At 42.0% G+C, this 57,671-nt stretch carries 52 protein-coding genes and 1 pseudogene; 29 read left to right on the forward strand and 24 right to left on the reverse strand.

All coding sequences use genetic code 11. The features are described from left to right. Positions 1–61 precede the first annotated feature (61 nt). The 8 genes from NIES592_RS24945 to NIES592_RS06370 all read left to right on the forward strand — a co-directional run bounded on the left by NIES592_RS24945 (position 62) and on the right by NIES592_RS06370 (position 7,459). Entirely contained in the window at positions 62–217 is a 156-nt protein-coding gene (locus NIES592_RS24945; RefSeq protein ID WP_178379482.1) for a hypothetical protein, read from the forward strand. Between the two features lie 107 nt (positions 218–324). Continuing rightward, positions 325–483: a hypothetical protein gene (locus NIES592_RS24950; protein ID WP_157226352.1), complete on the forward strand. Its 159-nt coding sequence runs from the start codon at positions 325–327 to the stop codon at positions 481–483. A gap of 137 nt (positions 484–620) precedes the next feature. After that, a complete protein-coding gene (locus tag NIES592_RS06345; RefSeq protein WP_073555226.1) occupies positions 621–1,220 on the forward strand; it encodes a hypothetical protein in 600 nt (199 codons plus the stop codon). Between the two features lie 25 nt (positions 1,221–1,245). Next, on the forward strand, positions 1,246–3,189 hold the full coding sequence (locus NIES592_RS06350) for an asparagine synthase-related protein (RefSeq protein WP_218600590.1): 1,944 nt from the start codon (positions 1,246–1,248) through the stop codon (positions 3,187–3,189). Positions 3,190–3,236: 47 nt separating this feature from the next. Further along, positions 3,237–3,620, forward strand: a complete 384-nt coding sequence (locus NIES592_RS06355; RefSeq protein WP_062243728.1) for a hypothetical protein — start codon at positions 3,237–3,239, stop codon at positions 3,618–3,620. A 264-nt stretch (positions 3,621–3,884) separates the two neighbouring features. Then, the gene (locus tag NIES592_RS06360) at positions 3,885–4,487 is read left to right on the forward strand and encodes a hypothetical protein (protein ID WP_073555228.1); all 603 of its coding nucleotides are present in this window, start codon (positions 3,885–3,887) and stop codon (positions 4,485–4,487) included. Next, on the forward strand, positions 4,480–5,085 hold the full coding sequence (locus NIES592_RS06365) for a DUF1822 family protein (RefSeq protein ID WP_178379483.1): 606 nt from the start codon (positions 4,480–4,482) through the stop codon (positions 5,083–5,085). The genes NIES592_RS06360 and NIES592_RS06365 overlap by 8 nt, the downstream gene beginning before the upstream one ends. A gap of 64 nt (positions 5,086–5,149) precedes the next feature. Continuing rightward, positions 5,150–7,459, forward strand: a complete 2,310-nt coding sequence (locus tag NIES592_RS06370; RefSeq protein ID WP_073555230.1) for a CHASE2 domain-containing protein — start codon at positions 5,150–5,152, stop codon at positions 7,457–7,459. A gap of 43 nt (positions 7,460–7,502) precedes the next feature. Here the strand turns inward: NIES592_RS06370 and NIES592_RS25725 are convergent, their stop codons facing one another. Next, on the reverse strand, positions 7,503–7,733 hold the full coding sequence (locus tag NIES592_RS25725) for a hypothetical protein (RefSeq protein ID WP_256678068.1): 231 nt from the start codon (positions 7,731–7,733) through the stop codon (positions 7,503–7,505). 4 nt (positions 7,734–7,737) lie between these two features. On the opposite strand from NIES592_RS25725, the gene NIES592_RS06375 reads away from it, so the two are divergent. Both NIES592_RS06375 and NIES592_RS06380 read left to right on the forward strand, forming a co-directional pair. Continuing rightward, positions 7,738–8,265: a DUF928 domain-containing protein gene (locus NIES592_RS06375; protein WP_235147956.1), complete on the forward strand. Its 528-nt coding sequence runs from the start codon at positions 7,738–7,740 to the stop codon at positions 8,263–8,265. A 99-nt stretch (positions 8,266–8,364) separates the two neighbouring features. Continuing rightward, entirely contained in the window at positions 8,365–13,866 is a 5,502-nt protein-coding gene (locus tag NIES592_RS06380) for a CHAT domain-containing tetratricopeptide repeat protein (protein ID WP_073555231.1), read from the forward strand. 311 nt (positions 13,867–14,177) lie between these two features. On the opposite strand, the gene NIES592_RS06385 is transcribed toward NIES592_RS06380, so the two are convergent. Together NIES592_RS06385 and NIES592_RS06390 are read right to left on the reverse strand one after the other, a co-directional pair. After that, positions 14,178–15,584 (reverse strand): glycosyltransferase, encoded by a 1,407-nt coding sequence (locus NIES592_RS06385; RefSeq protein WP_073555232.1) that lies wholly within the window; start codon positions 15,582–15,584, stop codon positions 14,178–14,180. Continuing rightward, positions 15,538–16,512: a radical SAM protein gene (locus NIES592_RS06390; protein ID WP_073555233.1), complete on the reverse strand. Its 975-nt coding sequence runs from the start codon at positions 16,510–16,512 to the stop codon at positions 15,538–15,540. The genes NIES592_RS06385 and NIES592_RS06390 overlap by 47 nt, the downstream gene beginning before the upstream one ends. A gap of 385 nt (positions 16,513–16,897) precedes the next feature. On the opposite strand from NIES592_RS06390, the gene ebsA reads away from it, so the two are divergent. From ebsA to NIES592_RS06410, 4 genes are all read left to right on the forward strand, one after another. Continuing rightward, positions 16,898–17,272: a type IV pilus biogenesis protein EbsA gene (gene ebsA / locus NIES592_RS06395; RefSeq protein ID WP_009457513.1), complete on the forward strand. Its 375-nt coding sequence runs from the start codon at positions 16,898–16,900 to the stop codon at positions 17,270–17,272. Positions 17,273–17,439: 167 nt separating this feature from the next. Beyond that, complete coding sequence (locus tag NIES592_RS06400) at positions 17,440–18,534, forward strand: phosphotransacetylase family protein (RefSeq protein ID WP_073555234.1); 1,095 nt, start codon at positions 17,440–17,442, stop codon at positions 18,532–18,534. A gap of 130 nt (positions 18,535–18,664) precedes the next feature. Next, on the forward strand, positions 18,665–18,952 hold the full coding sequence (locus NIES592_RS06405) for a substrate-binding domain-containing protein (RefSeq protein WP_256678074.1): 288 nt from the start codon (positions 18,665–18,667) through the stop codon (positions 18,950–18,952). Positions 18,953–19,160: 208 nt separating this feature from the next. After that, positions 19,161–19,409: a hypothetical protein gene (locus NIES592_RS06410; protein ID WP_256678069.1), complete on the forward strand. Its 249-nt coding sequence runs from the start codon at positions 19,161–19,163 to the stop codon at positions 19,407–19,409. 234 nt (positions 19,410–19,643) lie between these two features. On the opposite strand, the gene chlP is transcribed toward NIES592_RS06410, so the two are convergent. Continuing rightward, positions 19,644–20,900, reverse strand: coding sequence for a geranylgeranyl reductase (gene chlP / locus NIES592_RS06415; RefSeq protein ID WP_073555235.1), 1,257 nt, complete (start codon positions 20,898–20,900; stop codon positions 19,644–19,646). 856 nt (positions 20,901–21,756) lie between these two features. Between chlP and NIES592_RS06420 the strand changes: the two genes are divergently transcribed. Further along, positions 21,757–22,386 carry a hypothetical protein gene (locus NIES592_RS06420; protein ID WP_073555236.1) on the forward strand — a complete coding sequence of 210 codons (630 nt, stop codon included), beginning with the start codon at positions 21,757–21,759 and terminating at the stop codon, positions 22,384–22,386. Positions 22,387–22,802: 416 nt separating this feature from the next. Here NIES592_RS06420 and ftsH read toward each other — a convergent pair whose 3' ends face one another. Together ftsH and NIES592_RS06430 are read right to left on the reverse strand one after the other, a co-directional pair. Beyond that, on the reverse strand, positions 22,803–24,743 hold the full coding sequence (gene ftsH / locus NIES592_RS06425) for an ATP-dependent zinc metalloprotease FtsH (protein ID WP_062250410.1): 1,941 nt from the start codon (positions 24,741–24,743) through the stop codon (positions 22,803–22,805). A 142-nt stretch (positions 24,744–24,885) separates the two neighbouring features. Then, positions 24,886–25,554, reverse strand: a complete 669-nt coding sequence (locus NIES592_RS06430; protein ID WP_062243760.1) for a DUF1614 domain-containing protein — start codon at positions 25,552–25,554, stop codon at positions 24,886–24,888. 118 nt (positions 25,555–25,672) lie between these two features. On the opposite strand from NIES592_RS06430, the gene NIES592_RS06435 reads away from it, so the two are divergent. Continuing rightward, complete coding sequence (locus NIES592_RS06435; protein ID WP_178379493.1) at positions 25,673–25,864, forward strand: hypothetical protein; 192 nt, start codon at positions 25,673–25,675, stop codon at positions 25,862–25,864. Positions 25,865–26,024: 160 nt separating this feature from the next. Next, positions 26,025–27,176, forward strand: a complete 1,152-nt coding sequence (locus tag NIES592_RS06440) for an AI-2E family transporter (protein ID WP_062243765.1) — start codon at positions 26,025–26,027, stop codon at positions 27,174–27,176. 444 nt (positions 27,177–27,620) lie between these two features. On the opposite strand, the gene NIES592_RS06445 is transcribed toward NIES592_RS06440, so the two are convergent. Together NIES592_RS06445 and NIES592_RS06450 are read right to left on the reverse strand one after the other, a co-directional pair. Then, positions 27,621–28,409 carry a helix-turn-helix domain-containing protein gene (locus NIES592_RS06445; RefSeq protein WP_062243771.1) on the reverse strand — a complete coding sequence of 263 codons (789 nt, stop codon included), beginning with the start codon at positions 28,407–28,409 and terminating at the stop codon, positions 27,621–27,623. A gap of 34 nt (positions 28,410–28,443) precedes the next feature. Beyond that, positions 28,444–29,199, reverse strand: coding sequence for a pseudouridine synthase (locus NIES592_RS06450; protein WP_062243773.1), 756 nt, complete (start codon positions 29,197–29,199; stop codon positions 28,444–28,446). A 164-nt stretch (positions 29,200–29,363) separates the two neighbouring features. Here NIES592_RS06450 and NIES592_RS06455 point away from each other — a divergent pair, with 164 nt between their 5' ends. After that, complete coding sequence (locus NIES592_RS06455) at positions 29,364–30,080, forward strand: LmeA family phospholipid-binding protein (RefSeq protein ID WP_062243777.1); 717 nt, start codon at positions 29,364–29,366, stop codon at positions 30,078–30,080. Between the two features lie 217 nt (positions 30,081–30,297). Here the strand turns inward: NIES592_RS06455 and dps are convergent, their stop codons facing one another. From dps to cbiT, 4 genes are all read right to left on the reverse strand, one after another. Continuing rightward, a complete protein-coding gene (gene dps, locus NIES592_RS06460) occupies positions 30,298–30,846 on the reverse strand; it encodes a DNA starvation/stationary phase protection protein Dps (RefSeq protein WP_062243781.1) in 549 nt (182 codons plus the stop codon). Between the two features lie 420 nt (positions 30,847–31,266). Next, positions 31,267–32,160 carry a helix-turn-helix domain-containing protein gene (locus tag NIES592_RS06465; RefSeq protein ID WP_073555238.1) on the reverse strand — a complete coding sequence of 298 codons (894 nt, stop codon included), beginning with the start codon at positions 32,158–32,160 and terminating at the stop codon, positions 31,267–31,269. Positions 32,161–32,596: 436 nt separating this feature from the next. Next, a complete protein-coding gene (locus tag NIES592_RS06470) occupies positions 32,597–33,478 on the reverse strand; it encodes a phosphatidate cytidylyltransferase (protein ID WP_062243787.1) in 882 nt (293 codons plus the stop codon). Positions 33,479–33,569: 91 nt separating this feature from the next. Beyond that, on the reverse strand, positions 33,570–34,172 hold the full coding sequence (cbiT, locus tag NIES592_RS06475; protein WP_009457531.1) for a precorrin-6Y C5,15-methyltransferase subunit CbiT: 603 nt from the start codon (positions 34,170–34,172) through the stop codon (positions 33,570–33,572). A gap of 226 nt (positions 34,173–34,398) precedes the next feature. Here cbiT and NIES592_RS06480 point away from each other — a divergent pair, with 226 nt between their 5' ends. Further along, complete coding sequence (locus NIES592_RS06480) at positions 34,399–34,722, forward strand: YkvA family protein (protein ID WP_073555239.1); 324 nt, start codon at positions 34,399–34,401, stop codon at positions 34,720–34,722. A 185-nt stretch (positions 34,723–34,907) separates the two neighbouring features. After that, positions 34,908–35,699, forward strand: coding sequence for a nucleotidyltransferase family protein (locus NIES592_RS06485; protein WP_062250411.1), 792 nt, complete (start codon positions 34,908–34,910; stop codon positions 35,697–35,699). Positions 35,700–36,045: 346 nt separating this feature from the next. Here the strand turns inward: NIES592_RS06485 and NIES592_RS06490 are convergent, their stop codons facing one another. After that, the gene (locus tag NIES592_RS06490; RefSeq protein ID WP_062250413.1) at positions 36,046–36,720 is read right to left on the reverse strand and encodes a phosphoribosyltransferase; all 675 of its coding nucleotides are present in this window, start codon (positions 36,718–36,720) and stop codon (positions 36,046–36,048) included. Between the two features lie 256 nt (positions 36,721–36,976). Between NIES592_RS06490 and NIES592_RS06495 the strand changes: the two genes are divergently transcribed. Next, positions 36,977–37,675, forward strand: coding sequence for a uracil-DNA glycosylase (locus NIES592_RS06495; protein WP_073555240.1), 699 nt, complete (start codon positions 36,977–36,979; stop codon positions 37,673–37,675). Between the two features lie 511 nt (positions 37,676–38,186). Here NIES592_RS06495 and NIES592_RS06500 read toward each other — a convergent pair. The 3 genes from NIES592_RS06500 to tyrS all read right to left on the reverse strand — a co-directional run bounded on the left by NIES592_RS06500 (position 38,187) and on the right by tyrS (position 40,837). Further along, entirely contained in the window at positions 38,187–38,861 is a 675-nt protein-coding gene (locus tag NIES592_RS06500) for a hypothetical protein (protein ID WP_073555241.1), read from the reverse strand. Continuing rightward, positions 38,858–39,577: an orotidine-5'-phosphate decarboxylase gene (pyrF, locus tag NIES592_RS06505; protein ID WP_073555242.1), complete on the reverse strand. Its 720-nt coding sequence runs from the start codon at positions 39,575–39,577 to the stop codon at positions 38,858–38,860. Before pyrF ends, NIES592_RS06500 begins: the two co-directional genes overlap by 4 nt. A 90-nt stretch (positions 39,578–39,667) precedes the next feature. Next, positions 39,668–40,837, reverse strand: coding sequence for a tyrosine--tRNA ligase (tyrS, locus tag NIES592_RS06510; RefSeq protein ID WP_062243801.1), 1,170 nt, complete (start codon positions 40,835–40,837; stop codon positions 39,668–39,670). A gap of 176 nt (positions 40,838–41,013) precedes the next feature. Here tyrS and NIES592_RS06515 point away from each other — a divergent pair, with 176 nt between their 5' ends. After that, the gene (locus NIES592_RS06515; protein WP_062243805.1) at positions 41,014–42,933 is read left to right on the forward strand and encodes a transglycosylase domain-containing protein; all 1,920 of its coding nucleotides are present in this window, start codon (positions 41,014–41,016) and stop codon (positions 42,931–42,933) included. A gap of 334 nt (positions 42,934–43,267) precedes the next feature. Here the strand turns inward: NIES592_RS06515 and NIES592_RS06525 are convergent, their stop codons facing one another. Next, a complete protein-coding gene (locus tag NIES592_RS06525; protein ID WP_009457540.1) occupies positions 43,268–43,591 on the reverse strand; it encodes a DUF1825 family protein in 324 nt (107 codons plus the stop codon). Between the two features lie 313 nt (positions 43,592–43,904). On the opposite strand from NIES592_RS06525, the gene NIES592_RS06530 reads away from it, so the two are divergent. After that, positions 43,905–44,279: an NINE protein gene (locus NIES592_RS06530; protein WP_026086346.1), complete on the forward strand. Its 375-nt coding sequence runs from the start codon at positions 43,905–43,907 to the stop codon at positions 44,277–44,279. A 119-nt stretch (positions 44,280–44,398) separates the two neighbouring features. Then, positions 44,399–44,941: a helix-hairpin-helix domain-containing protein gene (locus NIES592_RS06535; RefSeq protein ID WP_009457542.1), complete on the forward strand. Its 543-nt coding sequence runs from the start codon at positions 44,399–44,401 to the stop codon at positions 44,939–44,941. 99 nt (positions 44,942–45,040) lie between these two features. Here the strand turns inward: NIES592_RS06535 and lepB are convergent, their stop codons facing one another. Beyond that, positions 45,041–45,613 (reverse strand): signal peptidase I, encoded by a 573-nt coding sequence (gene lepB / locus NIES592_RS06540; RefSeq protein WP_009457543.1) that lies wholly within the window; start codon positions 45,611–45,613, stop codon positions 45,041–45,043. Between the two features lie 66 nt (positions 45,614–45,679). After that, positions 45,680–46,792 carry a tetratricopeptide repeat protein gene (locus NIES592_RS06545; RefSeq protein ID WP_073555243.1) on the reverse strand — a complete coding sequence of 371 codons (1,113 nt, stop codon included), beginning with the start codon at positions 46,790–46,792 and terminating at the stop codon, positions 45,680–45,682. A gap of 259 nt (positions 46,793–47,051) precedes the next feature. Here NIES592_RS06545 and NIES592_RS06550 point away from each other — a divergent pair, with 259 nt between their 5' ends. Next, a complete protein-coding gene (locus NIES592_RS06550) occupies positions 47,052–47,714 on the forward strand; it encodes a class I SAM-dependent methyltransferase (RefSeq protein WP_073555244.1) in 663 nt (220 codons plus the stop codon). Between the two features lie 140 nt (positions 47,715–47,854). Here the strand turns inward: NIES592_RS06550 and NIES592_RS06555 are convergent, their stop codons facing one another. From NIES592_RS06555 to NIES592_RS06565, 3 genes are all read right to left on the reverse strand, one after another. Further along, on the reverse strand, positions 47,855–48,166 hold the full coding sequence (locus NIES592_RS06555; RefSeq protein WP_016870914.1) for a DUF6464 family protein: 312 nt from the start codon (positions 48,164–48,166) through the stop codon (positions 47,855–47,857). Between the two features lie 150 nt (positions 48,167–48,316). Beyond that, entirely contained in the window at positions 48,317–48,922 is a 606-nt protein-coding gene (locus NIES592_RS06560) for a hypothetical protein (RefSeq protein ID WP_062250415.1), read from the reverse strand. A 338-nt stretch (positions 48,923–49,260) separates the two neighbouring features. Next, on the reverse strand, positions 49,261–50,616 hold the full coding sequence (locus NIES592_RS06565) for a helix-hairpin-helix domain-containing protein (protein ID WP_073555329.1): 1,356 nt from the start codon (positions 50,614–50,616) through the stop codon (positions 49,261–49,263). 412 nt (positions 50,617–51,028) lie between these two features. On the opposite strand from NIES592_RS06565, the gene gatA reads away from it, so the two are divergent. Further along, the gene (gatA, locus tag NIES592_RS06570) at positions 51,029–52,486 is read left to right on the forward strand and encodes an Asp-tRNA(Asn)/Glu-tRNA(Gln) amidotransferase subunit GatA (protein ID WP_062243827.1); all 1,458 of its coding nucleotides are present in this window, start codon (positions 51,029–51,031) and stop codon (positions 52,484–52,486) included. Positions 52,487–52,520: 34 nt separating this feature from the next. On the opposite strand, the gene NIES592_RS06575 is transcribed toward gatA, so the two are convergent. Then, on the reverse strand, positions 52,521–53,330 hold the full coding sequence (locus NIES592_RS06575; protein WP_073555245.1) for a helix-turn-helix domain-containing protein: 810 nt from the start codon (positions 53,328–53,330) through the stop codon (positions 52,521–52,523). 547 nt (positions 53,331–53,877) lie between these two features. On the opposite strand from NIES592_RS06575, the pseudogene NIES592_RS26190 reads away from it, so the two are divergent. The 3 genes and pseudogenes from NIES592_RS26190 to NIES592_RS06585 all read left to right on the forward strand — a co-directional run. After that, positions 53,878–54,063, forward strand: a pseudogene (locus NIES592_RS26190) (serine aminopeptidase domain-containing protein); the annotation flags it as partial. A 24-nt stretch (positions 54,064–54,087) separates the two neighbouring features. Then, positions 54,088–54,375: an alpha/beta hydrolase gene (locus tag NIES592_RS26195; RefSeq protein WP_371915094.1), complete on the forward strand. Its 288-nt coding sequence runs from the start codon at positions 54,088–54,090 to the stop codon at positions 54,373–54,375. 221 nt (positions 54,376–54,596) lie between these two features. Next, complete coding sequence (locus NIES592_RS06585; RefSeq protein ID WP_073555246.1) at positions 54,597–55,700, forward strand: helix-turn-helix domain-containing protein; 1,104 nt, start codon at positions 54,597–54,599, stop codon at positions 55,698–55,700. Positions 55,701–55,858: 158 nt separating this feature from the next. Here NIES592_RS06585 and mgtE read toward each other — a convergent pair whose 3' ends face one another. After that, positions 55,859–57,211: a magnesium transporter gene (mgtE, locus tag NIES592_RS06590; protein ID WP_073555247.1), complete on the reverse strand. Its 1,353-nt coding sequence runs from the start codon at positions 57,209–57,211 to the stop codon at positions 55,859–55,861. Between the last annotated feature and the right edge of the window lie 460 nt (positions 57,212–57,671).

Here is a 57,671-nt window from a genome sequence, read left to right on the forward strand (position 1 = left end):
TAGTGACAGTAAATGAGTTTTTATTTAAACTGAAATTAAGTAATTAAAACTAGAAAAAAAGATGATGGAAAATCAATCTCTGAATCAAATAAATAATTATCTTCGTTCCTATCGGATACCGCAATTATTAATAGTTGGAAAAGCAATCCAGTTAATTAGTGGCGGCGGGGGACAACTCAGAGATGGTTACAACGGTTGGTGGATTTATCAAGCTTAGCTTCTAAACGATTGAAACTCTTGTTGAGGCGTTTAAAACCCTCGTTTAGTGACGGTAAATAAATTCTTCTTTAAGCTCAAAGGAAGTAAGTCAAATTAGGAGGAAAGATGATGAAGAATCAATCCCTGGAGAAAGCTAAAAATTCTATACCGTCCTACCGGACGCCCCAACTATTAGTTGCTGGGACAGCAGTCGAGTTAGTTCGTAACGACATTGGAGGACACCTCAAGGATGGCACTGGTGGCTGGTGGGTTTGGGGTTCCTAGTCCTCGTTGATTTTTCAATGACTGGAACTCTTGTTTATCTCTGATTTTAAGAGATGATATTTGGAAATAAACCACAGACAAGAGTTCCATTTATTCAATTGACAAACTCATTAATGACTCAGGAGGAACTCTAAATTATGTCATCACTCGACCCCGTTATCATCAAACGCAAAATCGTAGGAACATGGCAATTACCAATTCATCACGAATATTCAGAGACAATTACTTTAATGGGATTTGGCTCAAAGTTTAGCTATACGTGTTCCGCTGCTGATGTAAGACAACGCTTTCGTCAACTGTTCACAGGCAGCGAAATTCGTGGAAACTGGCACATCCGTAATACGATTAAGGAAACCTCTGACTCTAAATCGTCTGTGGGAGGTTCTGTTACTAAGACTGTAGGAGGTTCTGTCAGAATATCCACTGGCTTTCTCACGGCTCCTTTTCTCAAAGAGCAACAAAATAGTTCTGCCAGATCTGAATTACTTGAAAGCGATCGCACAGGTCCATTTCTCTTCCTCAATTTTGACGAACTTACCCAGTCAATTCTCAATATACCGACTCCTGGTGGGAGAATTGAGCTAGGAAATTTGTTAAATAATCTGCGTCAAGTATTTGAAGAGGATTACTTCAAAATTGTTTCATTAACGGACAATGACACCAGGCTGCTCCTGAGAACAAAAACAGGAAATGAAGTAGTTTGGACTAAGTTTCAGGAAGACTTTGGTGGAGGGTAATTGATTATTCACAAAGGGGCGGCTATTGCAGCTCACCTCTTTCAATTCTGTCATTAGTCATTACTCATCAGAAATTTTTAATACCATGCGAGTTGGATTTACTGCTATCAGGCGAGACTCTGGCGTTGAACTGGAGTTAAGCGAACCGAAAAACAACAAAGAGACGGCTTTAGTGACATTAGCCCAGTTACCTAACCATTGTGCTTTGCTTATGGGTCGTCTTTACTACCAAGACGAGCTATTGGTGAGCCTCAAGCCACACTTATCTTCTCAAAGGCTGCATGAATGCTCCTCGAATGCAGCTACCCTTGCGCTAGAGATATACCGTCAATTCGGAGCAAATTCTCTGGAGCGACTGGAGGGTGATTTTGCACTTGTAGTTTGGGATGTACAGAAGGCACAGTTAATTGGAATGCGAGATCCAATGGGAGGATATTCACTGTTTTGGACTGTGCAAGGAGACAAGGTTGCCTTTAGTACCAGTATGCGGCGACTGCTGGATCTGTTGCCACAGCGATCACTCTCATTAGAATATCTAGCTGACTTCTTAATCATGTCAGGGCAGAGAAATGAGGGTGCGACTGAAATATGTGTCTATAACGGTATTCACCGAGTCTTACCAGGAACAATAGTTTCTGCCCATCTCAATACTTGTCAGGTTGAGCGCCGCCGCTATTGGGATTGGCAGCAAAAATTCACTTTGCCAGACAGCAGCGATTTACCAGAAGTCACCCAGCAGTATGCAGATGTGCTGCGGAGTGCAGTGCGGGAGCGGCTGCACGGACGGACTCTTGCCCACTTATCAGGGGGGATGGATTCTACTTCAGTGGCTTTGCTAGCACGAGATGAGATTGGTACTAGTAGAGGCTCATCACCACTGCACACACTATCCCTTGTCTACGAGGAACTCCCTGTCTTAGTTCGCGAGACACCCTATATTGAATCTGCTCTCCAGAACGAAACAGAGATTGTTGCTCATCGGCTAATAGCAGATAAATTGTTAGATTTTGATAGCTTTATTGACACGCCGCCCCACGATGAACCGTATGCAGGTCTTTGGCGCTGGGCAATGGATTGTGCCACAGTGGAGGTTGCTAGCCAGGTTGGTGCAGTCACTTTACTCACAGGTATTGGCTCTGATGAAATCCATGATTTGCATCCGTATTATCTTAGTGATTTGCTACGTCAGGGTAGATTCCTAAAAGCATGGCAAGAAGCAGTTAAATGGGCGCGGGCGCAGAATTCTAATCCCTGGGGGATTATCCAACCTTTTGGGATTGAACCTTTGGTAACAGCTTGGCTTCCTTTTCAACCCAGAAGCAATAAAACTCAACTGAACGCACAGAATGACTGGAGTATTCCCCCCTGGATTCGTCAAGATTTTGCCCAGCGCTATGCACTACAAAGCCGTACTAAGGAAAATGCCCGCAATACTTATCGTCTTTGTGAGCAAGTTGGGCTTTCTATTACCTTGAATGCTATTGATAGTAGACCTGGTGATGTGCTGCGATGGGCTGTAGCTGCAACCTTGGGGATAGCGATCGCTCACCCATTTCTTGACAGTCGCGTCTTAGCACTTGGTTTGGGCATTCAGAAGCGAATTCCTCCACAACCTGGTAGGATGAAGCCCATTCTTGGTGAAGCGATGCGCGACCTTCTCCCACGCCAAATTACTCAACGAAAGCGCAAAGGTCATTTCAATGAGGTGTATTATCTTGGTCTAACCAAGAATCTCCAACTTTTAGAAGAAATGTTAAAAAATTCTCCAATAGATGAACTTGGCATCTTTGATCAAAACATTCTCATTCAAGCTTTACATGAAGCTAGTCTGGGTGTGGCAAATGCGCGACAGTTGCAGCGATTAGATCTTTCTCTGTGCCTGATTAAGTGGCTGAGTATGCAGGAGGAGTGGTTGCAAAGAAAAGAGTCAGCGAACGCCACTTTCCTAATTAACAGAGCAAGAGAGTAACACGTTTTATGAAGAGAATCAATTCTGTTTAGGAGCTAAGTAAGACTATGTTGACTAGCAAAGGTTTTCGTTTTTTATCATCAGTCATTATTATTGCTTTCTTTATTTCAAGTGGATGTTTGAGAAATAAAGTTTTTGCCCAGGCTGTAGATCGCGGAGTCTACAGATATTTTGAAACAGTATGCGCTCCTCCATTATACGATAGTTATGTCTCTGGACTTAGGGAGGCGCAAAATAGCTCTCTTCTGGGATTGGGCGCGACATTGGCATTACAATATCAGACGAAGATTAGCAATTGTCTAATAGCCATTGCCTTAATCTCTACTGAAAACAGGACAATATGTAATATTGGAGAAACTTACTTTCAAAAAGCTTCCGGACTAGCAGCTTCTTCCTACATAGCTTTTCAAAGAAATTGTGGACGATATTAATTCTTGTTTTAACTTTATTTCTGTCCGGAATTATGTGAGATTATTAATAGATATATTGCGAAAGTTAGGATAATTCTTAATAACGTAGACTCGTAGCGGCTTCCGTAAAGTACACTCATGGAACACAGATGCACACAGATGGACATAGATTTTATCGGTGTTTATCGGTGTTCGTTTTTTTGAAATATAGAATTTTGCAATAGGTCTAATGACAAAATTTTGCGACCACACTTACATGAAGCTACTTTATAAACATATTCTAATATGATAGATTCCTCTAAGGAAATTTGCCCAGAATGTCAAAGAGTAGAAAGATATTTAGAAATAGATATAAAGCGTTTATTCAACAAGTTGAAAACCTATAAGAGGAGGAAGCTGTCAGACCGCGAACAACTGTATATATGCCTATCACTTCTTGGCGAAGAGCCTCTTGATATTGCCAAAAGAGAATATTTCCAATATCTTGAGCAGCAAGTTAAAAGTCAGCACCCTGGGTTTACAGAAAAAGAAATCCAACAGAAAGTGAATGAATTAATCAGAGCGAAAGCTAGTGGTATTAAATCTTTTATTACCATTAATTTAAGTATGCCGCTCAAAGAGTTCTTGTCAGAATTGGATAAGGATATAGATCCAGAAGCGGCTCGTCCCTCCTGGGCAAAAATAGTTTATATCTTGAAAGCTAATGGATACAAAAAAGAGGTAGAGACAATTCAAAAACGAGGGCAAAGAAAAAGGATAGTAATTGATTATGAAGGAAGAATACTTCTGAAAAAAGTAGTTAAGATTTTGGAAGAATTTGAACAATATTTGGGTGATGTCGATCTGACAATTGAAGATATAGAGCAGGAAGATGAAGAACATGAGTAACAAAAAAGGAATAAATCATCTAACCCTTGAAGCTTCTGAAGAAGCATTCGAGTATCTACAGGCTCTCTTGAAATCAGGAGAGCTAAGTGAATTGCTTGGTGTTTCTGTATTAGATGTACGAGAAATTCCTATAACCGAAACCAAAGCTCTAAATCAAATAAAACAACCAGAAAACGTGAATTTGCGGCAATGGTTTGCGGGAATGGTTGAGGCGGGTTGGCTAGCAATAGAGCAGCTTTTGGATCCGCAACAAGTTGAGTTGGCATTTGGTTTTAGAAATGCAATAAGCATTGTTAGAACTCAAAAGATTGACCTGGGGATGCAACTGGCACGAGAGTCGGTGGCGTTAGTTGTCATCCTCCCGCCAGAAGCTGATGAGGAAGTAGACATAGTCGTACAGGTGCATCCGCTCGGACAAACGCATTTGCCCCAGGGAGTGCAACTTTTGGTGAGCGATAAGTCGGGAAATCAACTAGAAGCGCGATCGCGGGAGGCGGATAATTTTATCCAATTGGAGTTTAGTGCCAAAGACGGGGAAAGCTTCAGTGTGACTGTAATCCTGAAAGAAGTGAGGGTGACGCAAGAGTTTATAATTTAGGAACAATTGTTTTCCCGCCTCTGCTTTTTACCAGAGATTACTCAGCCTCCAGTGAGGTTGTCAGATGAAAAAATTAGTAGTGTTGAAGCTAGACGGTGACTTTGAACAGGGGTTTCGAGTCAGCCTGGAAGTGGGGGAACAAGGGAAGCAACCCTCAACAGATATTAATGGCAAGTTGCCCCCATGTCTAGCAATACCCGAATACTACGAACGTTGGCGCTTCAGCTATCGTAGTTTGAATGGGCGCACTCGAATTAAATTCAAGAATGGGCAAACGACGAACGTGTCCTTCACCAGAGATCGCTCTGATTGCTCTCAGGCGGCTAAGGAGTTGAGCGATCGCTTCAATACCTGGCTCCTATCTGACTCGTTTCGCGACCTTCGAGAGAAATGCATCGAGCATTTCACTCTATCCGCCGAAGATCGGATACGGGTAATCGTTCGCACATCTTGTCGAACATTGCAGCAACTCCCCTGGCATCAGTGGGATTTAGTCAAGCGTTACGGTCAAATTGAAATTGCTATTAGCCCTCCTGAGTCTGAATGCCAGGGAAAAATCAAAACCTCCACTGACAGCAATAAGGTGAGAATTCTAGCGATTTTGGGTCATAGTGGTGGCATTAATATCCAGAAAGACCAAAAGATGCTAGAGCAATTACCTGGAGTAGACATTCGGTTTCTGGTAGAGCCGCAGCGCCAAGAGATTAACGACCAGCTGTGGGAGCAAGCTTGGGACATCCTGTTTTTCGCAGGTCATAGCGAAACTGAAGCCCAAACAGGTCGGATTTATATTAATCGCACCGAAAGTCTGAGCGTGGGAGATTTGAAGCATGGTCTGGAGATAGCAGTAAAAAAAGGCTTGCAGTTAGCAATTTTCAATTCTTGTGACGGAATGGGGCTAGCGTGGGAATTAGAGGAATTGCACATTCCGCAAGCGATCGTCATGCGCGAACCCGTAGCGGATCGAGTAGCACAAGAGTTTTTAAAGTATTTTCTTAGCGAGTTTGCTGGTGAAAAATCTCTTTATCAGGCTGTGGGAAATGCCAGGAAGCGGCTGCAAGGCTTGGAGAATCAGTTTCCCTGTGCCAGTTGGTTGCCAGCGATCTACCAGAATGCTGCTGCTGTGCCGCCGACTTGGCACTCATTGCGCTATGGGAATCAACAGGCGTCGCGGTTGCGTATCCTTCGCACTGCACTTGTAGCTAGTGTCGTGGTGACGGCTTTAGTGTTGGGAGTGCGGCATTTCGGATTGCTACAGTCACTGGAATTGCAGGCTTACGACCAGTTGATGCGGCTGCGCCCTGATGAAGGGCCAGACGATCGTCTCTTAGTGGTCACTATTACTGAAGAAGATCTTAACTATCAGGACAAGATGGGAATGAAGCGGCAAGGTTCCCTATCCGATGCTGCACTGGCTCAGTTGTTGAAGAAACTGGAACCCCATCAACCTAGTGCTATTGGTTTGGATATCTATCGCGATTTCCAGGTAAGTGATGGTCATAAAGATTTGGCAACCAAGCTACGGCAGAGCGATCGCTTCTTTGCTGTGTGTCAAGGCAGTAACCCGACAAATAGCCATATTGGCGTTGCGCCCCCGCCGGAAGTCCCAAAAGACCGCTTGGGGTTCAGTGATGTTGTGGTAGACCCGCATAATATTCTTCGTCGCCATTGGTGGTATGCCACTTTCAACTCCGACTCTCTTTGTCCAGCAGAGCTGTCCTTCAGCCTCCAGTTAGCGCTTTATTACCTAATACAAGAAAAGGGGATCAAAGTTCGAGAAACTCCAGAAGGTTACTTGCAGGTAGGTAACATTAGCTTAAAACCTTGGCATTTTCCTGCCGGAGGTTACCAGCAAGAGGAGGACTTGGGGTATCAAATGCTGCTCAATTATCGCACTCGCGGTGATATCGCCCGGAGTGTCACCCTTACAGAAGTCTTGAAGGGTAAGTTCGATCCTAACTGGGTCAAAGACCGGATTGTCCTCATTGGTGTCACCGCTAAGAGCCAGAAAGATGATTTCTTTACTCCTTTTAGTCGCGACCCAGACCAAACGATGCGGGGGATATTTGTTCAAGGGCAGATGATCAGTCAAATTCTCAGCGCAGTGCTAGATGGGCGACCTTTATTGTCCGTATGGCAATGGTGGGAGGAAGCCTTCTGGGTTTTGGGCTGGGCAATAGGGGGTGGCTTGCTGGCTTGGCACTATCGACAACTAAAATACCTGCTCCCTGCGGGTGGAATTGTTATCTTTATTTTATCGGGTGTTTGCTTTATTCTTTTAATTAGAGGTTGGTGGGTGCCGCTGGTACCGTCTGTGTTGGCTTTGATGGTGACTGGGGGATGGGTAGTATTGGTGGCCCGCCAGGTTATTTAGAGCGGCTCGCGCCATCAATTATGAATGGTAAAAAAAGGCATGATCAGCAGATAACTCTATTCTTAATTCTCACTGGTATACTCGCCAGCGGCACGGGAGTCCTGGCACGGCAGGCTGAACCAGAACCCTTGCTGACAACAGCCGTTAGCGAATCCTCCTTCCAACTAGCACTGAAATTAAAACTACCGCCCAGAGGCGCACCTGGCAAGCGGAGAACAGGTGCGGCTACTCGTGATTCTTGCCCAGAGCTGGCGAATAAAAATGAGCCGCTCACTGCCTTGGTACCAGGTACGAACCTGGGGTTAACTGTCGCCGAGCGTCCTACATTCTGGTTCTATGTTCCCTATCCGCCGACAAACCGACTCTCTGTAGAGTTTTTGCTGCGGGATAAAGAAGATAATGAAGTATACAGGGAGACGTTACCGCTTTTGGAAACACCAGGAATTATCAGCGTCCGTTTCCCGGAAACGACACCTCCCTTGGAGATTCAAAAGCTCTACAGTTGGCGCTTCTCTGTCATTTGCAATCCAACTAACCGGGCGGAAGATGTTTTTGTCAACGGTAAAGTGGAACGGGTTCCGCTTGCTCCTGCCCTGAAGAGTCAGTTAGCGGCAGCCACTCCACGAGAGCGCATTGCTCTATATGCAGAAAATGGGCTGTGGTTTGACACCCTAACCCATCTCACTGAACTTTATCGCACCCATCCGAAGGATGAAGCGCTCAAGGTTGACTGGGCCGATTTATGGCAGGGTGTGGGATTGGAGTATATCAGCTCAAAACCGCTGGTTCCCTGCTGCACTCCCTAGCAGTAGCGGTACTAAGCTGTTCCACATTTAATTTGCATATTAAGACTGTTCGAGGAGCAGAAAAGATGAGGTTTTACGTTTATTTGTACTTACCTATTTATGTATTATCGAATTCGTCTTCTCAGGATTGTTGCTGTCACACTGGTTTTGTCTCTAGGTTCTCCTTTCTTGCCAATTGCCAGAAGCCTGGAGTCTTTAGTAGCGCAGACACCAGCAGTTCAAGACCAAAAAGCCAAAGCAGATGATCTGTCTCAAAAAGGTGTCCAACAATTTCGAGGCGGTCAGTTTAAAGCGGCATTACAGTCCTTGCAACAGGCATTGCAGATTTATCGAAATATTAGCGATCAGGCAGGCGAAGGCGAAATTCTCAATAGTATCGGAGCAGTTTACACCCATCTGAGCCAATACCCTAAAGCCTCGCAAACTTTGCAACAAGCGTTGGCGATCCGGAAGGAACTAAGAGATCGTAAGGGAGAAGGGGAAACGCTCAACAACATTGGAGAAGTTTACATCGATCTTGGTCAATATCCCAAAGCCTTGAAAGCTTTGCAGCAATCGCTGGCGATACGCAAGGAAGTAAGGGATAGGGTTGGTGAAGGCGAAACGCTCAACAACATTGGAGCAGTTTACACCAGTCAAAACGAACATCACAAAGCTTTGGAGACTTTACAGCAAGCATTGGCGATCCGTCGAGAAGTGGGAGATAGCTTCCGAGAAGGGGAAACTCTTGCCAGGATGGGAGTAGTATACGGTCTTCTGGGTGAAAATTCCCGTGCGCTACAGTTGCTGAAGCTTGCTTTAGCAAAGAATAAGGAGGTAGGAAACCGCTTTTGGGAAAGCCAGACGATTCTTCTTACTGGATTGGTTTACAACCGTCAAGGTAAGTACGAACAGGCGCTGGAATTACATCAGCAAGCTTTGGTGATGCTCAAAGACATGAGTTCTCGTACTGGTGAAGCGAATGCTCTCTACAGCATTGGAGACGTTTACCACAGTCAAGGTAAGTATCAGCAAGCACTAGAGTTATATCAGCGAGCCTTGGCGATCTTCAAAGAAATTGGGGATCGCTACAGTGAAGGTGCGATGCTCGGCAAGATGGGGCTAGCTTATTTCGATTTTAGTAAATATACCCAGGCTTTGGAGTTATATCAGCGAGCCTTGGCGATTTCTCAAGAAGTAGGCGATCGCCAGGATGAAGCATCTGTTCTCCTTTTCATTGGACTCACTCATAGCAAACAAAATCAATATTCCCAGGGGTTAGAGTCCTTTCAGAAAGCCTTGGAAATTTTTAAGCAAATTAATGACCGCCAGGGTGAAGCCTCTACTCTCTACCTCATTGGCGGAATTTACCAGGATTTAAGCCAGTATTCTCAGGCATTGGAGAAATATCAACAAGCATTAACAATCTATAAAGAACTAGGCGTTAGCGAAGCTCCTCCGAAGGAGGCTCGCTCTGGCATTGGATCTGCCCTAAATAATATAGGAACTACCTACATTGATCTAGGGCAGTACAATCGGGCGCTAGAGGTGCTGCAACAAGCGTTAGAGATTCACAGAGCACTTGGCAAGCGTGAAGAAGAAGCAACTATTCTCAGTAACATTGGGAGTGTTTACAATCTTCTAGGTGAGTATTCCAAAGCACTGGAATTCTTTCAACAAGCCCTAGCAATTTCCAAAGAACTGGGCGATCGCAGTGGTGAAGCCACAGCGTTGAATAACATCGGAGCTGTTCACGATAATCAAAGTCAGTATACCCAAGCTTTAGAATTTTATCAGCAAGCTTTGAAGATTCGCAAAGCCATCGGCGATCGCGCAGAAGAAGCAACAACTCTCAATAACATCGGTAATCTTTATATTAAACAAGGTCAATATTCCCAAGCACTAGAGTTTCTTCAACAAGCCCTAGCGATTAGTAAAAGAATCGGCGATCGCAGTGGTGAAGCGACAGTGCTGAATAATATTGGGAATATTTACGATAATCAAAGCCAGTATCCCAAGGCGCTAGAGTTTTATCAGCAAGCGCTAGCAATTCACAAAGAAATTGGCAATCGTGCTAACGAAGGAAATACCCTTAATAACATAGGAGGAGTTTACAAGAGTCTGGGTCATTACCCAAAAGCGCTAGAGTTTTATCAGCAAGCGTTGGAAATTAGCAAAGCTATTGGCGATAAGGCAGGCGAAGCAGTTATCCTCAATAACATCGGAGTTGTTTACAAACAACGAGGGGAGTATCTTCGAGCATTGGAGTCCTATAAGCAAGCATTAGAAATTGCTAAAGCGATCGGCAATAAGGCAGGTGAAGCAATTACCCTCAATAACATCGGCTCAGTTCACCAAGGTTTAAGCCAGTATCGCCAAGCATTAAAGTTCCATCAGCAAGCATTAGAAATTCACAAAGCGATCGGTAATAAGGCAGGCGAAGCAGCAGCCCTCAATAACATTGGGGCAGTTTACGACAACCTCAGCCAGTATCCCCAAGCGCTAAAGTCCTATCAACAAGCATTGGAGATTAGCAAAGCCATTGGCAACCAGGCGGGCAAAGCAGCAGCCCTCAGTAATATTGGTCTAACTTACTCCAACTTGAGCCAGTATCCCCAAGCGCTAGAGTTTTATCAGCAAGCGTTGGAAATTAGCAAAGCTATTGGCGACAAGGATGGCGAAGCAACTCGCCTCAATAACATTGGGGCAGTTTACGACAACCTCAGCCAGTATCCCCAAGCGCTAAAGTCCTATCAACAAGCATTGGAGATTAGCAAAGCCATTGGCAACCAGGCGGGCAAAGCAGCAGCCCTCAGTAATATTGGTCTAACTTACTCCAACTTGAGCCAGTATCCCCAAGCGCTAGAGTTTTATCAGCAAGCGTTGGAAATTAGCAAAGCTATTGGCGACAAGGATGGCGAAGCAACTCGCCTCAATAACATCGGGAATGTTTACAACGATTTGAGTCAGTATGCCAAAGCTTTGAAGTTCTATCAGCAAGCATTGGAAATTAGCAAAGCCATAGGCAAACGGGCAGGTGCTGCCACTACTCTTGGTAACATAGGGCAAACTTACACCCATCTCAGCCAGTATGCTAAAGCGCTAGAGTTTTATCAGCAAGGGTTGGAGATTAAGAAAGCCATTGGTAACAAGGATGGCGAAGCGAGTTCCCTCAACAAGATTGGACTAATCCACCACAAACGTGCAGACTATCTCAAAGCGCTAGAGTTTTATCAGCAAGCATTGAAAATTGCCAAAGCTGTTGGCAACCGCAATTTAGAATCAACTACCCTCGATAACATTGGTGTGGTTTACAGCGATTTAGGAAAGTCTTCCCAGGCTTTGAAGTTTCATCACCAAGCCTTAGAGATTAGAAAGGCAATTGGCAATCGAGATGGAGAAATGGCAAGTATACATAACATGGGGTCAGTTTACAACCAACTAGGGGAGTATCTTCGAGCATTGGAGTCCTATAAGCAAGCGTTAGAAATTGCTAAAGCGATCGGCAACCGTGCAGGCGAAGGGACTATCTTCAATAGTATTGGAGGTGTTTACGACAATGTCGGAGAGTATTCCCAGGCTTTGAAGTTCCATCAGCAAGCTTTAGCAATTTATAAAGAAATTGGTAGTAGACATGGCGAAGCAACATCCTTGAACGGCATTGGGGGGATTTACTATCAGCAGAAAAAATATACAGAAGCACGACAGTCTATTGAACAAGCGTTAGCAATTGTCAAAGACATTGGCGCTCAAAGCGATGAAGGAAGTACCCTCAATAACCTTGGGGTTGTTTACGCCTCTTTGGGAGAGGATTCGCGGGCACTGGATTTCTATCAGCAAGCCTTAAAGATTCACAAGAAAATTGGCAAGCAAGATAGTGCCGGAACTGCTCTGATGAATATCGGAGATTTTTATCTCAATCAGCAAGAGTATTCTCAGGCAATAGAATTCTCACAGCAAGCCTTGAAGATTTTCCAAGCGATTGGCAAGCGGGATAGCGAAGGCAATACCCTCAGTATTCTAGGACGGGCATTCCTGAAATCCGGTAATCTTGCAGAAGCAGAGAAAAATTTACTGGCTGCAATGGCTATTCGGGAATCTCTTCGAGCTGGATTGCAAGATAATGACGCTTTTAAAATATCAATTTTTGAAAGTCAAGCTAACACCTACCGCTTACTACAACGAGTCTATATTGCTCAGAATAAACCGGAAGCAGCGCTAGAAATCTCTGAACGCGGTCGCGCACGTGCTTTTATAGAGTTATTAGCTTCACAGCTATCCACTGACGAAACCGATCAACCTACAATTGCTCAACCAACAATTGAGCAGATCAAACGAATTGCTAAAGAGCAAAATGCCACGATTGTCGAATATTCAATTACTTACAATGATGTTAGAACTAAGGGTAAATACCTGGAATCAAAGCTGTTTATTTGGGTCATTAAACCGACAGGAGAAATCAAGTTTCGCTCAGTTGACCTTATCTCCCAAGGTACTGTTCTAGCAGACGTCGTTCCCAAGATGCGTGAATCTCTGGGTATCAACAGTCGCGGTGCTATCCAACAGTTAGCTTACACTCCAGGTGATTTAGTCAGACTCAAGGACGATGAGGAAAGTGGTCTCAAAGAACCTTGGCAGGTGATCGGAGTTGATTCGGAGAGAGCTATGCTGATCCTCATGCACCCCCAGTTTGATGACGGGGTACAAATCTCACGTCCAATCAGCGACGCGATCGCCAAAGTGGAGTCCTCCCGAACTAACCAACAGCAATTACAAAATCTCCATCAACTGCTAATTGCACCCATTGCCGAGCTGTTGCCCACCAATCCAAATGACCGCGTCATCTTTATCCCCCAAGGGGAACTGTTTCTGATTCCTTTTTCTGCTCTCCAAGACAGCGACGGAAAATACTTAATCGAAAAACACACGATGCTGATAGCTCCCTCCATTCAGGTGCTGGAATTGACACATAGGAAAAGGAACAAGCTTCGTGGGAAGAAATTAGGATCGGCTCTGGTGGTGGGCAATCCAACAATGCCAACTATTCCCTTAACCAAACCGCCACAGCGATTATCCTCCCTACCAGGAGCAGAAGCAGAAGCAAAAGCCATTGCTGAACTACTAAATACCCAACCCTTCCTCGGCAAGCAAGCGACAAAAGTTAATATCGTACCCCGGATGCAACAAGCGGGACTGATTCATCTGGCAACTCACGGATTATTGGACGATTTCAAGCAACTAGGAGTACCAGGAGCGATCGCTTTAGCTCCCTCTGGGGGCGATAATGGTTTCCTCACCTCTGGCGATATTCTAGGACTAAAATTAAATGCAGAACTGGTTGTTCTCAGTGCCTGTAACACAGGGCAGGGTCGAATTACCGGAGATGGAGTCATCGGTCTATCTCGCTCCTTAATGGCGGCTGGGGTCAAGAGTGCGATCGTCTCCCTGTGGTCTGTTCCAGATGCCCCTACAGCCGAGTTGATGAAGGAATTTTATCAAAACTACCTACAGCAGGGCATGAATAAGGTGCAAGCTTTACGCCAAGCAATGCTGAAGGCAAAGGATAAACACCCCAACCCAAAAGACTGGGCAGCTTTTACTCTGATCGGGGAGGCTGAATAAATGTCAGTTCGATAGAGCATTGCTGAACCTCACCTCCAACCTCTTTCTTGAAGTCGTAACAGGCAACCTAAAAGCATGACAGATGAAGTAAGGCTAGGAGCACTGAAAATTTTCTTATTTAATTGCCACATTCTGCACCAAAAATAAGAGTTTGGGAGAGCTATTGGTAAGCCCCAAATTCCAAGAGGGGGGGATATCAAGGTGGTGGAAGATATGAGAAACCTTTACGATGGAAGATTAGGGAATTTGAACAAAATCCTCAAATAAAACAGGAAGCCCGCGCTCTACGCTAAGCGTGAGCGCTGGGTAATCTACTTACTTCCTGTATGTACAGTTTTCACCCATTTCAAACGCTTAGGACGCACAGACATGCGAACGGTGGTGCTACTGATTACTATTAACCAGTGAAGCATATAAAGAGTACCACGCACAGTCTGAAGCAGCAGCATAAAATAACTAGACAAATTTAGCCCCTTTTGTTTTCTGATCCGTACCAGACCAGCAAACATACCTGCCATTGACATTGTAATAGTCAAGCCTGTCATGGGGCTAAGTATCGGTGGACGATGTCGAGCGATCGCCATCAATAAATCTGGTACTGCTGCTGTGGGCAGAATGTACTGGCTAAGTAGAAAAACCAGTAAATCCCAGGTTTTGCGGCTACCCATGCGGTTTTTGACAATTAAATCCCAATAATCTAAATACCGCTGATAACCGCCTTCTGCCCAACGGTTACGTTGATGCCAAAGAGCGATCGCACTGACTACGCCCTCTTCTTCAACTGCGGGATCAAAGACATTTTCAATGTCCCAGTTGTCTAGGTGTAAACGGAATGTTAGATCCAAATCATCAGTGATCGTCTCTTCATTCCAGCCACCACAACGTTTGAGTGCTTCTCGCCGGACAAATTGACCGTTACCCCGTAGTTCACCCAATCCACCAATAACAGTCCGCCCTTGTTGGAAATAGGCATCTAATGCCATTTCTGCCATTTGTCCCTTTGTCCAAAAGTTTTCTTTGGCGTTGGCGATCGCTTTTCGCACTTGCACCGCCCCCACCTTTTGACGTTCAAACAAGGGAACAACTCGTAGCAGTATGTCTGGTGGAACTTGAGCATCAGCATCAAACACCGCCAAAACCTCACCCTTAGTTAGTGGCAAAACCTGATTCAAAGCTCCAGATTTGCCACCACCTGCTCCTGGTGAACGTTGCAGAATTTTTAATTGATCGTATTTTTGGGCTAGTTCTGCTAAAAACTGCGGCGTGCGATCACTGCTGTTATCATCAATAATCCAAACTTCATACTTTCCTTCTGGGTATTCCAGACTGCAAAGATTTTTGACGAGTTTGCCAATCACAGCTTCCTCGTTTTTGGCAGCTACTAACACCGAAACATAGGGGTAATCACCCTCTAATTGCTCATGAGTACGGCGGGGTTTAGCAAACACCAGCACAAATACATGAAGCCCGATGATAGTAGTCAGTCCTAGTACGAACAAATAACCCCAAGAAACAAGATGCAACGCGATCGTGCCACTCCAGATCATAGTTAGAACTAGAGCCGCTTTGCGTCTGCGACCTTGAAACCGGGACGGATGAGACACACAAGGCGATGTCTCTTGTGCTAACTCCTCTTCCACCGCTAGCTCAGAAAGCAAAGAGTCAAGCGGATCAAGCTCTTTGTAAGAATCGTTTTCGGGCCAGAAATTCGCTGGCATAGGTCACTTGATTTAACCACCAGTATTTGTCAACACCCATAAAGAAGCTGGGTATTAGGTAACACCAAACTGTACACCCCTCACACACTTTTAACTTACCTTGAGATTGGCGGTAATTTTCTACCTCCTCCGACTCCCGATAAAGTTCGTAGAGCCGCCCCCGAATAGGAACTCCGGTTTGGGCAAAGTGATAACAAGGTAGCAACAGCTCGTCATTAGGAGAAATTGCAATGACTGCATCTACCGCTTTGCAACGGGGATTTTTAGTGTCATTGCCCCCAGCTTCAATAAAAGCCAATGCAGCCTTATTGTACCCGACATTTTTGTATTTCTTGGCAGTAGCTTCTATTGCCGCCACCATTTGAGGAGTAGGATTTTTATTGGAGTTATAGTGTTCATGGGCTGTAAAAGCAGGGTTCAGCCAGACGCGCACGCCTAAATTTTTACCCAGTTCAGCCACTTCATCAATACATTCGTAGTTTTGGGCAGTGACGGTATGATTGAGTACTGGAAATTCTCCCAGAGACTTAGCTATTTTTACCGACTCGACCAAATTGTCAAAAATTTTCACTCCACGCGAGTGATCGTGAGTCTCTGCATCCGCCCCATCCAAAGAGAAATTCAAAAAGTCCACTAAACCCTGAATTTCTTTTGCTTTGTGCGGATACAAAATTGTATTTGTGGTCATACTAGTATAAAAACCTTGGCGCTTCGCCTCGGTATATATCTGACCCACATCTTGCCGCAACAGTGGTTCACCACCTGTGAAGTCTACATATTTAACTCCCAGACGGCGTAAATCCTGCAAATTATGTTTGATCGTCTCAAAATCAGCTTCTTTTCCTGGCTCTAATGCCCAAATGTTACAAAAATGACATCGAGCATTACAACGATAAGTCAAGTAGTAGTTTGCAACCAGTGGTGCCATAAAATCCTATAGTGTTAAACCACTAAAGTTTTCCTTAAGACATCTTTAAACGTAGTTTACACACAGTCAATGATTATTTAGTTATTTGTCATTTGTCATTGGTTAGTGGTTGATTGTTGGTTTTTGTAGAGACGTGCCATGGCACGTCTCTACATTAGTTAGTGGTTAGTTGTTTGTTTTCTTCCTTGTCCTCCTTGTCCTCCTTTCCTTGTCTCCCCACTGCCCCTAATCCCCACTCCCTGTCGGTCGTGGGGGCCCCGAGTTCCCCATCACCCCACCTCCCCACCTCTTTAATAGAAAGTGTGTATAATAACACTCCTTTTGGGAACACTATGTAAGACCACTAGTATCCTTCGTTGTCAACTTACGTGAGGAATATTACAGTATGTCTTTTGAGCAACTTCAGCCTGCGACGCCACAACAAACAAATGTCTACTTGCCATACATTCAAAGCAGCAAGCGCAATTTCTTACCCTATGCCATCAGCCTCTATCACAAAGGTGTTTTGGAAGGACAACGAAAAATAGAAGGCAGTGAGAATATTCCTTTTGTGGCAACTTGGAATACTGCCACCCTACCCTCAGACTTAACCCGTTGTCGAATCCAGTTTGAAGGTAACGCAGAGCTAAGCTATGAAGTGATGATGGCTAGCTTCGAGTTCATAAATTTTTTAATTGAGATGATGGAAAATTATAAACGCTATCGACTTACCGATTTTTCTCAGAGCTTTTACCGTAAACTCTTACGGATAGATGAATGATATTGGTTGGTGGTTAGTAGTTAGTGGTTAGTGGTTATTCCTCCACTCCCCCCACCTCCCAATCCCCTAATGTCTCCTATGGCAACAACGCGATCGCACTAGTTCGCCCTAAAATTAGGAAACACCAAGCAAAGGTTGTGCCGACTTTTGAATTTAGGAGTGCATGTGTGCCAAAATCTGCTAAACATTTGCTAATTGGTTCGACGGAGGCTTACAGTGGCAAATCTGCAACTGTCCTGGGTTTGTCTCATCTGCTACAGCAAAAAGGATTGGATGTTGCCTATGGCAAACCCATAGGAACTTGTTTAAGTGAGTCTGCTGGTAGCATGGTTGAGGAAGATGTCCAGTTTATTGCAGGTAGCCTCAATCTGCCCGAAAACCGCATCGTACCATCCATGCTGGCTTTAAATGAAGCCACAATTCAAAAACGTCTGCGCGGGGAAGACAAAACCGATTATTGCCAAGCTTTAGTACAGCAATATCTACAAATATCGGTTGGTCATTTGGTGTTGCTAGAAGGGCCAGGTAATCTGGAAGAAGGCAGTTTGTTTAACTTGTCTTTACCACAAGTGGCTGAAATAATTGATGCTGCTGTGGTATTAGTTAGCCGCTATCAATCGCTGCTCTCGGTTGAGTCCTTGCTGTCTGCTAAACAGCGACTAGGAAAACGTCTAATTGGTGTCGTGATCAACGACGTTCCTGCACAACAAATACCAGCTTTAGATAAAACTATTCGTCCATTTTTGGAACAGCAGGATATAGCTGTGTTAGGAATATTGCCGAAAAACGACTTGTTACGTAGCGTCAGCGTTCGTGAACTAGTAAATCAATTAAATGCCGAAGTTCTTTGTCGCAGCGATCGCTTAGATTTAATGGTGGAAAGTTTAGCTATTGGAGCAATGAACGTCAACGCTGCTGTTAAGTATTTTCGCAAGCGTCGGAATATGGCAGTAGTGACAGGGGGCGATCGCGTCGAAATTCAGCAAGCAGCTTTGGAAACTTCCACCCAATGTCTGATTCTGACTGGACAACTACCACCACCGAATTTCATTCTCACCCGCGCTGAAGAACTAGAAATCCCCATCCTATCAGTAGATTTAGATACATTAACTACTGTAGAAATTGTGGATCGGACTTTTGGGCAAGTGCGCGTCCACGAACCGGTTAAAGTCCACTGCATCCGTAATTTAATGGCTGAACATTTTGATATTACTCGTTTGCTCAGTCTCCTGGATTTAAGTCCAGCAGCTGCCTTGCCATAAAGTATACCCGTTCTCTGAAGATGGCTACAGATGATGACACGGGAACACGTGACGGGGAAATTTATGTGTAGCAGGATTTTAGAGAATTGGTATTACTGGCTCCAGTACAGTTGCACCTTTAGCAGCTGAAATCGGTAAGCGCTTTGAATCCGAGCATCCCGGCGTGCGAATTGATGTCCAATCAGGGGGTTCTTCTCGCGGTATTTCTGATGCTCGTCAAGGCGTGGCTGATATTGGTATGGTTTCCCGTGCCTTCAAACCGGAACAAAAGGATTTAAAAGCATTTTCCATCGCCCGTGATGGCGTGATGATGATTCTCCACAACGTTATTTCAACTGTTGTTACCTGCTGCTGTCCCCGGTTTGGTTCTGGGTATTGGTCGAGCGATCGCGGAGACTGCGGCATTAATTTTTACTAGTGGCTAAGTTGATCGAATGCCAGAATCGCTACTAGATTCGGGACGTGCGCTTTCGATTCATATTATGTAACAGGTGCAAGAGGTTGATGATGTAATCAACGCCCAGCGACTAATCTATCTGTGTCAATCGGTGTTTATCGCCTTGCACTGTGTTCGTTAACCAAAAAATGATTTTTGCTACAGCTTTAATTCACATCAAGCGTGAACTATGAATTATTTAGAAACACTAAATGAAAACAACTTCACTCACGCTTTGAATGTACTTGCAACAAAAGATCCAGACCTAGACTACATTCTCAATACTTTTGGCTTACCTCCATTGTGGATGCGAGAACCAGGTTTTGCCACTCTCATTCAAATCATTCTCGAACAACAAGTTTCTCTTGCTTCAGCCAAAGCAGTTTTTGAAAGACTACAAGCAAAAATCTCACCAATTACTCCAGAAAATTCTGAGTGAGCGATCGCTTCGGTAATTAAGTCGGTAGCTGAACAAAATCATTATCCAAAGGACAAAAATACCCTGAAAAAATTAGCTAAGTCGACGCTGTCAGAAAACCATTTATGAGTCAAGTCTACTGCTTGATAGTGGTTTATTCCTCAAGACTAGACGCACCCAAAACGGAGAATTTCCCCAAATCAGGTGCGTCTTATGTGTCCTCTTCTCAATAACCCTTTGTCTCAACTTCTGAGATCAGGGAGCAAGGGCATTACCGCGAATTAAGCTACCAATGGTCTTGGCAGTAATTTTGAGCTGGGTAATAGGATTAGCCGGCACAACGGTTTTGTACAGATAGCTATCAAAAGTTAGCCTTTGTACATCAAGGTCAGCACACATTTCCACAAATGCCTCGCGGGTGGCATCGGAACGATAAAATACGGTTTGTAGCAGGTCTAATACTTTGTAGGTGAGTCCGTATTTCTTATCCCAACGCTTTAAGTAAACCTTAAGGTCAGCTTCCGTGGGGATGCGAATACCGCCGTTGGACACTTCTACAATGGTTTCAGCACACATGCGTCCAGATTTAGCAGCAAAGTAAATACCTTCTCCAGAGGATTTGGTAACATAACCTGCTGCATCTCCGACTAAGGCGACACGACCGACGACGCGACGGGGACGGGGGTGTTCAGGGATGGGATGTGCTTCTACTTTAATGATTTGACCGCCTACTAGTTTACGGGCAGCACGGGCGCGGATACCAGCTTGCAGTTGTTTGATGCTGGCTTTGTTTACATGCATTGTGCCAGTACCGACAGCTACGTGGTCGTATTTGGGGAAAACCCAAGCGTAGAAGTCGGTAGAAACGTCGTCACCGACGTACATTTCTGCTAGATCATTATAATAGGACATTTGCTTTTGGGGCAGGCGAATCCGCTCTTGGAAAGCGATCGCATAATTATAATCCCCAGCATCTATCTCTTTGGCAATACGGGAGTTTGCCCCATCCGCCCCAATGATTAAATCAACTTTGAGGGTTTTGGCAATGCCTTGGGCCCCACCTTCTGTATGGTCTACATAATGGATGGTATAGGGGTCAGTGTTGTTTCTGGGTATATCTAGTTTATGAACAGTCGCATTTATTAAATTTGCGCCTAGCTTTGCCGCACGATTCCGCAGATAACCATCCAGCACCTCGCGACGGCACATTCCTATATATTCTTCTTGTTTTACTAAATTGATATCAACCTCACGATTAGAGGGTGAAATCATTTTCATCTTCCGCACTTGGCGATCAATAATATCCTGAGGCAGGTCAAATTCGCTGACCATGCACAGGGGAATTGCACCGCCACAGGGCTTGGCATTGTCTAGCTTGCGCTCGAACAAGTAGGTTTCAATCCCAGCTTTTGCCAAAGTTTCTGCGGCAGATGAGCCAGCTGGGCCTGACCCAACAACAGCAACCCGTAGTGTCAAAGGTCTACTCCCAATCTTAACTTTTACCGAAAGCATCGTATCACGGACTTTTGGGTCATTTCTCTTTGTCTCTTGGGATTTCACGGAATTGCAATATTCCTTAATGTTTCGCAATCAAAAATGCACGTTAATAAGATATTCTTATGTATTTGATTGTACACAGTCTATAGTCAGACAATTTTTGGATCGATGAGGCACGGGTGGCAAAGTTTCACTTTTGGTCATTGATTTTTCCCATTACCTATTACCAGCCTACGCGACAGTATTAAGTATTCAAGCGAACATGATATGATTGGTCATTTTTCCTACCATCCATAACACACCCAAAACTAACTACAGATGGAGTGAAGCACCAAGAATTTTAACTATCATTATCATTGCCTAATAATTAATAATCCTGTCTATAATCTCCTCTATATGAGAATTCCTAGTTATTTTTTCACCTTTTTCTCGACTTCTGCAAGATGGTACAAGCATTCGGTAAATCAAAAAATAGCTTATTTACTATTACCTTTTGTAGGAATAACAGTAGGATTTTTGAGTAGCTGCACAAGAAATTTATCTAAACAGGTTCTTTCGCCTGCTGTTCCTTCTCCAACTTCAACTATCTACGCAGTATAATTATTCATTTTGACTTCTCTCTTGAGAGTCAAATCTTTATCTATCTGTAGTTTTAATTTGTCAGCCATCAGAAGAGTAGAAAATATCATAAATGCATGAATACTATTTCTTAAGTAGTAATTTTTAAACTTATATTCCATAAGTCACAATTTTTTCACTATTGGAATTTAAGCTGCAATTAAAGGAATATTTCTACCTATTCTAAATGAGAAATAAAAATCAAAATTAAATCTTGTACTTGCCAATTTATATTGAATCAATGGAGATATCTATGAATCAACAAAATCTCAAAACGACAAAACATATAGGGCGATTAGGAAGTATGTTTGGCGGTTTATTAATCGGTTTGTCAGTTACATCCCTAGCTGCATCAGCAGCTCCTTCTTCTGTACTCAACCCCTGTCCTAGAATTTTCTACGAAGAGCCACATAATAATCGAGTTTTGGTTCCGCAGGGATGTCCACCGAATGCTGCAACCCTGAGACAGCAAGGTCAAGTATCTGGAGAACAGACTACTCCTGTTGCTCCTGGTGTTACAGGCGTAACTCCGATACAACCACCTTTGCCAGAAACTAGACAGAATCCGATCGCCACCATCACACCAACAGCAGGTACGGTAGATGTGAGAATCAAAAATAACACTAATGTCAGTGTTTCCTATCAAGCGATCGGACATACCGAGCCGCGATCACTTGCAGGTAGAGAAGAAATTGTCCTGCAAGGTCTACCAACACCTGTAACCATAACAATGGTACGTGAAGATGGAGGATTACTCCAAGTTCAGCCCACCTCTGATTCCCCAGAGGGAGTACTAACAGTTTTGCTGGATGAAACAACTAACTTCAATAATAGTCGGAGTGCATTGAGAATTCAACAGGATGGTCAGGTCTTTTTGAACTAAATCAGCTTAAAAGTTGCTGTTGCAAATATCTAACTTCAATACATTTTTAGTGTCGTTTGTATACCTTTTGTATCCCTACCCAAAACATACTTACACTTATAAAGATGTGGGTGTGTGAATAGGGATTTTTCACAATTGCTCCACAATTTGAGCATTGTTGTGATGTATTTTTGTTATCCAAGTGTTTGGTGAGAAAGTTATTCCTGCTCTGGCGTAAACAGGGAGGTGGGAAAATGGGGTCTCCTCAAAAGACAAAAAAGTGATCGCATATCTACCATATAGAGGCGATCGCTTTTTTGGGATTCATTGATTTTTTAAAAAAGTGGGGGTTCTGACGCCTTGCGAAGAGTTAATACCCATGTGGTCGAGTACTACTACCACAACAGTTAACTCACATTAGGGGAAGCCTTAAATCATTAAACTAGAAGTGTTTGCATTAAAGGCTGATCTTCTGATATCTTGCCTGTCCGCAACCATTCTTCTAACTGTGCTGGTGCTTTGGCTTGATTGAGTTTCTCGCGCAGTTCTGCACCCTCGAGAATTTCTTTTTGCAACAGTTCCTGAGCGGTTTGTTCTAGCAAGTCACGGTTTTCGTGCAAAATAGTTAAAGCTATGTGATGAGCATTATCTACTATTTGCTTTACTTCACGGTCAATTTCCTCAGCTACTTGTGGACTAATAGAGCGACGCGGATTACCGTAACCTTCAATGAACTGCTGTTGAATCTTCTCAAATGCCACAGGGCCAAGTTTATCGCTCATTCCGTAGAGAGTAACATAGCGTTCTGCTAAATCAGTGGCTTTTTGGATGTCGTCACTAGCACCAGTGGAGACTTTACCAAACACTGTTTCTTCTGCGGAACGTCCACCCAAAAGGATAGCAATACGACCACGAATTTCATCTTCAATCATCAAGAAGCGGTCTTCTTCCGGCATTTGGATTGTATAACCTAAAGCACCCACGCCTCGAGGTACAACAGAGATTTTTTCGACTTTACCAGATCCTGGCATCAAAGCACCAATGATGGCGTGACCAACTTCGTGATAAGCTACAGTCTTCTTCTCGGTTTCATTGAGGACGCGAGAGCGTTTTTCTAAACCAGCTACAAGGCGCTCGATCGCTTCGTTGAAATCTGCCATTGTCACTGCTTGGCGATTTTGCCGTGCAGCCATCAGTGCAGCTTCATTCACCAGGTTAGCCAAGTCTGCTCCAGCAAAACCAGGGGTTTTAGCGGCTATATTGCCCAAGTCTACATCTTCAGCTAATTTAACGTTGCGAGCATGAACTTTCAGAATTGCTTCTCGACCAATTTTATCAGGACGATCCACAACTACTTGACGATCAAAACGTCCGGGACGGCGCAAGGCTGGATCAAGGACTTCTGGGCGGTTGGTTGCAGCAATAATGATGACACCGGTATTCGCATCAAAGCCGTCCATCTCGGTGAGTAGCTGGTTGAGGGTTTGTTCCCGTTCATCGTTACCACCCATGATTGGGCCTGCACCACCACGAGATTTACCCAGGGCGTCTAATTCATCAATAAAGACGATACAGGGTGCTTGTTGTTTCGCTTGTTCAAATAAGTCACGCACACGGGCTGCACCTACACCCACAAACAGCTCGATAAATTCGGAACCAGAGATGCTGAAGAAGGGAACACCTGCTTCCCCAGCAATGGCTTTGGCTAACAGGGTTTTACCAGTTCCGGGAGGGCCTACCAACAATACACCTTTGGGGATTTTCGCGCCCAAGCGGGTGTATTTAGCAGCATTTTTCAGGAAGTCTACGATTTCTTCTAGTTCGGCTTTAGCTTCATCTACACCAGCAACATCTGTAAATTTTACACCTGTTGTTCCTTCGGAATAGATACGAGCTTTGCTTTTACCTACAGTAAGTGCAGCAGGGCCACTACCACCACGATTGAGTAAAAAGCCCCAAATTCCAAAGAATATTAATGGTGGTACAACCCAACTCAGAAGAGTGGAAATCCAACCATTTTGGTTTGGTGGCGGTGCTGCAAATTCGACATTATGGTCGCGGAGAATCTTAGGTAAATCCAGATCAACTGCTATGGGTGTGGTTTGGAAAACCTGTTCAACAGTTTTGCCATCGGGCGTTTGAGTTTTAATGGAATATTCAATGCGATCGCTACCCACAACCGCTCGATCAACTTTACCTGCTTCTACCTGAGCCACAAAATCACTATAGGGGACTTGTGGCAACCTGGGGCCAAAAAAACTGGGAACAATAAAGTTAAGGAGTAACAATAGGGTAAAAAGGATCAGTAAACTACCACCAAACTGTCGTACCCTTGAGGGTTTAATGGGATTTTTATTATTGTTAGTTTCTACAGGCATTTTTGATTTACTCTCCGATTGAAAAGTTTGTTTTGTTGTTTGTTGGTGGTTGTTGGAATCACCAATCAACAACTAACTACCAACTATGAACTCAATAATTGTTTGTTGTTGGAATCACCAATCAACAACTAACTACCAACCATCAACTTAATAAAAGCGCAAATAAACCACACAAAGCGATACCATCAAATACGCCAGCACCTCCAATACTTAATACTCCTGAACTTTTAGCGACAATATCCTTCAGGTGCAATAAATCAGCACCAATTAAAGTTCCCAAAATGCCGCCTGCAAAAGCAACAGGTGCTGCATGGGAAGAAGCAATTAACATAGCTGACACAGCAGCAGTCAAGGGTGCTAGTAAGGGGTTCATTTGGATACCAATTCCTGGCACTACCCGCGCTGCATAGTAGCTTACTGCTGTGACAATCGCAGTCACTGACAAAATAGCTAATATATTTCCTTGCGTAAATTGATACAGCGCTAATAGTACAGGGATTAAGCCGCCACCTACGTTGAGAGCTATGATAGTGGAACGTTGCACTTTTCTCAGAGGAATACCCCAAAACTCCTTTAACCACAAATCGATAAAATCGTTTGCTACAACAATCTCAGATTGAGTGCGGTACAAAGGTATGTTAATGGTGCTGCCTAAAATCACCAGCGTCAATAATAGAAAAGCTATATTAGGAGAAAATCCCAACTTAGCTACTGCGATTTGTACCACATCTACTGCTAGCGCTAACCAGAGAAAAGGGACTAGTAGCAGCAGCAGCAGAAATAATAGTAGTGAAACTGGCAAATAGATCATAAAGGGTGTGCAAGCAGGGAGTTTGCTTTTGCTCTGCTTGAATTTATTGTAAAAATTGGGTGTTACAATTCGTTTTCGTGTGTACCCCCCTATCACAATGGCAATAGCCGTACTTTCTATGAAAGATCAACTTAGCTTTGTTTTAAAGGTATTTTTACTCTCTGTTGTGATTTCGCTATTGATTAAGTATGTGGGTCCTTTTATCTTTATACCTGCGACGTCAGTCAACGCTTTGATTATAGTTTTATTCCCGACTGTGATGATGGCGATCGCTCTGTTGTGTCGATTTCAAGCCCACAAACAAAGTTAGCTTATCCCTACAAGGTGAAAGTTGCTAAAATCAGCTAACCTAGCTGCTTTTTACAGTTATCAGTTATCAGTTAACAGTTATCAGATTTGCCTGTTCACTGAAAATTGGTAGGTGATGACTGATTTCAGATAGCAGTCTATTAACTGCCAGGAGTTAAGGCGTGAATCTAGGTCAATGGATAGGCTTAATTGCCATACTTTTATCATTGTATATATTGTGGCAACTAAAAGAAGTACTTCTACTGATGTTTGCTGCGATCGTACTAGCAACTACCTTAAATCGGCTCGCTCGCAGATTTCAACGTTCGGGAATGAGACGTGGATTTGCTGTAGCTTTGTCAGTAGGCATTTTTATAGCTGGTATTATTGGTTTTTTCTGGCTAATTGTCCCGCCTTTTGCCGTTCAGTTTCAACAACTCACCTATCAGGTTCCTAGAGGTATAGAGCGTTTTAATACTTGGCTTTTCCATCTCAGATCAGCCCTTCCTAGCCAGGTAACTCCATACATTCCTGATATCAACAGTTTAAGCCAACAAGCACAACCATTTATTAATCGTGCAGTTGGTACTTCTTTTGCCGTTGTTTCTGGCTCTTTGGAAGCTGTTCTCAAAATATTATTAGTGCTTGTTTTAACAGGGATGTTCTTAGCTGAACCCCAAGCGTACCGCAAGTTATTTATTCGGTTATTTCCTTCCTTCTATCGGCGACGAGTAGATGGAATTTTGGATAAATGTGAAGTTTCCTTAGAAGGATGGGTTACAGGCGCTTTTATCGCCATGTCTGTAGTAGGACTGATGAGTGTCATTGGTTTATCAATTTTGCGAGTTCCCGCCGCCCTAGCTTTAGGTGTTTTAGCAGGATTTTTAAACTTGATTCCTAATCTAGGCCCAACACTCAGCGTCATCCCAGCAATGGCGATCGCTCTTTTGGATGCTCCCTGGAAATCTCTGGCTGTCTTGGGACTCTACTTTTTTATTCAACAAGCTGAAAGCAATTTCATCACGCCAGTGGTGATGGCGCATCAGGTTTCCTTACTACCAGCGATTACTTTAATTGCCCAACTATTTTTCGCCTATTTATTTGGCTTTTTAGGCTTATTTTTAGCTCTACCACTAACTGTTGTAGCTAAAATTTGGTTGGAAGAAGTTTTTGTGAAAGATGTTTTAGATAAATGGAATGGTAAGTCTAAAAGAGAAACTGAATTTGTCATAGTTTCTGATAAATTAAACGAGGAAACTGCAAAAGCAACAGATGATTTAGTAGTCAAAAAAATCACAAATAATGAAGAACAATCTGGCATTGATGATGATTAGGAGGGGGAGATGGGGAGGATACGAGAGAAAATAAAAAACTAACCACTAACTACTATTGTACAGACGCGATGTTCCTCATATGCTCCTATTTTCGCATAATCATATTCAGGGAGGCGAATTGAGCGACGATGATGTTTTTGTGCATCAAATTTCATGATTAATTAAAGTCTTTGCATTCATTCAACCAACATGCGATTTGTAGGGGCGAAGCATTTGTTGCCATAATTTTTGGTCAAAAAGAAGTATCTCTATACAAATGCTTCGCCCTCAAAGGTTAACCAATGTGTAAACCCTATGTTTAATTTGCCCATGAAGACACCCATATGAACAGCGATCGCAACTCTTTACGATTACCTATAACTTCTAGATTGGGAGTTAAGATACTAAAAAATAGTGCTGCCATGTCCAAAACATGACAGCACATGCTTATTATCCACAATTTAACTAAGACCTCGTATTAGCAGCGATCGTCACTTCTTTTTGTTTTCCTGGTTCTCCCAGTTGCTTAGCTTTTTCTTTATTGATGCTTACTAATACACCACCAGCATTGTTAGTTCTGACTGTTAGTTGCTCTTGAGCTTTCCAAGTTTTGTGAGTTCCTTCTGGTAGTTCCCCTTCATACTCTACCTTGCCATCAACTAATACCTGAATCCAAGATTTTTCTGTGAGGGTCAAACCAATTTGCACTTCTTGAGGATTTACACTTTTATTTATATCACTAACAGGCTGAAACTTTTGCGATTGAATTACAGTCTCTTGATTCTGGTTAGGCTGATTTTGATTATTTTTTGCTGCTTGCAAAGCATTAGCATTTAATAACTGAGATAAGCCACCTACAGAAAACAAAATCATAAATATGTAAAGTATGTAAAGATGCAATGGACGTAACTCACCTATTGGTGCACGTTTCCAACTAGATTTTAAGCTCACTCGATGAGTTCCAATCGGAAAACTACTGGCAAATTCTGCACCATTCAAACCTAATGCATCAGCAAATTGCCGAATTAAACCCTGAATGTAAACTGGTTCGGGTAGTTCTGCTAAATTACCTTCTTCAATTGCTTGCAATAGTCGTCGGGGTATCCTGGTCAATATAACCATTTCGTCTAATGATAAACCTTTTTCCTGACGTGAGGAGCTAAGTTGTGCGCCCATTGCTGTTAACTTTTCCCTTTGCTGTTGCTCTAATGAAATTGTAAACTCATGCTTCTTTTTACTACTTAGCCAATTCATGTTTTATTTTTACTCCTTAAACCTAGCTAAATCGTTAATAGGAATCTGCTTTAACTTTTTGTAAAAAGCGAATTTCACTTTCTTCTAGGTGACGATATTCACCTTCACGTAAAGATTTACTTCCAGGCGATTGTAGTTGAATCGGGCCTATGGCGGTACGATGCAATTTAATGACTGGATGTCCTAACAGTTCAGCGACACGGCGAATCTGACGATTTCTTCCCTCCTTTAAAATGATTTCCAAACAAGTAGTATCAGCAAAATTTTTGATTAATTTCACCTGTGCTGGTCGTGTCTTTCTTCCGTCTAACAGCACACCCTGACGCCATGTACGTAGTACTGATTCGGTCGGATGTCCTTCTACTAGGACACGATAAGTTTTGGGGATACTATGGCGTGGATGGGTAAGCCAGAATGTTAACTCTCCGTCGTTTGTCAGGATGATTGCTCCTGTGGAGTCTATATCCAAGCGACCAACAGGGTGAATACCTTGACCAAAGTGCAATTCTGGTGGTAGCAGATCTAAAACAGTCTTTCTTCCTTGGGGATCATGGCAAGTGGAAACTACACCTATGCCTTTGTGTAGTAGCAGATACACTAAAGTCGGACGCTGCTCAGATGATACTGGCTTGCCGTCAACCGTGATTGTATCTTTTTGAGGATCTACTTTTTGGCCCAAGTGTGCTAAATCACCATTGACCCGGACGCGCGATCGCCTAATCATTTCTTCGGCTTGACGGCGTGAGGCAATACCCCATTGGGATAAGATTTTTTGTAACCTTTCCTCCATGCGGAAATTACTTGACTTTTAGTCAATAATAAAACACACGATTAATTGCACAAGATTTTACCTTTGCGGTTGGTACTGAGTAGCCGCAAATGATACAGTTAAGACTTGTTTAAATATTTATAGATTTGTAAGTAATTAATCATAAGCAAATAATAGAGTGGTAGATGGCACAAAACAACTTGGAAAGGCTAACTCAAAACAAAAAAATTCACATCATTACGAATGTGCTGACGAAAGCACTCAAATTATGGCTAAAATCCCAAGTTAGCCAAGTCTCTCAGTTGGAAGTCGAGATTAAGGCGAGCGATCGCGATATTCTCTCTGGTTACATTCCTTGGGTGTCGATTTTTGCTAGTCACGTCGTTTACCAAGATATTCATCTTACGCAAATTCAACTGGTGGCACAAAATATTCGTATCAACATTGGCTCAGTACTCAAGGGTCAGCCACTACGGCTGTTAGAAACTGTACCAGTGGTTGGCGAAGTCATAGTAGAGGAGGACGAACTTAACGCTTCTGTTTCATCTTCTTTGTTGTCAACTGCTTTAAATGATGTACTGGATAAACTTTTACCAGAACAGTGTCCAAAATCCAAGTCAATTTTTTACCAAAAAATTATTCTTGATGACAGTCGGATAATACTTTACATTTCTCAACCTACTGAAACCAACCCCACAGTTTTAGAAGTGTGTGCAGACATTGAGTTACTCAGCGCTCATGAGTTGCACATATCATACATCCAGGCAAAAAACAATAGGGGAATAGTTCTAGAAAGCCACAATGGACACTATCTCAATTTGGGTTCAGATGTTGATATCCAACACCTAAAACTGTTCCCAGGCAAATTAGTTTGTCACGGACGAATTAGTGTTAACCCTTAATCAGGGGGAAAGAGAAAAGGAAAGAAAGATACCTTTTTCCTTTAACCCTTATCCTCTTGACCTGCGAAGCTTATATCAAGTTCGGCTAATTGGTTACGATATTATGCTTCGTTGTTGGGTATTGGGCATTAAGCATCGGGCATGGAAAAATCATCAGTATCTTAATTACCCATTATCAGCCTGCGCGACAGTATAAGTATTGAAGCGAACATAATATTTAGTTATATTCTGCCAGTTGATTACTCACTTGCAAAACCGAATTGACCAGATGAGCATCTAGGAACCATAAACGCTTATCAACCACCATAGAAACTTCTGCATAAAGATAGGCTGTGTCAGCGTCCCCCAAAACCGCTGTTCGATCAATGTTTTCCCAGAGTAAATTTCCGTATATAGCCAAACGCTCTGCGATCGAACTCACATGATCTTTACCTTCTACAATATGAAGGGGATATTCAGGTAAAACTGATAATCCTGCTGCACTCCGAGCAGTACCAATTGCCAAACCTCCAAGAGTTGTGACTCGCTGCGCTAGCAAATCAATATACAAATCTAATTCAACTGCGATTTCATTAAACAACTCGTGCAGATTGTGGGAATTTGTAATATCAACATTCCAATATGCCTGCTTAATTTGAGTCTTGAGATCGATCGTGGTTGCCAGCGTTTGATTGAGAATATCAATAAGTTGCGCTCGAACTTGTAAGGGTAGACTAATTTCATATGTATCCAGGCGCTTACCACAAGGCTCACTACTACCGTTCATTCGCTCTCCTTAGAGAAGAAAGGAAAAATATCTAGTGGTAGAACGCCCAGCTAGCGCTTTTGGCACAAGTATCTGTTGAGATGCACTTTCAGACTTTTGCTTAAAGCTTTGCTCCCCCTCACACCTGTTGATTACCTTACAAGCACCAGACTCATTGCAGAGGTTAGGGTAAAGAAGAGGGGAAAAAGGGAAAGGGTTAATTATAGATGAAAAGTCCCTTTACCCTTAATATTTAAACTTTACCCATCGGTTTACTTTGGGTTGTAGACAGCTAGCTGCCTGTTAGGGCAGATATTGAGGGGATTGCTAGGGCTGAACACCACTAGCCGATACCAATAGGGATTTTAAATCTTCTATCTAAACGTAGATGAACTTGATTGTTGCTGTATAGATGATTATTGCTTTTTTAGAATATTATTGCTATTTCCTACGTAATTCTTTGGGTGTAACTCCCAATAGACGCTTGAAATGACGTGTAAATTGGCTTTGATCTGCAAAACCTACGATCGAAGCAACTTCAGATATTTTGAGTTTACTCTGTAAGAGTAACATCTTAGCACGCTCAATTCGACAGTGAATTACGTACTGATAGGGAGAAAGGCCTGTGGATTGCTTGAATAATCGGGCAAAGTGATATCTACTCATACCAACTTCCTGAGCCATTGCTCCCAACAACAAATCTTCTGCCAAATGGTCAATGATATATTCTGTTACCCTTTGTAGCTTGTGTTTGGGTAAACCTCCTCGGTAATCTTGCAGAGAGTGTTTTGGAGCAGAGTAATGCTGCAACAAATGGGCTGACAATGCAGTTGCCATAGAATCAGCATACAGACGACTAACAGAATTGTTAGATTCTAGTGCGCTCTTGAGAGCAAGCCCAATTTGATAAATCAAAGGATCAGGTTTGGAAAAGTGTGGTATGATTTCAACTACGTCTGAATCAAGTGATTCATTGGCAATTCTGGCGACTAATTCAGAATCCAAAGTCAAAGCAATAAATTCAGATTCCTCTACAGTGATTGCTCTGTGAGTTACGTAGGGTGGAATGACTGCAACATCCCCTGGCATGGAGATCTCACTTTTATGGCATTCACCTAGCCACCTTTCCAATGATAACTGACATCTAATCCTGATTACAAGCACATAATTAGTAGAGTAATGTTCCGGGCTTTCATAGGCAGGCTGGACGTGATACTCCAAACCCAGTTTTTCCCATCCTGATTCATGGCTTGATAACATGGGCGGTTTGGTGAGAACATGCTTACGAACATCTACTCTAGTCACATCAATGGCCAGGGACTGTTCCCCTCGCATTAGCTTCTCCTTTGCCGCTGGGCTGTTATTGCCACTTTTTCAAAAAAATTATTTGTATGAGTACGAAGTGGTTGGTCGAATGCAGCCTATAAATTGATATGGTTTGTCAATAACTGTTATGTAACAACGTTGTCTGTTGTATTGAGTTGTATTGAGATAATATAATATTTCTTATCTTTATTAAAGTATATTTTTTAGGGTTGCTTTTTAAAGTCAATAATTGAAATTTCTAATCTTTGCCATCAGCACCACTAGAAATTCAATTAGATTTATGAAGCTAGGCTTTGGGTGATGGGGTGATGTGAGGAGTGTGAGGAGTGTGTAGACGCGTAGCGGCTTCCCGTAAGGGTGGAGTGTGAGGAGAATAAATAGTGACAAATGACTAATGAACAACCAATCACTAACCAACAACTAACAACTAACAACTAACCACTAACTAAATCAATAACGGTAATAGAAGAGATATAAAATAGTAAACTAAAGGAGCGGTAAAAATATAACTATCAGTACGGTCTAAAATGCCACCATGACCAGGAATTAGTTGCCCTGAATCTTTGACGCCAGCATCTCGTTTTAGCATTGATTCAGTTAAGTCACCTAAAAGACCAGCGATCCCAATTAACAAGCCCAATATCAAACCAGTAATAGGGTATTTAGGCCAGTTAAAATAGTAAGCCGTAGCAAATGCAACCATCACACTCGCAGCAACACCAAACACAGCACCTTCTACAGTTTTTTTCGGGCTAATATCAGATAAGGGGGTTTTGCCAAAAAATTTACCAAAGGTATAAGCACCAATATCTGCTGCCCAGATACAAAGGAAAGTCATCAGTGTAGCTGTGAGACCATCTGGTAAAGTAACTGAGTGTTTATGTGCGAAGAAATCTGCCCAACTTGGAGGCCAGTAGCCTCCCAGAGGAAGATTGCTATCTGTGGTGTTAAATGCTCGCAATCTTACCCAGTAACTCGGTAAATAGCCGGTATAAAAAAGCCCCAAAATTGAAGCGGAAATATCCGCGATCGTAGCCATTTTGGGTTGAAATAGCAAGTAAAAACAGATAAAAGTACCTGCCAAGGGCATAACAGCATCAGCCAAATAGCCATCTAGTGTACAAATTGCTAGGAGAATTTGACTGACAACCATAGTGGTTTTGACAGTAGGAGCTATGCCTTTTGCTCTGACCAAATCAAAAAATTCGTTTTGACCTAAAAAGATAATGATTGCAAATACGATAGTAAAGTACCATCCACCCAAAACAGTTGCTGATAAAGCAACAGCGATCGCAACAATTCCACTAAAAATTCGAGACCAAGGCATAGATAGAAAATAGAGACTAGGGACTGGAGACTAATCAATTAAGATTTTTTAATTTTGAATTGAGTAATCTCCTAGCTTGTTGTTATTGAATTTAATCTAACTTTTCACCACTGAGGATAAAAATTGGATCGACAGCAGTAAAAGTTTGAGAAAAACCACGTGTTTCCAAGCGGTTAATCCCAGACTGTACAACTTCAATATTTCTCGCTTGCAGCTGGGCAAAGCTTAGAGAAATCGCATACAGACTTTCTAGATTAGCAGCTGTGGCGACCACTCTACCTGATGGTGGCAAATAATCCCAGACTGCTTGCAAAATTTCCTGGATAGCCCGTCCACCTTCTATACAGACACGGTGGGGTGTTTCTTTGAGATTATGCAAACATTCAGGAGCGCTACCTTCGATAACTTCAACATTTTTGACTTCAAAGCGATCGCAGTTACGACGAATTAGGTTAGCAACTTCTTCATCCCGTTCTACTGCAATGATTCGTCCTTGGGGACATAGCAATCCGACTTCTACGGGAATAGTACCCGTACCTGCACCAATATCCCATAAAACCGTGTTGGGTAATAGGCGTAATTGAGCAATTAACAGTAGTCTAATTTCTCTTTGACTAAGGGGAATTCCTGGCAAATGCTCAAATAAATCATCGGGAATACCAGGACTTAGGTAGGGCCAGAGTTGGGAAGACATACAAGTTTAACTAGGAGTTTAGGATTAGGGATTGAGGATAGGGGATCGAGGATTAGGTATCGGGAATTGGGGAGACAAAAAGAAAAATACTTCCTTCCATTTTCCCTATCACCTATCCCCTATCTCCCAATTTTGGTAGCAACTTCCAGACATGTTATGACGGTTATTTCCCCAAGAACTATCAACAATCATTTGCCAAAATTAAAAATAACTAGAGGTGATGGTCATGAAATTTTCAGTTCAATCTCTTTATACCTGGTATCGCGACTTGATTCGTAACCCTAAATACCGTTGGTGGGTAATTTTAGGAACACTATTATATTTTGTCAGTCCATTTGATATCGCCCCAGACTTCTTACCGATTGTGGGACAAATTGACGATGTTTTTCTTTTAACTTTGCTGGTAACTGAGGTATCAGGGCTGGTAATTGAAGGTTTCAAAGCGCGTCGAGATAATATAGACGCCAATGTAGAAGTTCAAGCCACTGATACTACTAAGGATTCTACCTCTAGCACGACTGTAGATGTTGATGCAGTTTCTGTTAAGTAGTTACAACCGAATCTTAAAATTGAATCACCCCTTCTGTTGCCAGAATGGCTTGGGAAGGGGGTATTTTTTATACAATTTTGCATTGGGGATTGGAAGGGAAGGGGGACACAGAGGACAAGGGAGAGGTGGAGAAAAACTAATAACTACTAAACTCATGACAAATGACCACAACCAATAAAGAATTTATGAGCGATCGCCAAGTTATTGGACTGCTACCAGCAGGTGGACAGGCAAAACGGATTTCTCCTTTACCATTAAGCAAAGAGTTATATCCTGTCGGTTTTCAAGATTTTGGTGAGCCAAATAACTGGCGACCGAAAGTGGTTTGTCAGTATCTGCTAGAAAAAATGCAACTGGCAGGCATTAATCAGGCATACTTTATTTTGCGTCCGGGGAAGTGGGATATTCCGGAGTATTTTCGGGATGGTGCTATGCTTTCTATGAGCTTGGGCTATCTAATTATGGGTTTACCTTATGGTGTACCATTTACCTTAGATCAAGCTTACCCTTTTGTTCGGGATGCAATAATTGCATTGGGTTTTCCTGATATTTTATTTCAACCCAAAGATGCCTTTGTAAAGGTGTTAGCACGTCAACAGGGAACTCAAGCAGATGTGGTTTTGGGATTATTCCCTACTGATCAACCAGAGAAAGCAGGTATGGTTGACTTCAATGATACAGGTAGAGTGCAGCAAATAATCGAAAAACCCCGTCAATCAGAATTGCGTTATATGTGGGGTATTGCCGTTTGGACACCAGCTTTTACTCAGTTTCTGCATGAGTACCTCATTCCTCTCAAGGCTAATCCTAATTTGCCTCAGTTATCAGAAGTGCCAATTGGAGACGTCATTCAAGCTGCAATTACACAGGGTTTTCACGTACAAGCAGAAGTATTTGCGGATGGAACTTACTTAGACATTGGTACGCCAAATGATTTAGTGCGATCTGTACAGCAATTGAGTCATGAGGTTTTTTAACTCATACTCAAAAGTGGGTAAATTCAATAGATGATACTGACAATAGCAGTATCTGATGTTTTACTTGCATTGTTGTTTTGTGGTGTGTACTTTGCGATCGCACTTAGTAAATAGTAGACTCGACAAAAATTTCAGTCCACTTAAGTGGACTTAGGCTATGAGTCCAGAACTTTAGTTCTGGGCGGGATAACAGAAGACGCGAACTCCAACTATTACAAAAATGTGGGTAATGACAAGCCCTTGAGGGATGGGGATAAGCCCGTAGGGGAATTTTTCAAAAATTAAATTTCTCTAAAGATGATCGCTTTGTCATTGATCTTAAAAACAGCGATCGCTTTCTTTTTTTTCATTCCTCTTGAGCTAGTTGTAGATACATTAAAGCTTCTTTGGTTTCTAGTTGGGGGAATTCTTGATAAAAATTGCTCACACTGGCAAATGGTTCTGGTGTGGCTAAAACAATGACGCGATCGCCCCATTGATGCAACCAGGGTACTAATCGTAGTGGTGCGACTGGCGCACATAACCAAATCTCTGCTGGAGAACGTTTTCTGATCGCAACAGCAGCCACTGCCATTGTCATTCCCGTGGCAATACCATCATCAACGATAATGGCTATAGCGCCTTCTGTATTCACCTGTGGGCAAGCAACACTTAACTTTGCTTCCAAAGATTTTGCTTGGTTAACTGCTGTATCTAATGCTGTGTGCGATCGCCAATTATTTCTTTGAGATAATCTTCTTGACTGCTCCCAAATTACACTCCCACAAGCAGTCACCGCACCAATTGCCAACTCTGGATTTTCTGGATGGCTAATCTTTTTCGCTACTAATATTGTTAATGGACAATGCAAAACACGCGCAACTGGTGCTGCTACCTCTAGTCCACCTCGCGGCAAAGCATAGACAATTGGTACAGGCTTGATTTCAGATGCCGATGCTTGTTTAATTAAAGTCGCCTGAACTACTTCGGCTAGTCTTTCTCCAGCTTGGGTACGATCATTAAAAAGCGGGGTATTTGACATTGTTTTCCCCCAGTACATGACGATACCGTTGCTTTGATCATGACTGAATTTTTGTCAAATTGAACAAAATTTCTATTTTGTTAAACTAAAAAACACTTTTGTTGGTAGAAAGGTTCACCAATAGCCCAATGAAAGTATAATTTCGTAATGTTAGCAGACACGAGGTACTGCACTGCTGGGCTAAATGTGCAAGTTTTTGGGTTAAAAATTTTACTCAGATTAGACACCTTGTGCTTAGATTAATATTGCAAGTTTCATGAGCAGCGAACATCAACTTAGTCTTTTTGGGGAATCTAATTTACAGGCATCTAATTTTGATAAAAAAGAATTAATACCCACAGATGCCAAAATTCCCATTCCTACAGGAGTTTATGCCGATATAGTCGAGTTAGCACAGCATTGCAATCAGTGTCATCGCTGTAATTTAGGAAACACTCGTACCCATGCTGTTGTCGGACGCGGTAGCCTCAAAGCACCGATCATGGTTGTAGGTGAAGCACCTGGACAAAACGAAGATGAAACAGGGCTACCATTTGTGGGTCGAGCAGGACAGCTTTTAGAAAAAATTCTGCAATCGGTAAAACTAAATACAGAAAAAGACGTATACATATGCAACATAAATAAATGCCGACCACCAAATAACCGAGTTCCTACCAATGAAGAAATCGAGGCTTGCAAACCTTATCTATTAGAACAAATTCGCTTAGTAAACCCAAAAATTATTCTTTTGACAGGTGCAACTGCTGTCAAAGGTTTAATTGGTGATAAACGAGGGATTACTAAAATTCGTGGAACTTGGATGGAGTGGGAAGGACGTTTATGTATGCCGATTTTTCACCCTTCTTACTTACTGCGTAACCCTTCCCGCGAAGTTGGTAGCCCTAAATGGTTGATGTGGCAAGATATCCAAGCAGTCCGCGCTAAATATGATGAAATTGTGAATAATGAATTATGAATTACGCCTAATTGTGAATTGAAGAAGCAACATAAAATTTTTGGGCAATTGTCCAGGTTTTATTTTGGTTAACGAACACAGATGCACACAGATGCACACAAATAGATTATCGGTGTTCATCTGTGTTCATCTGTGTTCGAGTATAAAAACAGGATTGTTGTCATAGTTTTATTCACATTAGGCGTAAATTATTCGTTGAGCTAAGGAACTTTTAACGGGTAATAGAGAACAAAAACTGTAGTGAGTTCCGTGCAAAAATCAAATAGGATTTCTATATCCTTGACAAGTCAGCACCAACTATCAACTTCAACGTCTTGATAGTTTCCGCAGTTGTGATTACCAGCTATCTGTTTTAAGCCACAGCCCACTTGGGTTTAAGACCCCCGCAAATCTTCTATTTGGTGGTCAACACGACAGTGGCAGATCCCAATCCCCCTAATTGTACATAGCTGCCTTCTGCTATCTGCCACGGCACTCCTTGAACTCGAAGGAGTATCTCCTGTGCCTTTCTTCAAAATCGCACATCTCCTGCACGACAATCTCTTAACCATGTTTGAATCCCTTGGGCAATAACACCGTGACTGCTATCCTGTGGTGGTGTGGGAGGATTTTGTTTAGGGTCAGAAGCAGTTCGAGAAAACATCATTACCATCCACCATCCATTCTCAGCTTTTGCTAAAAATAGCCAGTGAAATTGTTGTAATTCCACAGCTTTTTTACCAATATATTGCCGCTCTAAAGTAGTAAAAAAGACTTGTTTAACATCTTTTTCAGTATATTTTAATTCTTTAGGGATTTCTCCAGTTAAATTTAGGGGTAGTGGTGTAAACTCGGGTCTACCTGCTGCTAATACGTAACTAAAAATATCGGTTTTTCTACCAAAACGGCGGGCGCGTTGAATAACACGATTGGCATAACTAGGTAAATCTTGCAGAAGCTGTGTAGTCAATATTTCTAGATTTGGTTCTGAACAAAAAAACTGCTCCCTGCTGTTTGGTGAAGAGGTAGGATTCTGTGCGAATGCTTGGTAATTAAGGAAATTTGAGGTGAACAACCAGAAGCTGCAAGCTGCAAGCCACAAGCAACAATTAGGTTTTTTGCAGAAGTCGGGTAAAGGGTTGGCATTTTTCCCTTTACCGTTTAAACGTTCCTCCACTCTTTGATTTTTTTTAGCTTTAGGCTTCATGCCACTGTTGCTAACTCCTCGCAAATTTGTTTCCAGGCTAACTCAGGTTCAGCAGCAGCAGTGACGGGACGCCCAATTACAAGGTAATTTGCTCCTGCTTGTAGTGCCTGGCTGGGGGTAAGCGATCGCTTTTGATCTCCTTTTTCTGCCCAAGTGGGACGTACCCCCGGACAAACTAGTAAAAACTCATTTCCACAACTATCCCGCAGTTGTGCCACCTCTTGGGGCGAACAAACTGCCCCGTCTAATCCTGCTTCTTGTGCCATCAATGCCATTTCCAGAGCATATTCTGGCAATTCTAGGGGAATTTTTAAATCAAATGCCAACTGTCGGGAAGAAATACTAGTTAAAACTGTGATGGCAATCAGTTTGGGCGGTTCCACTCCTGCTTGTGCTGCACCTGTTTGCACTGCCTCTGTTGCTGCTTTCAGGGCGTCTCTACCAGCTGTAGCATGAATTGTCAGCAAATCAACGCCGTAACCTGCTGCCGCTCGACAAGCGCCAGCAACGGTGTTAGGGATATCATGAAATTTTAAATCCAGGAAAATCCGCTTCTGCCGGGATTTTAACTCCTGGAGAATCTGCGGTCCTGTACTTGTAAACAACTCTAAACCTAGTTTCCAAAAACTGACTTGTGGCAATTTTTCTATCAGGGCGATCGCATCTGTTATATTTGCTACATCTAAGGGAACAATAATTTTTTGCTCTGCTTTCATTTAGGGTCTATCACGTTAGTCTTGGTAATTGGTAATTGGTAATTGGTAATTGGTATTTTTTATTCCCTATTACCCATTACCCATTACCGATCATGGTACAAGTCTGACAAACTTATTTTTCCCGAGTTGCAAAACCCGTCCGTACAATTCGCTTTTATCTTGGAAAGCAGTATCCACATCGGTGATGCGATCGCCATCGAGTCGCACACCACCCTCTTGAATTTTCCGTTTTCCTTCTCCACTGCTTTTGCATAGGCCACTAGCATTGAGAATATAGGATAATTTTGCCGGAAATTCTACTTTAGATAGAGAAAATTCGGGTAGATCTCCTGCTTCAATGTTATCGACGGCACTCTGTCCGTGATACTGCCGGACTATTTCTTGCGCGAGTAGTTTTTGGCGATCGCGTGGATTTTCTGGTAGTTTGTCTAGAGGTAAATCTGTCAACAGTTCAAAATAATCTTTGAGCAGGTGGTCTGGAATACCTTGCAATTTTTGATACTTTTGACTAGGATGCTCTCGTAATCCTACGTAATTACCTAAAGACTTAGACATTTTTTGCAGACCATCCGTGCCAAGTAAAAGAGGCAATAGTAAACCAAACTGGGGTTTCTGTCCAAAATGACGCTGTAAATCTCGCCCTACCGCTATGTTAAATTTTTGGTCAGTACCACCCAATTCCACATCAGCTTCCACAGCCACAGAATCAAAACCCTGCATTAACGGATAGAGGAACTCATGTAGAAAAATAGGATTCTCTTTTTTATAACGTTCAGCAAATCCTTCTTTCGCTAGCATTTGCCCCACTGTCATGGTTGAGAGCAACTCTAAAATTTTGCCCAAGTCCAGCTTAGAAAGCCACTCTGAGTTATATCGCACCTCTAACCTTCCGGGTGTGTCAAAATCTAATATAGGTCGTACTTGATCAAGATAAGTCTGAGCGTTTGCTTCAACTTCTTGTTGTGTAAGTTGGCGACGTACATCTGACTTTCCTGTAGGATCGCCAATCCGTGCCGTAAAATCACCAATAATTAACACTGCTGTATGACCAGCATCTTGAAAAGCTCGCAGTTTTCTTACTGGTATGCTATGACCGAGGTGAATGTCCGCGCCTGTCGGGTCAATGCCCAATTTGATCCGCAAAGGTCGGTCGGTTGTGGCTAAGCGCTTTTCTAAACTTTCAGATTCACTGTCCGAATCAGTTGGTTGTGGAAAAATTTCGACAACGCCGCGATGTAACCAAGAAAAATTCTGCGCCATATTATTAGGATATTGACTGTTATCTATACTTTGCAATATGGAAGTTGGGTGGGTTATAGTCACTAGCAATGCTTCCGTTCTTTTATCTGCCAAACTAATATAATTGCAAAAAATTAATCGTTTTGCTGACTTGAAGAAATTATAGTTATATTTACAAGTGAGGAAGTGAGAACGCCGTGTCGTCTAGGACTTTTGAAGAAAAGCAATCCCAAGGTAGCCCTTCATCTGGCGTTGAGTTTTTGAAAGGAGTCGGTCAGGTAGCTGGCGGTACTCTGCTATCAATTACCATGCTAGCGAGTTCCATTGTCGCGGGAGGATTAGTTGGTTTAGCCATCAGTTTCCGCAACTTGCCTGATGTGAGACAGCTACGTAATTTTTTCCCTTCAGAAACTACTTATATTTATGACATCAAGGGCAAGTTATTAGCGAGTATCCACGGTGAAGCTAACCGAGAGGTAGTACCACTAGATAAAATTTCCCCGCACCTCAAACGTGCAGTACTAGCAAGCGAAGACTCTGACTTCTACTTTCACCACGGCATTAACCCCAAAGGTGTGGGGCGTGCTGTTGTTACCAACTGGGTAGCTGGTGGCGTGCGTGAGGGTGGTTCTACGATCACCATGCAATTGGTGAAAAACCTGTTTTTGTCGCGCAGACGTGAATTTACCCGTAAAATCGCAGAAGCAGTATTGGCAATTCGCCTTGAACAAATACTTACAAAAGACCAAGTTTTAGAAATGTACCTCAATCAAGTGTATTGGGGTCACAACAACTACGGTGTGCAAACAGCGGCGCGCAGTTATTTTAATAAGTCGGCAGAGTACTTAACTCTAGGTGAGTCGGCAATGATGGCGGGTTTAATCCAAGCCCCAGAGGAGTTTAGCCCGTTTGTCAGTATGGAAAAAGCTAAATACCAGCAAAAGGAAGTTTTGGGACGAATGCTGACTTTGGGCTGGATTACTCAAAAAGAATACGACGACGCTTTAAAAGAAAAAATCAAACTAGGTAGAATTCGGTCGTTCCAAGGTAGTGCCTTACCTTATGTAACCAACGCCGTATCTCAAGAACTAGCAAGGAAATTTGGTCGTGAAGCTTTGTTAAAAGGTGGAATGCGGGTACAAACCACCGTTGATGCCAAGTTTCAAGCAATGGCAGAGGATACCGTCAGGAAGTGGCACAAAAAGTTACTTGGGCAAGGATTATCTAAGAACCAAATTGCCTTGGTGGCAATTGATCCCCGCACCCATTACGTAAAAGCGTTGGTGGGAGGTGTAGATTCCAAAACGAGTGAATTTAACCGCGCCACCCAAGCTTATCGGCAACCAGGATCTGCCTTTAAACCCTTTGTTTACTACGCCGCTTTTGCTACTGGCAAGTACGACCCAGAAACGATAGTGTACGATACTCCAGTTAGCTACCGAGATGGTAGTGGTTGGTATAGCCCCCGCAACTACGACGGCGGTTATGGTGGAGCTATGTCAATTCGTACTGCTTTGAAGTTGTCTCGTAACGTCCCTGTGATCAAGATTGGTAAGGCTATTGGCATGAACAAAGTTGTTGAGACATGCCGTACCTTAGGAATTATGAGTCCGATGGAACCAGTGACTTCTTTACCCCTTGGGGCAATTGGGGTGACGCCTTTGGAAATGGCTGGCGCTTATGCTACCTTTGCCAATTATGGCTGGCAGTCACCAACAACAGTAATTGTCCGCGTTACTGATAGTAGTGGTAATGTGTTGCTAGATAATACTCCCAAGCCCCAGCTAGTTTTGGAACCTTGGGCAGCAGCAGCTATTATTAATGTGATGCAATCAGTAATTACTGATGGTACTGGTAAAAATGCGGCTATTGGCCGTCCAGCAGCTGGTAAGACAGGAACAACTTCTTCAGAAAAAGATATTTGGTTTGTCGGTACTGTACCCCAGCTGACAACTGCTGTTTGGGTGGGTAGAGACGACAATAGACAATTAGCGACTGGTGCTACAGGCGGCACTATGGTAGCTCCTATTTGGCGAGATTTTATGCTGCAAGCACTTAAAAATCAGCCAGTAGAGTACTTCAAGCCACCATCTAAGTTTCCTCGTCCTAAAAAGTAGGAACTAGCAGCTAGAAATTGGGGATTAGGGACAAGTTAATTAAAAATCAGAAATTAAAAAATTTTAATTTACGTCTAATGTGAATTAACAAAGGCGCTAATAGATCATGGGAAATACTCAACAAACCAATGACCACTCAACCACCCATGAAAGATCCATCTGTGTTATCTGTGTTTATCGGTGTTATCTGTGTTTATCGGTGTGTATCGGTGGTCGATTTCTAAAAAAACGTTTTTTACCAGGCGCAAGGAATATTGCGTCTCCATATTCAATTCACATCAGGCGTAATTTTGTATTTTTCGTTTTTCATTTTCTAGCCTCTAGCCCCTAGCCTCTAGTTCTGTTTTTCCAGTTCTGCTTTCATCCGTTCTAGGGTGATATGCATTTGATCAAACATTTGTTGTGGTGTGACACCAAACTGACTAAGCTGAGTTTTCAGCTGCTGGATAGTCATTTGCGCCATAAAATCTTCAGACAGCTCGAATCGCTTCATAAAAACGCGATAACGCTCCATCATCGCTTCCATTTGCTCAATAAACAGCTTCTTACCCTCTCGATCAAACTTGCCATAATTGCTGCCAAGTTTGATAAGCGCTTGATAATCTTCAAACAGCTGTTTTGCTTCCTGTTGAACTATCTCGGAGTCAAAGAATCCCATTTTGCTTCTGTACCCTATGAGTACTGATGACCAGTAGCTCACTTTGTCTTAAACTTTTGTCTCTAGGTCTATTTTAGTCTAGGGAACTAACCTAAAAAATAAGCTTCGGTTAAAGTACGGTTTTTTACCAAGATATCAACACTTGACGAATTTGTTATTGGTTAGTGGTTGTTAACCATGCCCAATTACCAATTAGCCTTACCAATTCCTCAGCTTCAATACAATAAATATTTAGATAGCAGCAATGCTAATTTTATCAAGGGTCTTTGCTACTATAGCTGTTTTGCGTGGTTGGTTGGATGAGGAAACAAAGATGTTGACTAAGCGAAAAAGCCGAAGTGTTGCTGCAATTTTAGCTTTTGCTGGCACGTTAACAATTTCTGGTTTACATAAGTTTTATTTGGGACAGCCGTTGTGGGGCGTTTTATATGTGCTGCTGTCGTGGACGCCAATTCCGAAGGTAGCAAGCGCCATTGAAGGAGTTTGGTATTTAGCTCAAGATGAAGAAGCTTTTGATCAGAATTTTAATCAAGGTAAGTCTGTAGTTCGTTCTGTACACTCAGGAGCAAATCAAGTCGGGGCGGTTGCAGATGCTTTGCGTGAGTTAGATGCTTTACGTCAAGATGGATTAATTTCTGAATATGAATTTGAACAAAAACGCCGTCAATTGCTTGATCAAATTTCATAATTTGTTAGTGGTTGTACCAGACATGCCATGGCACGTCTGCACATTGGTTAGTAGTTGTTGGGCAATTTTAACTACTAACCACTATCTACTATCCACTAACCAGTATCCACAAAAATTCTATGAACCAAAACAGGTTGCCATTTACATTTAACTCTAGATTGCAAAAACTGCGTTCTAAACTGCTGAATGACCCCTACTACAGATTTCAGTCCATAGAAGAAATCGCGATCGCTGTATCTTTAGGTATACGTATAGACGTCAACCAGGCGAATGTAGATGATTGGTTGCGCCTACCAGGGTTGTCTATTCATCAGGCGCGATCTCTTGTAGAACTATCACGTACTGGTGTAAAATTCTACTGTATAGAAGATTTAGCTGCTGCTTTAAGTATATCGGTGCAGCGACTCAAGCCTTTAGAGGCGATTTTAAATTTTAGTTATTATGACGATGAATCTGTAGATAATATTACTTATACAATAAATCCTAATACAGCAACAGTTGAGAGTTTAGCAAAAATACCATTTATAGACTCATCTATTGCTCAAGCAGTCGTTGACAATCGCCAATCAGCTGGGCCCTATCGTAACTTAGTAGATTTCCAGCGACGCTTGAATCTCTCTGGTGACATCCTGGCCCAGCTGATGTATTATCTCAGGTTTTAAATGTTGATGGTTAGTTGTTGATTGTTGTTTGGAAATGACAGGGCAAAAGTTATTAGGTATTGGGCTTTAGAAACAACCAACTACCAACAAACAACAAGATTAAACAAACCCAATCCGATCAAAGGGCCAGAAGCGAAAAACTGCCCTACCGATGATATTTTGTCTAGGCAAGAAGCCCCAGTAACGGGAGTCATTACTATCGTTACGATTGTCTCCCATGACAAAAAATTCGTTTTCTGGGACTTGCACTTGTGTCAACGGCTGAATTGGTGGTTCGGCAATATAGTTTTCTTGTAGGGGTTGTCCATTGATGTAAACCTTACCATCAGAAATTCCCACTGTTTGACCTGGTTCACCGATTACACGCTTAATGAAGGCTTGGTCTTTCGGATATCCTTTTTGTTGTAGTTTTTCCGGTGGCTGAAAAACAATGATGTCGCCCAAGTGTGGAGGATGAAAATAGTAAGAGATTTTTTCTACTACTAAGCGATCGCCTGTATGTAAAGTTGGCACCATTGAATCTGAGGGAATGTAGCGAGGTTCAGCAATAAAAGTCCGGATTAAGAATGCCAAAACTAAGGCAATAGCTATCAAACCGAAATTTTCCCGCACACTGTGCCATACTCCTGACGATGCAGAAGCATCTTTTGTATTACTTTTCTGAGAGGTCATATGAAGTTAGCTATTTTGTTCCAAAATTAGACGAACACTCTACTTATATTGACGCGAAATATATCTTTAATAAGCAATATTATCACTACCATGATCTGGCTTTTGATATTGCATCGCTTTGACATAATCGCCCAAGGCTTCACAAGCTACTCTAAGACTGGCAAGGGTTTGTTCCTCACTACGACGGTCATTAAGAATCCTAGCTAGTTCCAAGCGCCTTTCATAGTAAGCAATTGCTTTGGCATAATCTCCCAAGGCTTCACAAGCTATTCCCAAGCTGCCTAAGCACTGTTCCTGAGAACGTTGATCTTGTATTTCTGTAGCTATTTTTAAACGTTCTTCATGATACATAATTGCATCAGCGTATTCTTCTAGAGTATAGCAAGCATTAGCTAAATTCTTAAGAACTTGAATTGCACTACGGTAATTATTTAGATATTTAGAAATTTTTATACACTGTTTGTAGTAATCGATCGCTTTTACGTAATCTCCCAGACTATAATAAGCGTTTCCGAGATTTTTTAATACTTGTTGTTCGCCCCAATTGTCTTGGAACTGCTTGATAATTAACAGACTTTGCTGCTGTAACTCTATTGTTTTTGATAGATCACCTAAAGCTTTATAGACTAATCCAAGATTATTCAGCGCTGCTATCTGGCTCCGTCCATCTTGTACTTGCTGTGCTAACTGCAAACACTCTTGTAAAGATTCAATTGCTTTTTGATTTTCACCCAGGTGACGATAGGCATTGCCCATATGCGAAAAACTTTGGATCTGCAACTGTAAGTCAGCTGTTTTTTTTGCTAGAGATAAACATTGCTGGGAGTAGGAAATTGTACCTTTGTAGTCACCTAAGTTATAAGCGATCAAGGCCAAACAACAAAAGACCTGTGCTTGTTTTTGACAACCTCCAGCTACTTGAAACAACGCCAAAGATTGTTGCAAAGATTTCATTGCCAAATGTAATTCACCAGCTTGCTGCTGCTGAACTCCAAGTTGTAGTAGCCTATATGCTTCCAATGCGTGTTCTCCTTGTTCCTGGAGAACTTGGATTTCTACTTGGGAACTGTCCTGAAATTCATGGGTAATTGTGTTATGTTTCCTTGCTTTGAGGTATGTTTCCGATATGTGCAAGGGGAGTGTATTTTTTGAGTTATGATTAAATCCGCCTTTCCACATCGACTTTTCCCTGATAATTTTGGTGATAAGTCTAGTGTTCCCAAAAGGTAGATTTTTCTTTACATGTTAGGTAATGGGTAATTGAACTATCGTTAACAACCACTAACTACTAACTACTAACCACCAACCACTAACCACTAACCACTGTAGGCCGCGTGCATTTGTACCAAGATATTTAGTTTTCAGCAAAGATACTCATACAAATGCTTCGCCCCTACTAACCACTAACATAATGAAAATTGACCATTGACAAATGACTATGGAAAGAGTGTTAGAACCTGAAGTGATGGATAGCCTCGAAGAGGCTATTGAGTATGATGCAATGGATTTTACTGAGGTAAATAGTGCTTTTGCTCAAGAAGCGATCGCTTTGGGGCCATCAGAGCAAGGTGTGGTATTGGATGCTGGTACTGGTACGGGTCGAATTCCAATTATAATGTGTCAAATGCGACATAAGTGGCAAGTAATTGCAATTGACTTAGCTGCAAGTATGCTACAAATTGCTGCCCATCATGTTCAAGAAGCTGGTTTGCAAGAGCAAATTCGCCTGGAATTGGTAGATGTTAAACACATGCCTTACGGAGATAGGCAATTTGATATGGTTGTCTCAAATAGTCTTGTTCACCATTTACCAAATCCTTTGTCTTTTTTTCAAGAACTCAAGCGCGTGTTGAAACCTAACGGTGGCATTTTTATTCGTGATTTATTTCGACCTCGCGATCAAGCAACAATGAATGCTTTAGTTGACAGTATTGGTGCAGAATACAACGAGCATCAAAAAAAATTATTTCGTGATTCTCTGCACGCTGCTTTAACTATAGATGAAGTGAGCAACTTAGTTGCTGAAGTGGGTTTTTTGGGAGTGGAAGTTTATCAATCAAGCGATCGCCACTGGACTGTTCAAAAACCTTGGAATTGTTAGAGATAGTCATAATGGGTAATTGGTAATGGTGAAAAACTAGCAATTAACTTATTACCAAGTCAATCTGTGTTTATCTGTGGTCGATTTATAAAATATAATTTTTGTCATCGCTTCAATTCACATCAAACATAAATTAATTATCATTTACGGAATTCTTTGGCTTCATAGTAACGGCAACCCTCACACGGTCCGCTAGGATTGACAGCACAGCGTAAGTAACCAGAACGAGCATTATACCGACAGCTGATGTCGCCAATGAGATAACCTACTCCTTCTAAGTAATAGCGATCGCTTGGTTCTGGTCTAGAATCTACTGGAATTGGTTCTCTGGGAAAATTTCTCGCCACGCGTCTGAGGTGCGATCGCATTCTAGCCTGGGTTTTACGCATCAACCACAGGGAGAATAGCGATGGTAAGAAACCAATGGCAATTACCAAAAGTGTTCTAAACACCTTCTTGATACCTCTTGTGTGCGCTTTCCCTCTCTAGTGTTACATAGTTTAGTTCTTAGGGAGGGGTAAGGGATAAAGCGGCAAGGGAAATATTATATTTGCTTAACTCACTCAATACCTTTTTGCCATACTCTTAGATCATCAAAAGTTTCAATTTTCTTTTTTCCCATCCCTTTCCCCTTCTAATTTATACTGTTTTCGCCACTTTTCTAATTTTTCAATCGGCACTGATCTAGTTATGACATTTACGTCATCTCCTCTCCAATCAATTTCCGGATCGGTTGTAAAAACACCACATTCTAATTCCTCTAATTTGATATTCCAGTACTGACTGAATCGATGTTTCAGAGTGATAACCTGTTCAAAAACTTTGTTTCTATGTTTGTTTCTTCGTTTTCTTTCTGTTGCTCCTGTTGCTTCTGTATCAATAAATTTTGTTTCAATTAAAAACAATTTATTTTGAGAAGTAAGGTAGACGAAATCACATTTACCTAAATCTGTATAGTCGGCGATAGGAGACTTTTCAAATAACAACAACCCAGCACAGGTCGGAAATAAATTGTTGATATTTAAAAATAAATATGCTTGCAACAAAAGTTCCTTATCGTAAGGAAACCCAACAACCCCCTCAAAAAATCTTTGAATTTCTTCTTGAGATTGAGGTTGAATTTTTTTGCAATATGTAACAAACTGATCTAGCGCATTTGCGCTTACCAAGTGTTTGCTCCTTACCCTGGTTACTGCATTTATTCTCATGGCATAAAAAGATACCATGTTTACCAAGAGAGCTTCATCCGCAGAAGTAACTAAAAAACATATTATATTTCTAAATGCTACGGTTAATTACTGAACAATGGCAATGGGAAAACTAATTACTTTTCCTCAATAACCCAATATAGTTCAGTGAAAGATTGTGGTCTTATCTGAACCGTATTGCTTAATAACTAAACTCTTCCCATATAGAATGCTTTAATAAACCGCAGAAAAACAGAGTACATAAAGATAGAAGAGATCTATACACAAAATTACTTTAATAACACTAGTATTGTGATTTAGTGAACATAAATGTTTACTATTAATTTTTACGTAATTATCTAATTATTAGTAAGTAGTTGTGTGTGAGCAGAGAATCGAGCATTTTGTAAAGCTAAAACAGCACTTCGAGAATCCTGCACCCAGAATTGACGTCCAAAACGGACGAGATGGCGGGAAGTTCCAGACTGCACAATTCCGATTACTGGGACTTTTGCTTTTTGTTTATCCCCTGATTGCTCTTGTAAAATTGTTCGTAAGCGATGTTGTTCTTCAATCGTAGCTGCCTGTTGAACGCTTAATTCTACCATCACCATTTGTACAGTTTCTACTGCTTCTGCATCTTCAACAATAAATTGAGTTTGCTCATCTCTTCGGTCTACTTTACCCCAAATGATTAATCTAGAATCAACTTGCAGAAGTGAACTAATACGTTCGTAAGTTTTAGGAAATGCTACTGCTTCTGATTGAGAAGTTAAATCTTCTATTTGTAAGATTGCCATTGGATCACCTTTTTTGGTGATGACTTTTTTGACATTATTAAGCATTACTACTGCACATAAAGTAGATTCTTCTTTTTGTTCACCTAATTGAGAGAGATTAACTGGTGCTAGGACTCGTGCTGAACTGCGTATGGATTTGAGGGGATGATCTGAGACGTAAAAGCCTAATAATTCTTTTTCTTTACGTAACTTTTCTTGAGGGGGTAAATCAGGAACAGGTTTAGCTTTTGGGGCGCTATCAAAACTATTTTGTATTGTATTTTTATGAGTATTGCTAGCAAATCCGCCGCCTAATAAATCAAAGAGATTACCTTGTCCTGTAGCTCTATCTTTGGCGCGGGATTGGGCCCAGTCGTATACTAGAGGCAAGTCATGCAGTAACTGATTACGGTTGGAGTCAATTTTGTCAAAAGCTCCACAATAAATTAGTGATTCTAAAGTGCGACGGTTAACAGCACCCAAATCAACGCGATCGCAAAAATCAGACAATGACTTAAACTCACCTTTAGATTTTCTGGCTTCTAAAATAGCAGCGATCGCATTTTGTCCGACGTTCCGCACTGCCGACAATCCAAACAGAATTTTACCATCCAAAGGAGTAAAATCAACGCCAGAACGATTAATATCGGGTGGGTCGATCTGAATACCCATGTTTGTACAGGTAGCAATATATTTTTGCACCTTATCTGTGTCGTCACTGTTAGCTGTTAACAGCGCCGTCATATACTCTAAGGGATAATTAGCCTTTAAATATGCCGTTTGATAAGTTACATACCCGTAAGCTGTAGAGTGGGATTTATTGAAACAATTGGAAGCAACCAAACCGTTTTTAATCACAAAATTATGGTTTTGCTCTACTCCAATGTCATATACGTTCTGTGTACCTAATGATTTACGAGTGATAATTTTAACCATTTTCTCTAATATACTGAAATCTTGATAATTAGTTAATTCTATAAAATTGTTTAAGTAAGTCGGCACAATTTGTCATTAGTAAGGGTTTGGTTCATTTTTTACTGTTCGTAACATATATTATGTTTATTCCCACCGACTTACTCAGTGTGAAATACATATTAATCTAATTGTGAGTGTATGGCATGGGTAGGTGGGGAACTCGGGGCCCCTACGACCGACAGGGAGTGGGCATTAGGGGCAATGGGGTGATGGGGTGTAGACGCGCTCCTGGGCTTAAGGTAAGGGTGGAGTGTGAGGAGTAAAACACTTAACCATCAACCACCGACAACCAACCACTAACTACTAACTTTCAACTGAGCATAAATTGTCAAACTGTACTAAAATCAATGACTTGAGTCACAAAGGAAGCAATATGGCATCCATCCGCGAGTTGCATAAACAGCTAGTTAAAAAAGAACGTTCTGCCGTAGAAATTACTCAAGAAGCTTTAGACCGCATTCAAGCGCTAGAGCCAAAATTACACAGTTTCTTGTGTGTAACTGCCGAACGGGCATTGGAACAAGCGCGGGCAGTGGATGCTAAAATCGCCGCAGGCGAAGAAATTGGTTTACTGGCAGGTATTCCCATCGGCATTAAAGACAATATATGCACAAAGGGAATTACTACTACTTGTGCTTCCCGAATATTAGAAAATTTTGTGCCGCCCTATGAGGCAACGGTAACACAAAAGTTGGCTGCAGCCGATGCAGTGATGGTGGGTAAAACCAATTTGGATGAGTTTGCTATGGGTGGTTCCACAGAAACCTCAGCCTATGGACTCACTGCTAACCCTTGGGATTTATCGAGAGTTCCGGGTGGTTCTTCTGGTGGTTCGGCGGCGGCGGTAGCAGCAGGAGAATGTGTTATTTCTCTGGGTTCTGATACTGGGGGTTCGATTCGTCAACCAGCTTCTTTTTGTGGTGTGGTGGGGATCAAGCCAACCTACGGACTAGTTTCGCGTTATGGTTTGGTGGCGTTTGCTTCGTCTTTGGATCAAATTGGTCCCTTTGCTCGTTCTGTGGAAGATGCAGCGATATTGTTGCAAGCGATCGCAGGTTATGACCCAAAAGACTCTACCAGCTTAAAAGTTTCTATTCCCGACTACGCCGCTAGCTTAAAACCGGATCTCAAACCCAGGGGACAACTGAGAATTGGCATTATTAAAGAAACTTTTGGCGAAGGTTTAGATTCCCAAGTTGAACAGGCTATTACCAAAGCACTTGATCAACTGCAAAATCTGGGTGCAGAAATTCATGTAGTTTCCTGTCCCCGCTTTCGTTATGGTTTGCCTAGCTACTACATTATCGCCCCTTCAGAAGCTTCAGCAAATTTAGCTCGTTATGATGGTGTCAAGTATGGTTATCGTGCTGAGGAAGCAGAAAATTTGATGGAGATGTACACCCGTACTCGTGCTAGTGGTTTCGGTGCAGAAGTCAAACGTCGGATTATGCTAGGAACCTATGCTCTTTCAGCAGGATACTACGATGCCTATTATTTGAAAGCCCAAAAGGTACGCACCCTAATTAAAGAAGATTTTGAAAGAGCTTTTGAACAAGTTCATGTCTTAGCCTGTCCTACCGCCCCCACTACAGCATTCAAAGCGGGAGAAAAAACTGCTGATCCTCTAAGTATGTATTTAGTTGACTTAATGACTATTCCTGTGAATCTAGCAGGTTTACCAGGTATAAGTGTACCCTGTGGCTTTGATGACAATGGACTACCGATTGGTTTGCAGTTGATTGGTAGACCCCTACGAGAAGATCAACTGTTTCAAGTGGCTTATGCTTATGAACAATCTACTCCATGGCACTTGCGTACGCCGCAAGTATAGTTATTAGTCAATGGTCAATGGTCAATGGCAAAAACTATTGACTATTGACTGATTCAGGGGTAAAAGTTACTGTCTTTATCCTTCCTGGATCTCCTAGAGGTTTTTGTTCACTTTTATTAGCAGAAACTAATACAGCACCTGCATTACCAGAACGTATAGTCAATTCCTTCTTTGCTGTCCAAGTTTTTCGCTCTCCTTTACTTAAAGTCCCCTGAAACATAGTTTTACCATCTGCTTTGACTCGTACCCATGATTCCCCTTGTAGTTCGACTGTCACTTCAACTGGAGAAGTTGCTGGGGTGGAAGGAGATGTTTCTGGTGAGGGAGTTGTAGCTACTGGGGTGGTAAATGGGGACAATGTTGGCGACACAGCTGTAGGTGGAGATACTGTTGTTTGGGTGGAAGCTTTGGGTTTTTGTTCCTGAGCAACAGAATCGGCTGGAGTTTTGGGATTGAGGCGAAAAAACAATATAAAAGAAGCAACCGTTAATAATACTGCATAAGGAACAGCAAGAGGGATATGTATACTTGAGTTTTTTTGTGGTTTCTTGCCATCATTTTCAGAATCGAGAAGGAAAAAGTTGATTGCAAAATTTTTGGCTAATGATACACCATCAAGTCCAAGTGCATCACCGTAGCGCCGGATAAATCCTTGTACAAAAATTGGCTCTGGTAAATCTTCATATCGACCTTCTTCCAATGCTTCTAAAAAGGCCTGTCTGATCAGGGTTTGAGCAGTTATTTGTTCTATACGCAGGGATTTGTCTTCGCGTATCTGTCGTAAATATGCTCCGATTTCCTTGAGTTGCTTTTGTTGCGCCTCATTGAACGACGTCACTGTCATCTCCCAAAATCTACTGATAATCTACTATTTTTTATTTATTAAACTTTTCAATAATAAATTTTTTGATAAACAATGTTAACTGTCAAATACTACAATTACAGATTTTAGTGATTATATTGTATACATAAATACTGGCATTTGAAAAAATAAGCTGCAACATAAAATACAATTGTTAACCTATTTATTAGTTTGGGTTGGAATGCTTGCGGCACTGAGCTACTGTGCTGTATGTATACTTCTTTTTTTACAACAACCACAATTTATATTTTTTCCATCTTCTATCATTGAAACGACGCTAACGTTGTTAAATTTACATTATGAAGAAGTTTGGCTGCCTGTACAAATTAAATCGTATCAGGTGGAATATATTCATAGTTGGTGGCTCAGGGTAAATCAATCTAATGGGAAACCTATACTTTATCTACATGGTAATGGTATAAATATTGGCGCAAATATTACCCATGCCAGTAGGTTTTATCAACTGGGGTTTTCGGTATTATTAATTGACTATCGAGATTACAGTCGCAGCTAAGGTCGTTTTCCCAATCAAAAGCGAGTCTGTGAAAATGCAGCGATCGCTTGGAATTATTTAGTACAACAGCGAAAGATTGCACTTAGTCAAATATTTATCTACGGTCATTCTTTGGGAGGTGCGATCGCTATTGATCTAGCTATTAAACAGCCAAATGCAGCTGGATTGATTGTAGAAAGCTCTTTTACCTCAATTGAGCAAGTAGTATACAGGAACATTTTTCGCATGCTTCCTGTCGATTTAATTCTGACACAGCGATTTGATTCAATCCAAAAAGTACCTCAATTAAAAATGCCTGTTTTATTCATTCATCGTGTCAGCGATATAACTATCCCCGCTTTCATGAGTGAAGAAATATATACTACTGCTCCTGAACCGAAAAAATTACTTCTGGTTCCCGGTGCTGGGCATAATAACGTAGCAGAAGTAGCTTCTGTGGAATACAAATACATCCAAGCAGTACTTTTTTCATGCAACAAGCTGTGTCAGGGAGAGGATAAAGTCATTGAATAAGCCAGAGGGCAGAAGAGTTAAAGAACTTGTTTTATAAGAAGTATTATATTTAACTTATTACTCAGCAAATTTCCTTATGTAAATTTCTGAGAATAGACTGCCGAAATAATTTATTATTGTCTGGGAAACAGCACTAAATTGAAAACTAAAAATCCGGATTTATGAGCGTAAAGAGAGAATAAATAATACAGGTATAACTTTATTTAAAGAGACTCCTAGTGATGGTTACTACACCTGTGTACTTTTTACAAATTTTGGGTAATCCCAGTATTGAAATTTCTCAAGATGAATTGCGATCGCTTTTAGGAGAAATAGAAGCAGAACTGCATAATTCTCAAGTTTATCGTCGTGCTTTAGCTACTATACAAAAACTACTTGGCGACTCCGCCGAGCAAGGCAAAATGTTGCTAAAAGCCGTGGGCAGAGAAGCGATTGGTTTAGCATTTCGACAATTAACTCAACATTATCAAAAAGAGGAAAACCCTGTTGAAAAACAGACACATAATCAACCACAAACAGAGACTGCTGATCTCACACAACAAACACAACAAGATAATAGCAATAACTTATCAAAATATTTAACAAGCGTAAAATTTCATACTAAAGAAAGCCAAGAAAATACTAAAGAAGAAAATTTATCATCTCAGCCTAACCTAGTAGCAAATATAGCCAATCAGGATAATCTGACAGCAGTAAAAACACCTTTAGAATCGCTCAAAAATAAAATAGCTTCCAAAAAAGAGCTAACAAAGCAATCCGTAGACGAACGACGTACAGAAAGTCTGCGTCAAATTGGGCAACAACTCCGCCAAGCTCGTGAGTCTAGAGGTCTTTCTCTGGAACAACTCTGCGTTTACACTTACATCTCAGCTAATCAAATGGAAGCGATAGAAAATGGCAACTGGGAGTTACTGCCAGAAGATGTTTTTGTACGTGGTTTTATCCGTTTAATGGGAAATGCTCTAGGATTTAATGGCACAGCTTTAGCTGCTTCCTTACCAGCACCAGAACCAACAAAATCCGTTTTACCTTCTTGGGGTGAGTCGAAAAAAACCTCTAAAGGAGTTGGCTTTGAAATTCGCCCCATGCATTTATATGTAGGCTATACAGCCCTTGTTGCTAGTGCTATCGGTGGATTATCATATGTTTCACAACAAGGAGAGACTAGCAGACTGGTAAATCAAAATGCGGTTACTCCTACTCCTGGCTCTTCTTCTGTTTCAGAGTCATTAAAGCATAATGAGTCTAGAACTACACCGGGAATCAAGTCTACTAGTGTTGGTGTAACTGTCGGGCCAGATATTTCACCACCAGAAGCGTTGTAGGAGTGCTGGAGGTGGGGTGATGGGGTGATGGGGTGAAAGCCTCTCTACACCTCCCCATCGGGAAATTCTCCATCATCAAGTTAACCTTGACCTAGACTTTTGCAAAATTTACTTTTAAAGTAGTTAAAAAGACATTTGCAAGCTGAATCAACTACCTTTTACTTTAAGTGGAATATACGCAAAGCAGTAGAAATCAGTGTTAAGAAGATCACAAAGCCGATCGCATCTAGCATAGTCGTCACTAATGGGCCACTAACTAACGCTGGGTCGAGTTTCAGGCGCTTTAAGACCATTGGTAACAAAGTCCCTAAAGTGACGGCGACGAGGGTATTGATTGCCATTACTGTTCCAGCAATTAATGATACCCAACGTTCTTCGGGAGGCGCCCAAATTAAGGAAAGACAAATCATTGTCAAACCCAAAGCTAAGGCTGTACCTACTCCTGCTGTCAGTTCTTTACGCAGAAGTTTTAAAGTATCCTTAGGTGTTACCTCTCCAACACCAAGTCCGCGAATTGTCACTGTTAATGCTTGAATGCCTACAGTACCGCCCGTATTGGAGAAAAGGGGCATAATTACAGCCAACACGGGCACCATTGAAATTGTAGACTGAAACGGTGCGATCGCACTCGATGCTCCGATATACAGCAGCATCACCCCAAATAGCCACGGTAAACGCTTCTTCAGCGTCACCAAGGGAGACGACAAAGTGGCTTCATCTCCACCACTCACCCCTGCCAGTTTTTGAATATCTTCTGTGGCTTCTTCTTCGATAATATCGACCACATCGTCAATAGTGATGATCCCAACTAATCTGTCTTCCCGATCAACTACAGGTAAAGCGATTAAATCGTAGCGCTTCATGACCCGGGCGACTTCCTCTTGGGGCGTTTCTGTTTTGACTTTGACAACGCGATCGCCAGCAATATCTCGAATCAGAACATCAGGAAAAGTAAACAACAATTGTCGCAAAGAGACAACACTCACTAACTTCCGATTGTCATCTGTAACGTAGGCGTAGTAAATCGTTTCTTTGTCTTCGTCTTGACGACGAATTTTGCTCAAGGCTTCACCTACAGTCAATCCCTCCCGCAAGCGTACATATTCTGTGGTCATTACCCTACCAGCAGTGCCTTCAGGATAGCCAAGAATTGTTGCTGTTACTTGCCTTTGTTCCGGACTAAGTTGTTGCAATAAGCGTTTAACGACCTTTGCGGGTAACTCATCAAATAATTCTGCCCGATCATCGGGACTCATATTCTCAACAATTTGTACAACCTGCACATCATGCAGAGAATTAATTAATTCTTCTTGCACGTCTGGAGGTAGATATTCAAAAACGTCTGTGGCTTGATGTTTGTTGAGTAGACGAAATGCGATCGCCCTTTGTTTGCTGGGCAATTGTGTAATGTACTCCCCTACATCAACGGCTTGTAAGCGATTTAAATCCCATTTGAGCTGGTTTAAGTCAGCAACGTCAATGACACAATTGCGAACGTCCTGTACAAGCATTTATTCATAACCTCCCAATTGTCTCCCCCGCGCTGGGAGACAATCTCGCCAGCTTAGAGGAGGATAGTACTACCGTCTTGTGGACTTTGGTCCATAAAATCTTAGGAACTCAACATTGATAACCAATCAAGGCATCGCTAAGTCATTAATAATAACTTGGAATCATTTAGATGATCCGGCGGATGCCAAGCGTGAAAGCGGATATTCCGTGATGTTGCACACAAGCTACCCACTTAGCTACCCTGATTTTTTTGATTACTTTGAGTAGATTCTACTACTGCTAGCAATTGTGTCAAGCTTCTCTGAGGATTAATTTTTAAACTTCATGAAGTTAAAATAATTCCTACTTGAGAATTAGTCATTATTTCAATATATTTTCTAGGCATTACAGACAGAAATTAAGCAATCATACTGGCACAGCTAGTTTGGCTAATGATAATTGTTACTATTGTCAGTCTGC

It is taken from the genome of Fischerella major NIES-592 (genome assembly GCF_001904645.1).
GTDB classification, from domain to species: domain Bacteria; phylum Cyanobacteriota; class Cyanobacteriia; order Cyanobacteriales; family Nostocaceae; genus Fischerella; species Fischerella thermalis.

Excerpts from the sequence above, each read along its gene's own strand:
- NIES592_RS24945 (WP_178379482.1), top strand. The coding sequence starts at position 62 with ATGATGGAAAATCAATCTCTGAATCAAATAAATAATTATCTTCGTTCC.
- NIES592_RS24950 (WP_157226352.1), top strand. The coding sequence starts at position 325 with ATGATGAAGAATCAATCCCTGGAGAAAGCTAAAAATTCTATACCGTCC.
- NIES592_RS06345 (WP_073555226.1), top strand. The coding sequence starts at position 621 with ATGTCATCACTCGACCCCGTTATCATCAAACGCAAAATCGTAGGAACA.
- NIES592_RS06355 (WP_062243728.1), top strand. The coding sequence starts at position 3,237 with ATGTTGACTAGCAAAGGTTTTCGTTTTTTATCATCAGTCATTATTATT.
- NIES592_RS06360 (WP_073555228.1), top strand. The coding sequence starts at position 3,885 with ATGATAGATTCCTCTAAGGAAATTTGCCCAGAATGTCAAAGAGTAGAA.
- NIES592_RS06365 (WP_178379483.1), top strand. The coding sequence starts at position 4,480 with ATGAGTAACAAAAAAGGAATAAATCATCTAACCCTTGAAGCTTCTGAA.
- NIES592_RS06370 (WP_073555230.1), top strand. The coding sequence starts at position 5,150 with ATGAAAAAATTAGTAGTGTTGAAGCTAGACGGTGACTTTGAACAGGGG.
- NIES592_RS06380 (WP_073555231.1), top strand. The coding sequence starts at position 8,365 with ATGTATTATCGAATTCGTCTTCTCAGGATTGTTGCTGTCACACTGGTT.
- NIES592_RS06385 (WP_073555232.1), bottom strand. The coding sequence starts at position 15,584 with ATGCCAGCGAATTTCTGGCCCGAAAACGATTCTTACAAAGAGCTTGAT.
- NIES592_RS06390 (WP_073555233.1), bottom strand. The coding sequence starts at position 16,512 with ATGGCACCACTGGTTGCAAACTACTACTTGACTTATCGTTGTAATGCT.
- ebsA (WP_009457513.1), top strand. The coding sequence starts at position 16,898 with ATGTCTTTTGAGCAACTTCAGCCTGCGACGCCACAACAAACAAATGTC.
- NIES592_RS06410 (WP_256678069.1), top strand. The coding sequence starts at position 19,161 with ATGAATTATTTAGAAACACTAAATGAAAACAACTTCACTCACGCTTTG.
- chlP (WP_073555235.1), bottom strand. The coding sequence starts at position 20,900 with ATGCTTTCGGTAAAAGTTAAGATTGGGAGTAGACCTTTGACACTACGG.
- NIES592_RS06420 (WP_073555236.1), top strand. The coding sequence starts at position 21,757 with ATGAATCAACAAAATCTCAAAACGACAAAACATATAGGGCGATTAGGA.
- ftsH (WP_062250410.1), bottom strand. The coding sequence starts at position 24,743 with ATGCCTGTAGAAACTAACAATAATAAAAATCCCATTAAACCCTCAAGG.
- NIES592_RS06430 (WP_062243760.1), bottom strand. The coding sequence starts at position 25,554 with ATGATCTATTTGCCAGTTTCACTACTATTATTTCTGCTGCTGCTGCTA.
- NIES592_RS06435 (WP_178379493.1), top strand. The coding sequence starts at position 25,673 with ATGAAAGATCAACTTAGCTTTGTTTTAAAGGTATTTTTACTCTCTGTT.
- NIES592_RS06445 (WP_062243771.1), bottom strand. The coding sequence starts at position 28,409 with ATGAATTGGCTAAGTAGTAAAAAGAAGCATGAGTTTACAATTTCATTA.
- NIES592_RS06450 (WP_062243773.1), bottom strand. The coding sequence starts at position 29,199 with ATGGAGGAAAGGTTACAAAAAATCTTATCCCAATGGGGTATTGCCTCA.
- NIES592_RS06455 (WP_062243777.1), top strand. The coding sequence starts at position 29,364 with ATGGCACAAAACAACTTGGAAAGGCTAACTCAAAACAAAAAAATTCAC.
- dps (WP_062243781.1), bottom strand. The coding sequence starts at position 30,846 with ATGAACGGTAGTAGTGAGCCTTGTGGTAAGCGCCTGGATACATATGAA.
- NIES592_RS06465 (WP_073555238.1), bottom strand. The coding sequence starts at position 32,160 with ATGCGAGGGGAACAGTCCCTGGCCATTGATGTGACTAGAGTAGATGTT.
- NIES592_RS06470 (WP_062243787.1), bottom strand. The coding sequence starts at position 33,478 with ATGCCTTGGTCTCGAATTTTTAGTGGAATTGTTGCGATCGCTGTTGCT.
- cbiT (WP_009457531.1), bottom strand. The coding sequence starts at position 34,172 with ATGTCTTCCCAACTCTGGCCCTACCTAAGTCCTGGTATTCCCGATGAT.
- NIES592_RS06480 (WP_073555239.1), top strand. The coding sequence starts at position 34,399 with ATGAAATTTTCAGTTCAATCTCTTTATACCTGGTATCGCGACTTGATT.
- NIES592_RS06485 (WP_062250411.1), top strand. The coding sequence starts at position 34,908 with ATGAGCGATCGCCAAGTTATTGGACTGCTACCAGCAGGTGGACAGGCA.
- NIES592_RS06490 (WP_062250413.1), bottom strand. The coding sequence starts at position 36,720 with ATGTCAAATACCCCGCTTTTTAATGATCGTACCCAAGCTGGAGAAAGA.
- NIES592_RS06495 (WP_073555240.1), top strand. The coding sequence starts at position 36,977 with ATGAGCAGCGAACATCAACTTAGTCTTTTTGGGGAATCTAATTTACAG.
- NIES592_RS06500 (WP_073555241.1), bottom strand. The coding sequence starts at position 38,861 with ATGAAGCCTAAAGCTAAAAAAAATCAAAGAGTGGAGGAACGTTTAAAC.
- pyrF (WP_073555242.1), bottom strand. The coding sequence starts at position 39,577 with ATGAAAGCAGAGCAAAAAATTATTGTTCCCTTAGATGTAGCAAATATA.
- tyrS (WP_062243801.1), bottom strand. The coding sequence starts at position 40,837 with ATGGCGCAGAATTTTTCTTGGTTACATCGCGGCGTTGTCGAAATTTTT.
- NIES592_RS06525 (WP_009457540.1), bottom strand. The coding sequence starts at position 43,591 with ATGGGATTCTTTGACTCCGAGATAGTTCAACAGGAAGCAAAACAGCTG.
- NIES592_RS06530 (WP_026086346.1), top strand. The coding sequence starts at position 43,905 with ATGTTGACTAAGCGAAAAAGCCGAAGTGTTGCTGCAATTTTAGCTTTT.
- NIES592_RS06535 (WP_009457542.1), top strand. The coding sequence starts at position 44,399 with ATGAACCAAAACAGGTTGCCATTTACATTTAACTCTAGATTGCAAAAA.
- lepB (WP_009457543.1), bottom strand. The coding sequence starts at position 45,613 with ATGACCTCTCAGAAAAGTAATACAAAAGATGCTTCTGCATCGTCAGGA.
- NIES592_RS06545 (WP_073555243.1), bottom strand. The coding sequence starts at position 46,792 with ATGTGGAAAGGCGGATTTAATCATAACTCAAAAAATACACTCCCCTTG.
- NIES592_RS06550 (WP_073555244.1), top strand. The coding sequence starts at position 47,052 with ATGGAAAGAGTGTTAGAACCTGAAGTGATGGATAGCCTCGAAGAGGCT.
- NIES592_RS06560 (WP_062250415.1), bottom strand. The coding sequence starts at position 48,922 with ATGAGAATAAATGCAGTAACCAGGGTAAGGAGCAAACACTTGGTAAGC.
- NIES592_RS06565 (WP_073555329.1), bottom strand. The coding sequence starts at position 50,616 with ATGGTTAAAATTATCACTCGTAAATCATTAGGTACACAGAACGTATAT.
- gatA (WP_062243827.1), top strand. The coding sequence starts at position 51,029 with ATGGCATCCATCCGCGAGTTGCATAAACAGCTAGTTAAAAAAGAACGT.
- NIES592_RS06575 (WP_073555245.1), bottom strand. The coding sequence starts at position 53,330 with ATGACAGTGACGTCGTTCAATGAGGCGCAACAAAAGCAACTCAAGGAA.
- NIES592_RS26195 (WP_371915094.1), top strand. The coding sequence starts at position 54,088 with ATGCTTCCTGTCGATTTAATTCTGACACAGCGATTTGATTCAATCCAA.
- NIES592_RS06585 (WP_073555246.1), top strand. The coding sequence starts at position 54,597 with ATGGTTACTACACCTGTGTACTTTTTACAAATTTTGGGTAATCCCAGT.
- mgtE (WP_073555247.1), bottom strand. The coding sequence starts at position 57,211 with ATGCTTGTACAGGACGTTCGCAATTGTGTCATTGACGTTGCTGACTTA.